This is a genomic window from Streptomyces sp. NPDC056486, from assembly GCF_042795295.1.
Classification (GTDB): Bacteria; Actinomycetota; Actinomycetes; order Streptomycetales; family Streptomycetaceae; genus Streptomyces.
This window is the reverse complement of sequence record NZ_JBHTSF010000009.1, coordinates 56986-113266: the sequence shown is the minus strand read 5'-3', so window position 1 is coordinate 113266 and position 56281 is coordinate 56986. Positions and strand designations below refer to the sequence as shown.

Below are 56281 nucleotides of genomic sequence, written 5' to 3'. Positions count from 1 at the left end.
ACCCCCCGTCAGGATGTAAGTCTTTAGTCCTTCGGCGGGGCGGGGACGTGGCCGTCGCCGAGCGTGGTGGCGGTGCCATCCTTCGCCGGCGGGGCGGGAACGTGACCGTCGCCCTGCGTGGTGATCTTGCCGTCCTTCGGCGGGGCGGGGACGTGGCCGTCGCCCATGGTCGTGATGTCTTGGTCCTTGGCGGCGTCGCTCATAGTGAGAACTCCTTTGGGTCAGGCGGTGCGCTGAGTGGAAACGCCCGTTCGGCAACTCCCCCGAGGGTTGCCGAACGGGCGCTTCAGGGCCGATCACTTTAGCGATGGGGCCCATGCGATCCGTCTGCCCCCCGACGCGACGGGTCGATGCCTAGAGAGTGGCAGCAGCCCATAAACGTTCGATGAACGCCTCAGGGGCGCCGGTCAGGATGCCGGGATCGGATAGATGAGCCGACGCACTTCGTCGGCCTCCGGAGCACCTGAGGCCTCATGAATGGTCAATGCCTCGCGCCAGCAGGCCTGGGCGCGGTCGACCTGCCCGATGCTGTGGAGCGACCTGCCCAGGAGCGTCAGTACGTTGGCACGCATCCAATTGCCACCGACGCAGCCGGTGCTGAGAGCCTGCTCGGCATGTTGCGCAGCCTGGGCGGATCGACGGCCCGACAAGTGAACCTGCGCTATGCGGAAGTGAGTTGTCCCTTCCCACAGTCGCTGTCGGTTCTCCACGAACATCCACAGGGCGTCTGTCAGTTGATCGAGTGCTTCCGCGTCACGCCCCGCATGGCCCAGGGCAATGCCAAGGGCGCTCTTCGCGTTGGCGAGTCGGAACGTCAGCCCGAGGTCGTCGTATATCGAAATCCCTTGCTGGGCGAGCTCGATTGCCTTGGACGTGCGCCCCATCGCGTCCAGAGCGCGGGACAGATTGCAGAGTGCGCTCGCTTCTCCGGCTCGGTTGAAGTCGGCGCGAAATTCTTCAATCGCCTTGACGAAGTAAATCTCGCTTGCGGCATGCTGGTTAATGCAGTAGGTGGTGATCCCCCGCTCGTTGGGGGCGTTTCCGCAGGTCCAGGGGTCCCCGGATTTCTCGCCGAGCTCCGAGGCCCGATCTAGCTCCGCCGACGCCTGGTCGAAGTGTCCCACTTTGCTCAGGACCTGCGCGAGCGTGACCCGAGCCCGGCCTTCCGCGTGAGCATCTCCGATCGCCGCCGCAGCGTCCCGCGCAACCGACGTGGCCAGTTCGTAGCGGAGCGCGCTCGCGCCCGACTCCGCCAAGTCCTTGGACGCCAGCAGCAGATCGACCGCCCGCCGCAATGTGTTCTCGCCCAGTGACTGCTGCACGCAGGCCAGAATGCAAGCCGCCTCCGAGTGCAGCCAGTCCAGTGCCTTCGTGTCGTCGCTGAAGTCCTGGCCCACATGCCCGGTCGCTTCGAGGTGGTCCACCGTCCGGTCCCCGGGCCGCTCGATCGCGTACACCCGCGCCGCGGAGGCCAAATAGAAGTCCAACAACCGCGACAACGCCGCTTCCCGCTCCCCCGGCGGCAGCTCCCGCTCGGCGCACGCACGCGCGTAGAGCCGGACCAGGTCGTGGTAGCGGTAGCGGCCGGGCGCCGCCGACTCGACCAGGGATGTGTCGACCAGCATCTCCAGGAGGTCTTCCGTGTCCTCGGTCGGGAGGTCCAGGACCGCGGCCGCCGCGGCCAGGGAGAGGTCAGGGCCGTCCGCGAGGCCAAGCAGGCGGAACGCCCGCGCCTGCGCCGGCTCCAGCTGGCCGTAGCCCAGTTCGAACGTCGCCTTGACCGCGAGGTCGCCCGCCTGGAGCTCGTCCAGGCGACGCCGCTCGTCCGCCAGCTTCGCGGCCAGGGTCGAGACCGTCCACGTGCGGCGGGCCGCGAGGCGCGATGCCGCGATGCGGATCGCGAGCGGCAGGAAGCCGCATGCCGCCACCACGTCGAGCGCGGCCTTGCGCTCCGATGTGACCCGCTCCTCGCCGACGATCCGGGTGAAGAGGAGGAGGGCCTCCTCGGGGGACATGACGTCGAGGTCCACGAGGTGCGCCCCGGCGAGGTCCACCATCCGGATGCGGCTCGTCACGAGGGCCGCGCAGCCCTCCATGCCGGGGAGCAGGGGACGTACCTGTGCCGCGTCACGCGCGTTGTCCAGGACGACGAGGACCCTGCGGCCGTCGAGAACCGAACGGTAGAGGGCCGCCCGCTCCTCCAAGGAGTCCGGGATCGCCGAGTCGGCCGTTCCCAAAGCACGGAGGAACGCGCCGAGGACTGTTTCGGGCTCCGCCGCTCGCGAACCCGCTCCTTGCAGGTCCACGTACAGCTGTCCGTCGGGGAAGTGCGTCCGCGCCACATGCGCCACATGGACGGCGAGCGTCGTCTTGCCCACGCCTCCGATGCCCGCGAGTGCCGATACCGCCATCACCCGGCCCTCCGCCGCCGAGAGGATGCCGCTCAGTTCGGAGACGAAGGAGGCCCGGCCCGTGAAGTCCGGAACCGTCGCGGGAAGCTGCGCCGGGCGCACCACCGCGGCGGCCGGCTCGGGAGCCGCCGCTGACGGCTCCGCGAGCGCCGGGTCCGCCTTGAGGATCCGCTGCTGCAGTTCCTTCAGACCGGGGCGCGGGTCCACGCCCAGTTCGTCGTCGAGCAGGCGACGGGTGTCGGCGTAGACCGCGAGGGCTTCCGCTTGGCGTCCGCTTCTGTACAGCGCCAGCATCAGCAGTTCGCGCAGGCGTTCCCGCAGGGGGTGCGCCGCCGTGAGGGCCGTGAGTTCCGAGACCGCCTCCGCGTGGCAGCCGACCTCAAGGTCCATGTCCAGGCGGGATTCGAGGAGCTGCAGGCGCCACTCCTCCAGGCGCGTGCGCTCCGTCTCCGCGTACGGACCCGGGACGTTCGCCAGGGGTTCGCCGTCCCAGAGGCTCAGTGCCTTGTTGACCAGAGAGCGCGCCTGGCAGAGGTCGGACACGCCGCGCGCCTTCTCGGCCTCCGCCCACAGGTCCTCCGCGAGCGCCAGGTCCAGGGCGCCTTCGGCCACCGCGATCGCGTACCCGCCCGACTCGCTGACCAGGACTCCTGCGGGCAGGACCTTGCGCAGCCGCGACGCGTACGTACGGACCGCGGCGAGTGCCTGCGAGGGCGGTTCGTCGCCCCAGAGGGCGTCGATCAGTTCGTGGGACGTGGCCGTGCGGCCGGCGCGCAGAAGGAGCGCCGCGAGCAGGGCGCGCTGCTGCGGAGAGCCCATGGGCAGCTGCTCGGCGCCGTGCCATGCGCGTACGGGGCCGAGCACGCTGAAGTGCGGTCTCAATTCCTCGGGGGCGTTCCCCGGGGCCGGACGCCGCTGGTCCGGTACTCGCGGTACACCGTCCATCGCTCCCCCTGCTGCCCTGCCGTGCGCGGCCGTCGCGCCGTGCCTGGTCGTGCCTCGCGGGTCTGCCCTGCCTGCGATTGTCGCTCTTTGCCTGGATTCCGTATTCCACCGGCACTTGCTCCCCGCCAGTTTGCCTTGTTCATGGCGGATGCGTCAGCTGTGGGAGACGGCTCTCACAGGGTCCACGCACTCTGGCGGCCGGGACCGGTCCTGTGTGCGGACGGCCGACGCGCGCCGACGGATGGCCTATGGATGGCCGATAGATGGGTCGACGAAGACCTGACGAAGAGCTGACGGGTCGTCAGATCAGCGCTACCGTGGAGTGTATGGAGACCACTGAGACCTTGCCGACGTTCCCGAGGATCATCTCGGTGGACGACCACACCGTTGAGCCCGCCAACGTCTGGCGGGACCGGCTCCCGTCGAAGTACCAGGACAGCGGGCCCCGCGTCGTCCGGGCGCCCCTGAAGTCGATGAGCTTCCTGGGCGGGAAGTTCGCCCCCGTGATGGGGGCGAAGGGGGACGATGGCCCCATAGGGGACTGGTGGATCTACGAGGACCTGCACCGGCCCCTCACCCGCCTCGACACCTCCGTCGGCTACGACAGGGACGAGATCAAGCTCGAGGTCATCACGTACGAGCAGATGCGCCCGGGATCCTTCAGCGTGCCCGACCGTCTCGCCGACATGGACGTCAACCACGTCCAGTCCGCCCTCTGCTTCCCGACCTTCCCCCGCTTCTGCGGGCAGACGTTCACCGAGGCCAAGGACCGCGAACTCGGCCTGCTCGGCGTGCAGGCGTACAACGACTGGATGGTGGACGAGTGGTGCGGGCCCGAGGCGAACGGCCGTCTCATCCCGCTCACCCTCATTCCGCTCTGGGACGCCGAACTGGCCGCCGCCGAGGTCCGCCGCAACGCCGCCCGCGGCGTACGCGCCGTCGCCTTCTCCGAGATACCGCCCCATCTGGGCCTTCCCTCCATCCACACCGACGAGTGGGATCCCTTCCTGCGGGCCTGCGACGAGACCGGCACCGTCATCGCCATGCACATCGGGTCGAGCAGCAAGATGCCGTCGACCTCCGCCGACGCACCGCCCGCCGTCGGATCCACCATCACCTTCGCCAACTGCTGCTTCTCGATGGTCGACTGGCTGATGAGCGGCAAGTTCGAGCGCTTCCCCAACCTCAAGATCATGTATGCGGAGGGGCAGATCGGATGGATTCCCTACATCCTGGAGCGCGCTGACGTGGTCTGGGAGGAGAACCGGGGATGGGGCGGGGTCGCCGACAAGGTGCACAGGCCGCCGTCCGAGCTCTTCACCGAGCATGTCTACGGATGCTTCTTCGATGACGCCTTCGGGCTGAAGAACCTCGACGCGATCGGCGTCGGGAACGTCCTGTACGAGACCGACTACCCCCACTCCGACTCGACCTGGCCCAAGTCCAGGGAGGTCGGCGAGTCCCAGATGGGGCACCTGGCGCCGGACGTGATCGACCGGATCGTACGGGGCAACGCGATCGACCTGCTGGGGCTCACGGGTGAGGGGTTGTGGGGCGGGGCCTGACGCCGCCGGTGAGGGTCCGGACGCCTTGGGAGGTGTCCGGGCTCTTCTGCGCTCCTACCCCTTGCCTGACGGATCGTCAGATACGACGATGAGTCCCGTCGTCGTATGTGACAGGCCGTCAGATGACTGTCGGATCAAGGTGAGGGGTCGGGTTCCCATGGCTGCCAACGCGCTGGCGCACATCTTCCCGCAAGGACGACTGGTCTACGGGATGCAGCTCCCGATCCAGTCGCAGAGCGTCATCTACGCGGAGGCGTGGGAGGCGGACGCCACCACCGACGACCTCGCCGAGATCGCCCGCACCGCCGACCGGGGCGGCTTCGCGTACATCGCGAGCTGTGATCACGTGGCCATTCCGCGGCGGCTCGCCGACACCATGAGCACCGTCTGGTACGACCCGGTGGCCACCCTCTCCTTCCTCGCCGGGATCACCGAGAACGTACGGCTCATGAGCCATGTCGCCGTCGTCGGCCTCCGGCATCCGCTCGTCAGCGCCAAGCAGTACGCCACCCTGGACCGGCTCAGCGGCGGGCGGCTGATCCTGGGGGTCGGGGCCGGGCACGTACAGGAGGAGTTCGACGCCGTCGGGGCCGACTTCGAGCGGCGCGGACCCGTGCTCGACGAGACCGTCGACGCGCTCATCGCATCCCTCGGTCCGGACGAGTACCCCGAACACCACGGCGAGCACTACGACTTCAGCGGCCTCGGCCAGCAGCCGCGCCCCGCGCAGGAACGTGTGCCGATCTGGGTGGGCGGTTCCTCGCCCGCCGCCGTCCGCAGGGCCGCCGTCCGAGGTGACGGGTGGCTGCCGCAGGGCGACCCGCGCGACAAGCTGCCCGCGCAGATCGCCAGGCTCAAGCGGCTCCGCGAGGAAGCGGGCGTGCGGGATCCGATCGTCGTGGGGGCGATCGCCGAGCCCCTGTACGTGGGGGAGCCCGGCTGGTCCGTGGGGCGGCGCACCCTGAGCGGGAAGCCGGACGTCCTCGCCGAGTCGCTGCGCGCGTACGGGGCGATGGGGGTGCAGCAGATTCAGGTGCGGTTCCGCAGTCGCGGCCGCACCGAACTCACCGATCAGATGGCGGCGTTCGCCGCCGAAGTCGCCCCGCACCTCAACTGAGAACCGAGACCCCTCTGGCGTCATCACTCAAGGAGACAGGCATGGGCAAGCTGGACGGGCGCGTCGTCATCGTCACCGGTGCGGCGCGCGGGCAGGGCGAACAGGAGGCGCGGCTCTTCGCCGCCGAGGGGGCGCGGGTCGTCATCGGCGACGTGCTCGACAAGCAGGGCGAGGCCCTCGCCGAGGAGCTCGGCGGTGACGTGGCCAGGTATGTGCACCTCGACGTCGGTCGGGAGGCCGACTGGGAAGCCGCGGTCGGCGCCGCGAAGGATGCCTTCGGGAAGATCGACGGCCTGGTCAACAACGCCGGGATCCTGCGCTTCAACGAACTCCTCAGCACCCCGCTCGAAGAGTTTCAGCAGATCATCCAGGTCAACCAGATCGGCTGCTTCCTCGGCATCCGCACCGTGGCGCCCGAGATAGCGGCCGCCGGTGGCGGGACCATCGTGAACACCGCCTCGTACACGGCGATGACGGGTATGGCGTACGTCGGCGCGTATGCCGCGACCAAGCACGCCATCCTCGGGCTCACGCGCGTCGCCGCGCTTGAGCTCGCCGACAAGAACATCCGCGTCAACGCCGTCTGCCCGGGGGCCGTCGACACCCCGATGACCAATCCCGCGCAGCTCGACCCGACCGCAGACCCCACCGAGGCGGGGGAGGCCGTCGCCGAGCTCTACAAGAAGCTCGTGCCGCTCGGGCGGATCGGAAAGCCGGAAGAGGTGGCCGCCCTCGCGCTCTTCCTGACCGGCGGCGACTCGGCCTACATCACCGGGCAGCCGTTCGTCATCGACGGGGGATGGCTCGCGGGGGTCAGCATCGTCTGACGGGGCCTTGTCTGACGGGGCTTCGCCTGACGCTGCGTCAGTAAGGGCGGCCCCGGGTATTGACGGTCATCGCGGCCGGTGGAACAGTCGTCGCATCGCAATCTGACGGTTCGTCAGAAACTCGCAGATTCTCACGAGGATGGTGAACCTCCTTGGAATTCGGCCTCTTTGTACAGGGATACGTGCCCGCCAAGCGGGCCAAGGTCGACCCCGAAGCAGAGCACAAGGCGCTCATCGAGGAGACCGAGTACGTCATCCAGGCGGACAAGTCAGGCTTCAAGTACGCCTGGGCCTCCGAGCACCACTTCCTGGAGGAGTACTCGCACCTCTCCGCCAATGACGTCTTCCTCGGTTATCTCGCCCACGCGACCGACCGCATCCACCTGGGCTCCGGCATCTTCAACCCGCTCGCCCCGGTGAACCACCCGGTCAAGGTCGCCGAGAAGGTCGCCATGCTCGACCACCTCTCCGAAGGCCGCTTCGAGTTCGGGTCGGGGCGCGGCGCAGGGTCGCACGAGATATTGGGCTTCATGCCGGGCATCACCGACATGAACCACACTAAGGAACTCTGGGAAGAGACCATCGCCGAGTTCCCCAAGATGTGGCTCCAGGACGAGTACGTCGGCTTCCAGGGCAAACACTGGTCGCTGCCGCCCCGCAAGATACTGCCCAAGCCGTACGGGAAGTCACACCCGGCCATGTGGTACGCCGCCGGGTCCCCGCCCTCGTACGCGATGGCAGGAAAGAAGGGACTCGGGGTCCTGGGCTTCAGCGTGCAGAAGGTCTCCGACATGGAGTGGGTCCTGGAGTCGTACAAGACGGCCGTGAAGGATGCCGACCCTGTCGGCGCCTTCGTCAACGACAACGTCATGGTGACCTCGACCGCGATCTGCGCGGAGACGCACAAGAAGGCCGTCGAGATCGCCGTCGGCGGCGGGCTGAACTATCTGCAGTCCTTGCTCTTCCGCTACCACGACACCTTCCCGCGCCCCGAGGGCATCCCGGAGTGGCCCGAGCTGCTGCCCGAGTACAGCGAGGAGATCATCGAGCTGCTCATCGCCGAGGAGCTGATGATCTGCGGCGACCCGGACGAGGTGCTCACGCAGTGCAAGCGGTGGGAGCAGGCGGGTGCGGATCAGCTCAGCTTCGGGCTTCCGATCGGGATCTCGCCCGAGGACACGAAGAACACGATCAAGCTGATCGGTGAGCATGTGATTCCGAAGATCGACACGGATCCGGTCCACCGCACCACGCGTATGCGGGGTGCGGGTACCTCCGGCGGTTGAGCCGCCCCACTCACTGCCCCGGCCTTCCCTTCCCGGACGGAGGCCGGGGCACCCTCTTTGCCCTTCGGGCGTGTCCTCAAGCGCCGGACGGGCTTTCTCCCTCCCACCCACCCGTTACCCCGAAGGGGGACGTCCACCGTCATGCTTGATCACCTCATCAAGGGCGCGACCGTCGTCGACGGAACCGGCGCCCCCGCCCGTATCGCCGACGTAGGCATCCGGGACGGGCGCATCGCCGTCATCGCCGAACCCGGAACCCTCACCGAGCAGGCCACGACCAGCGAAGACGCCACGGGACGCATCCTCGCCCCCGGGTTCGTCGACCCGCACACGCACTACGACGCCCAGCTCTTCTGGGACCCGTACGCGACCCCGTCCCTGAACCACGGAGTCACCACCGTCGCGGGCGGCAACTGCGGCTTCACGCTCGCCCCGTTGAACGCCGAACGGCCCGAGGACGCCGACTACACGCGGCGCATGATGTCCAAGGTCGAAGGCATGTCACTGGTGGCCCTCGAAGAGGGCGCGCCCTGGTCGTGGAGCTCGTTCGGCGAGTATCTGGACGCCCTGGACGGGCGCGTCGCCGTGAACGCGGGCTTCATGGTGGGGCATTGCGCGCTCCGGCGGTACGTCATGGGCGCGGACGCGGTCGGCGGGCAGCCGACCCCCGAGCAGCTCGACGAGATGCTGCGGCTCTTCCATGACGCCATGGACGCCGGCGCCTGGGGGCTCTCCACCACGCAGTCGTCCACGCACTCGGACGGCGACGGACAGCCCGTGGCATCCCGGCACGCCAAGCCCGACGAACTGATCGCGCTCAGCCGGGCCGTCGCCGAGCACGAGGGCACGCAGATCGAGGCGATCGTCGCGGGCTGTCTCGATCAGTTCAGCGACGACGAGATCGATCTGTTCGTGGAGATGAGCGCCGCAGCGGGGCGTCCGCTCAACTGGAACGTCCTCACCATCGACTCCGCCGTCCCCGAACGCGTCCCGCGCCAGCTGAGCGCCGGCGAGCGCGCGCGTAAGGCCGGTGGCCGGATCGTCGCTCTGACGATGCCGATCCTCACCCCCATGAACATGTCGCTCGGCACCTTCTGCGCGCTGAACCTGATCCCCGGCTGGGGCGACGTGCTCGGCCTGCCCGTGCCCGAGCGCATCGCCAAGCTGCGCGACCCGGACGTCAGGGGCGAGATGCTGCGGCACGCCGCGAGCAAGGAGGCCGGAGTCTTCCGGCGCCTCTCGAACTTCGACCGGTACGTCATCGGGGACACGTACTCCAAGGAGAACGAAAGCCTGACGGGCCGCGTCGTCGGTGACATCGCCGCCGAGCGCGGCCAGGAGCCCTTCCAGTGCCTCGTCGAGATCTGCGCCAACGACGACCTGCGTACGGTCCTTTGGCCCATGCCGTCCGACAACGACCCCGACTCCTGGGCCCTGCGCCAGGAGACCTGGCAGCACGAGGACGTCATGCTGGGCGGCTCCGACGCGGGCGCGCACCTGGACCGGATGTGCGGAGCCCCGTACACGACCCGGTTCATCGGGGACTGCCTGCGGGGGCGGAAGCTGGTCGGCCTGGAGGAGGCGGTGAAGATGCTCACCGACGATCCCGCGCAGCTCTTCGGCCTTCGGGAGCGGGGCCGTATCGAGGAGGGCTTCCACGCCGACCTCGTCCTCTTCGACCCCGAACGCATCGACGCGGGCAAGGCCACCCTCGTCCACGACCTGCCCGGCGACAGCCCTCGCCTGGACTCGAAGGCGATCGGCGTCAACGCCGTCTGGGTCAACGGAGTCGAAGCCATCCGCGAGGACCGGGTGACGGGCGCGACGCCCGGCACGGTGCTGCGCTCGGGCCGCGACACCAGGACGGTGAGCACCAAGTGAGCGATCAACTCCCGGATGCGCAGCGGCTGTTCATCGGCGGAGAGTGGGTCGATCCCGACGGCGGCCACTACGAGGTGATCAACCCGGCGACGGAGGGCGTCGTGGGCCTGGCCCCCGAGGCGAGCCGGGAGCAGGTGCACGCGGCGGCGGGAGCGGCCCGCGAGGCCTTCGATTCGTGGTCGCGTACGACGCCGGAGGAGCGGGCCACCGTCCTGGACCGGGCCGCGTCGATCATGCAGCGTGACTTCGCCCCGTACGCGGAACTCGCGCAGGCCGAGAGCGGCGCGACGACCGGCACGGCGCGCGGGATGCAGGTCGCGGTGTCGGTGGCGCGCTTCAAGCGGTACGCGAAGGGCGCCCTGGAGCCGGTCGAGGCGGCGCTCCCTCCGCAGATCAGCGAGGCGGGTCCGATGGGAAGGGCGGGCGTGCTCGGCGCGCTCACCGTCCGCCAGCCGGTGGGCGTCGTCACCTGCATCACCTCGTACAACAATCCGTGGGCCAACCCGGCGGGCAAGGTGGCACCGGCCCTGGCCATGGGCAACACGGTCGTCGTGAAGCCCGCCCCGCAGGACCCGCTGTCGGTGTACCGGATGGCGGCGGCCCTTGAGGAGGCCGGGGCGCCGCCGGGAGTGGTGAACGTGGTGAGCGGCGCGCGCCCGGAGGTGGGCGAGGCGGCCGTGGACTCGATGGACGTCGACATGGTGAGCTTCACCGGCTCGACGTCGGTGGGGCAGCGGATCGCCGAGGTGTGCGGGCGCGACATGAAACGCCAGCTGATGGAGCTGGGCGGCAAGGGCGCGGCGCTCGTCTTCGAGGACGCGGACCTGGACTCGGCGGTGGCCGGGATCGGGACGACGTACGCCTTCTACAGCGGACAGATCTGCACGGCCCCGACGCGGGTGATCGCGCACCGCGCGATCTACGACGACCTCATCGAGAAGCTGAAGGGCTACATCGGCTTCATGAAGGTCGGGGATCCGAGGGAGAAGGGGACGGTCGTCGGCCCGGTGATCTCGGCGGCACACCGGGACCGCATCGAGTCGTACGTGGAGCTGGGGCGCAAGGAGGGTGCCCGGGTCGTCGCGGGCGGCGAGCGCCCGACGGGCCCCGGCCTCGACCGCGGCTTCTACGTCGCCCCGACGCTGCTCGCGGACTGCACGAACGACATGCGGGTGGTCCGCGATGAGATCTTCGGCCCGGTCGTGGTGGTGGTCCCCTTCGAGGACGAGGAAGAAGGCATCGCCCTCGCCAACGACAGCGACTACGGCCTTCTCGACTACGTCTGGTCGGGCGACGTGGCCCGCGCCTTCCGGGTCGCGCGGCGGCTGCGGGCGGGCGGGGTAGGCGTGAACACGATCGGCCGGAACATGGAGGCGCCGTTCGGAGGGTTCAAGAGGAGCGGGGTCGGCCGGGACGTGGGTTCGTACGCGCTGCACGCGTACAGCGAGCTGCAGTCGATCGTGTGGCCGGGGTGATGTCCGGTATGTGGAATGCGAGAAGGGGCTCGGGAAAATTTTGAACCAGGGCAAAACGGGCGGTGCTGCGGTTCCCGCATACCGGACGGTCTGACATTTGCCTGGTAATGGGTAACCGTCTCGGCGATCTACGCAATGAATCAACGGTATCTGCCCTGATTCATCCATCGATCGCAAGCCAATCGATCCGGATGCCGACCCTCCGCATGTGGAAACCGCAGCCCTTAACGTCCTGTTCATGACCCAGTTGGACGATCGGCCCCAGGCACCCCGGGCCGGAGACACGGTAGGCGGCGCCCCCGACGGGGGCGTACGCGCCAAAGGCCTCGGCGGGAACTCCGTCGGCCTCATGGGCAGCGCCGTCATCGGCATCTCCACCGTCGCCCCCGTCTACTGCCTGACGTCGACCCTCGGCTCCACCGCGGGCGAGGTCGGCCTCGCCATGCCCGCGGTCTTCATCGCGGGCTTCCTGCCGATGCTCCTGGTGGCCTTCGCCTACCGCGAGCTCAACAAGGCCATGCCGGACTGCGGCACCTCGTTCACCTGGACGGTCAAGGCCTTCGGGCCGCGGATCGGCTGGATGTGCGGCTGGGGTCTGGTCATCGCCACGATCATCGTCCTGTCGAACCTGGCGGGCGTGGCGACCTCGTACTTCTGGCTCCTGGCCGGTGAGATCACGGGCAACGACTCCGTGGCGGCCCTCGACGACAACAAGGCCGTCCACATCCTCACCTGCCTCGCCCTGATCGCGGCCGCGACGGCCATCAGCTATCGGGGGATGACGGCCACGAAGGGCGTGCAGTACGCCCTGGTGGGGCTGCAGCTCGTCGTGCTCGCGGTGTTCGTGGTGATGGCGTTCCAGAAGGCGGGCAGCGCACAGTTCCCGCTGTCGCAGGACTTCTCGTGGTCATGGCTGAACCCGTTCGCCGTGAAGTCGTTCTCCTCCTTCACCGCGGGCCTCTCACTCGCGATCTTCATCTACTGGGGCTGGGACGCGTGCCTGGCCGCCAACGAGGAGACGACCGGCAGCGACAAGACGCCCGGCCGTGCCGCGCTCATCGCGATGGTCGTCCTGGTCGGCTCCTACCTCGCCACGGCCGTCGCCGCGCAGATGGTGGTGGGCGCGGGCACCAAGGGCCTCGGCCTCGCCAACCCCGACACCTCCGACAACGTCTTCGCCGTCCTGGCCGGTCCTGTGATGGGCCCGACCCTGGGCATCCTGCTCTTCGTCGCGGTCCTCGCGTCGGCGGCGGCCAGCCTGCAGACGACGTTCATCCCGGTGGCCCGCACGGTCCTCGCCATGTCCTCGTACGAGGCGCTTCCGCCGTCGTTCGCACGCGTCCACCCGCGCTTCAAGACCCCGGGCCGCGCGACGGTCACCGCGGGTGTCGCCACCGCCGTCTTCTACACGGTCATGACGCTGGTCTCCGAGCACGTCCTGGTCGACACGATCTACGCGCTCGGCCTCATGATCTGCTTCTACTACGCGCTGACGGCCTTCGCCTGCACCTGGTACTTCCGCCACGAGCTCTTCGCCTCCGTCCGGGACTTCGTCTTCAAGGCCCTGCTCCCGGTCCTCGGCGGCGTCCTTCTGACCGGCGTCTTCGCCAAGACCCTCATCGACATGTGGAACCCCGCCTACGGCAGCGGCTCCTCCGTCTTCGGCGTCGGCTCGGTCTTCGTGATCGGCGTGGGCCTGCTGCTGCTCGGCGTGGTGATCATGCTGGTGATGGGCCGCACGAGCCCGGCGTTCTTCCGGGGCGAGGTCCTGAAGCGGGATACGCCGGCGCTGGTCGTCGAGGACTGAACTGGGCCCCGCCGTTCGGTTCGGGTGCGCCGCCGACCGCGGATGCGTCGTGGTTGCTCGCGCCCACGCGGCGGAGCCGCATATGTCACAGCCCCGCGCCCCTGAAAGGCACACTGCGTGCGCCTTCATGAGGCGCGGCGAAGCCGCTGCCTCAGGGGCGCGGGGAACTGCGCGGCCAGCCCCCACCGGCGGTCAGGCAGCCACGACCGCGTCCCCCCGCTAGTTCCGGCCCAGGAATACTGGGTTAGTGAAGGCAGCCAGCGGGCCCGGGAGGCCCGTCGTCACCGGGGCGTGGCGGACCTCGGCCCGTACGTATGCCGCGTACGAAGGCGTCGTCCGCCACTCCGCCGTGCCGGAGCCGGATTCGGGCAGCACGGGGCCCGTGAAGAGGATGCCCTGGTCCGTCACGAAGCGGATCGTGCAGCCGGGGGCGCCGGTGACGTCAAGGCGGACCGTCACCGGGGCGTCCTGCTCGACGTAGAGGCGGTCGCCGATGCCCGCCTGCTTGCCCTTGCCGCCGGTGGCCGTGAACTTGAGCGCGACGCTCTTGGACTCGGCGACATAGCTGTGGCCCGCGCGGATGCCCGCCTGGATGGCGTCGCGGGACAGGGACTCCGCAAGGACCACCGTCTGCGGGCTGCCGACGGGGTCCGGATCGCGGTGGGCGTCGCTGTTGCCCATGGCGGGGATCCACGGCTTCCGGCCGCGCACCGCCGCGACGAGCGTGCCGTCCCACTCGGCGAGGGACACCTCGTCGTCCGGGGTGTAAGCGCCGTTCCACACCTCCACCGCGTCCGCCTCCGCGAAGCCGAACTTCCAGTTGCAGCCGATGCAGGTGCCGTGCGGATGGGCGGGGACGACGAGGCCGCCCGCGTCGCGCACCTCGCGGGCGTACTTGCCGAAGCGGTTGTCGCGGGCGCGGTATCGCCAGTCGATGAACGTGCCGGGGTCCGTGCCGAGGGCGACCACGTGGCCGTTGCGCGTGGTGACCTCCTCGCCCAGCATGATCAGCAGGTCGTCACCGGCCTGGTCGGCCCAGTGGGCGTGCGAGGAGTGCGTGTTGTGGTCGGAGGAGTTGATGAAGTCGAGGCCCGCCGCGCGGGCGAGCGCCGCGATCTCGGCCGGAGTGCGCCTGCCGTCCGAGTGCCAGGAGTGGAGGTGGCAGTCGCCGCGGTACCAGGCACGGCCCCGCCCCTTCGCCCGCTCCGGCGGATGGACGGGCCTGGGCGTCCTGCCGGGCGCCCCGTACTTGAGCGTGATCGTGACCTCGTAGGGCAGGCCCTCGGGAGCGACGGTGTACGGGCCAAGGGCGATGTTCCAGGTGCCGGCCTTCACCGGCCCCGGGATGTAGCCGGGGGTGGCCTCGTCGGCGCGGATGAAGAACTCCGTGCGCGCGCCGCCCGACCAGCCACGGAAGCCCTTGCCGCCGAGTGTCGTGCCGCGCTGGTCGAAGACGCCGATGTCGAGCGCGTTGCCCTGTGTGCCCGCCGGGACGGTGACCTTCTCGTAGGTGTACGCGACGTGGATCTCCCGTACCCCCTCGGGGACTTCGACCGGGAGATACACGAAGTCGGGTGACCCGGTGGGCAGCGTCCCGCGCACCACCTTGGTCTCGTCGCCACTTCCGGGTTCACGCGCTGAGGCGCTCGCGAAGCTCACGCTGTTCAACGTAAGCGCGGCGGCGGCTCCCGTCACGAGCAGACCGCGCCGGTTCAGTGGTGTGTTGGCGGGTCTTGCCGGGTGGTGTTCGTCCTCGCACATGTGTCGGCTCCCCAGGGTGTCGGAAGGGACTGCAGGGCAACCCTGGTATTGAGCCGTGAACTCGGGCTCAAGGGAAGGCAATTGACAGACTTACGGGTGGTGACGGGCCTTGCGCACGCGGCGGATGGCGATCATGACGATGATGATGATCGCGATGACGGCGATGATCCCGATGATCAGCCCGGCCCCGCCCTTGGACTTCTTCTTCTTTTTCGACTTCTTGGGCTTGGACTGGGGCCGGGACTGCGACGCGTCGGCCGCCTTGGTGACCGTCCTGGTGGCAGCGGTGCTCGCCCCGTACGGCGCCGATGTGGTCGATGCAGTCGACACAGTTGATGGAGCTGTTGCCGCAGCCGCCGCGGTCCGCGGGGTGGCCGCGTACGCGCCTGCGGACGCCGTGCCTCCCAGCAGCGCCCCGAGCAGCAGCAGTACGGTCGCGAAGCGGAGCCGCATGGTGAAGTCCCCTGATTCCGTCGAATTCGCCGATTCTGTCGATTCTGTCGATTCGGGCGGAGCCTAGGCCACGCGGAGCCCCGCGCCTAGGCGCTCGCGCCCGCTGCCCGAAGCACGTCGGCCGTCTCGGTGTGGGAGCCGTGTGACGCCCAGTACAGCGGGGTATTGCCGGTGCCGTGGTCCTCGCGCAGGTTGGGGTCCGCACCGTGGGCGAGGAGTTCGCGGACGGCTTCGGTGTGGCCCCAGCACGCCGCCCCGCACAGGGGCGTGCCCTGGTCGCCGTGCCCGCTCTCCGCGTCGGGATCCGCGCCTGCCGCCAGGAGAGCCCTGACGATGGGCGCCGTGCCGTGGACGGAAGCGCCGTACAGCGGGGTCGTGCCGTCGGGGTCGGGGGTGCGCGGGTCCGCGCCGCCTCGCAGCAGCGCCTTCACCTCGGTGGTCCAGCCCAGCTCCGACGCCAGGACCAGGCGTTGCGTCATCTTTTTGCGGCGTCGTCTGCTCATGAGGGGCAGGGTAGTTCGGCGGGCGCGCGAGGTGGTCTGATTTTTCGCTCCCCCGTGCGGCGGAGGTGCACGGACCCTGATCGGCCCGTACGCCGATGTGGCGGCCCCGCCCCCGCGCACAGCATGACCGGCATGTTGAAGATGAGCGCGCTGCCGGACGTCCCCCGCTGGGCCGTGATCGCCGCCCACGCCGTCCCCCTGTCCACCCTCCCCTCCGGCCTGTGGCGCATCGCCCTCGTCACCGGGCTCCCGGTGGCGGACGAGTCCGTCAGCGGCTGGGGCGAAATGCTCTACGTCCTGGGGCTCAGCGTCGTCTCCGAGTGCCTCGCCCTGCTGACGCTCGGCCTGGTGCGGGGCTGGGGCGAGGTGGTGCCGGGGTGGATACCGCTGCTCGGCGGGCGCAGGGTGCGGCCGCTCGCCGCGGTGGTTCCCGCGCTGCTCGGGGCGGTGGGCCTCTTCGGGCTCGTGGGCTGGTCGGCCTACGCCTACTACGCGGGCCTCGGGTCGGGCGTCACGGACAGCGCCGTCAAGCAGGCCGTCCTCGTGGCCTGCTACGCACCGCTCCTCCTGTGGGCCCCGCTGCTCGTCGTGGTGACGCTCGCGTACCACCGGCGGCGGAAGGGCCACACGGGCACGGCATGGACTCCTGCGCCGCTGACGGCTAGTAAGTGAGCCCCGCTCCCGTACGGGCAAGCCGTGCGCGCATCACACGGCGACGTACGACGACGTGACCGGAGGCCACCACATGCGAGTTGCCGCCACCCTCTACCTCACCGACGAGACCATCACCCCCGTCCGCCTGGCCCAGGAGCTTGAGCAGCGAGGCTTCGCTGCGCTCTACCTCCCCGAGCACTCCCACATCCCGGTGTCCCGCGAGACCCCCTACCCCGGCGGTGAACTCCCGCCCGAGTGCGCCCGCATGCTCAACCCCTTCGTCGCCCTCGCCCAGGCCGCCGCCGTCACCGACCGCCTCGGCCTCGGCACGAACATCACGCTCGTCGGGCAGCACGACCCCATCGACCTCGCCAAGCAGATCGCGACCCTCGACCACCTCTCCGGCGGCCGGTTCACCCTCGGGGTCGGCTACGGCTGGAACAAGGAGGAGGCCGCCGACCACGGCGTCGAGTGGCGCACGCGGCACGCGCTCGTGCGGGACCGGATGGCGGTCATGCGGGCGTTGTGGGCCGAGCAGCCGACCGCGTACGAGGGTGAGTTCGGGAGCGTCCGGGCCAGCGAGGCCCACCCCAAGCCGCTCCACGGCCCTCGCACCCTCATCGGCGGGGCCGCGGGCCCCAAGCTGTTCGCGCGGATCGCGGAGTACGCCGACGGCTGGCTGCCCATCGGCGGCGCCGGTCTTCGCGATGCGCTCCCCGCGCTCCGCACCGCCTGGGCCGACGCGGGCCGGGAACCCGGCGACCTGTATGTGGCGCTCTCCGCGGTCGAGCCGACCGAGGGCAAGCTCGCCCACTACGAAGAGCTCGGCATCGACGAGGTCATCGTGCAGGTCCCGGCGCGCGGGGAGACGGAGGTGCTGCGCACACTCGACGCTTTCAGCGACACCTGCAAGCGATACGTGCACCTCGCACCCGGCGCCGGAAACCAGCATTGACCTGTCAGCGTTTCTGTCCGCGGTCGCTCGTATGCTCGGACGCATGACCAACAGCGCGCCACAGGACTCAGCACCCCAGGAGCCGACCCCCGCGCCGGCACGGCCCACCGCCAACGCCATGCGACGCGCCCTCAAACGCGCCAGGGACGGCGTCGCGCTCGACACCGCCGAAGCCGCCGTGCTGCTCCAGGCGCGCGGCGACGACCTCAAGGATGTCGCGGCGTCCGCCGCGCGGGTGCGGGACGCGGGCCTCGCCGCCGCGGGGCGCCCCGGCGTCATCACGTACTCGAAGAGCGTCTTCATCCCGTTGACCCGCCTGTGCCGGGACAAGTGTCACTACTGCACGTTCGTGACCGTCCCCGGCAAGCTGCGGCGGGAGGGCCACGGGATGTTCATGTCCCCGGACGAGGTCCTGGACATCGCGCGGCGCGGAGCCGAACTCGGCTGCAAGGAAGCCCTGATCACCCTCGGGGACAAGCCCGAGGACCGCTGGCCCGAGGCGCGCGAGTGGCTGGAGGCGGAGGGGTACGACGACACGATCGCCTACGTGCGTGCCATCTCGATCCGCATCCTGGAAGAGACGGGCCTTCTTCCGCACCTCAACCCCGGCGTCATGACCTGGACCGACTTCCAGCGCCTCAAGCCGGTCGCGCCGTCCATGGGCATGATGCTGGAGACCACCGCCGAGCGCCTGTGGAGCCAGCCGGGCATGCCGCACTACGGCTCCCCGGACAAGGAGCCGGCCGTGCGCCTGCGGGTGTTGGAGGATGCGGGCCGGTCGTCCGTCCCCTTCACCAGCGGGCTGCTCATCGGGATCGGAGAGACGTACGAGGAGCGGGCCGATTCGCTGTTCGCGCTGCGCCGCGTGTCGCGTTCGTACCACGGCATCCAGGAACTGATCATCCAGAACTTCCGCGCCAAGCCGGACACGGCGATGCGCGGCATGCCCGACGCCGAGATGGACGACCTGGTCGCGACGGTGGCCGTGGCCCGGCACATCATGGGTCCCGCGGGCTGCATCCAGGCACCGCCGAATCTGGTCGACGGGGAGTACGCGCGCCTGATCGGCGCGGGCATCGACGACTGGGGCGGCGTATCGCCGGTCACGATCGACCATGTGAACCCGGAGAAGCCCTGGCCGCAGCTTGCCGAGCTCGCCGAACAGTCGGCGGAGGCGGGCTTCCGCCTTGAGGAACGGCTGTGTGTCTACCCGGAGTTCGTGCAACGCGGCGAACCCTGGCTCGACCCGCGCCTGCTGCCGCACGTACGCGCCCTTGTCGACCCGGAGACGGGCCTTGCGAACCCCGACGCCCGGCCGAGCGGCCTGCCCTGGCAGGAGCCCGACGAGGGTTACGTGGCCTCCTCAGGCCGCACGGACCTGCACCGCACGATCGACACCACGGGGCGTACGTCCGACCGCCGCGAGGACTTCGACGAGGTGTACGGCGACTGGGAGGCCCTGCGTGAGCAGGCCGCGCCCGGCATGGTGCCGTCCCGCATCGACGGTGACGTCCGCTCGGCCCTCGCGACGGCCGCCGACGACCCGACGCGCCTGACGGACGAGCAGGCGCTCGCCCTCCTCCACGCGGACGGGCCCGCGCTCGACGCGCTGTGCGGCATCGCTGACGACGTACGCAAGTCGATGGTCGGCGACGACGTCACGTACATCGTCACGCGGAACATCAACTTCACGAACGTCTGCTACACCGGCTGCCGCTTCTGCGCCTTCGCCCAGCGACGCACGGACGCCGACGCGTACACGCTCTCCCTGGACCAGGTCGCCGACCGTGCCGCGCAGGCGTGGGAGGTCGGCGCCACCGAGGTGTGCATGCAGGGCGGCATCCACCCGGACCTGCCCGGCACCGCGTACTTCGACATCGCGCGCGCCGTGAAGGAGCGCGTGCCGGGCATGCACGTGCACGCCTTCTCACCGATGGAGGTCGTGAACGGCGCGACGCGGACCGGTATGTCGATACGGGACTGGCTCAGCGCGGCGAAGGACGCGGGCCTGGACTCGATCCCCGGCACGGCCGCGGAGATCCTCGACGACGAGGTGCGCTGGATCCTGACCAAGGGCAAGCTGCCCACGGCGACGTGGATCGAGGTCGTGAAGACGGCCCACGAGCTGGGCATCCGCTCGTCCTCCACGATGATGTACGGGCATGTGGACCAGCCGAGGCACTGGCTCGGGCACTTCCGCACTCTTGCCGCGATGCAGCAGGACGCGCTGGCCAAGGGGGTTGAAGGGTTCACGGAGTTCGTGACGCTGCCCTTCATCCACACGAACGCGCCGGTGTATCTGGCGGGCATCGCACGCCCAGGACCGACGACCCGCGACAACCGCGCGGTGGTCGCGATGGCGAGGCTCCTGCTCCACCCGCACATCCCGAACATCCAGACCAGCTGGGTGAAGCTGGGCACGGAGGGGGCGGCGGAGATGCTGCGCTCGGGCGCGAACGACCTGGGCGGCACGCTGATGGAGGAGACCATCTCCCGGATGGCGGGCTCCAGTTACGGCTCGTACCGCTCGGTCAAGGACCTCATCGCGATCGCGGAGGAGGCCGGACGTCCGGCGAAGGCACGGACGACGCTGTACGGAGAGGTGTCCCAGGAACGCCAGGAGGCGGCCGCCGCTTCGGACGGCCACCTCCCGGAACTACTGCCGGTCCTGGACTAGGGGCTCTCGGGGGTCAGGAGCCCCTGGCGGAGGGGCAGGGGTCAGCCGGTGATCCTGCTGCCGAAGTGGGCCCCTGCCTCCGGGGTGCCCAGGGTGGACGGGCTGAACGACGTGATGCCGGTCGTCGTCAGGCCCGTCTTGGCGCCACGGAACAGCCAGGCAGCGCCCGAGTCCTTGGTCGTGCCGTCTTCCTGGGGCACGCCCACGGTCAGGTCGGCGAGGCCGTCCTTGTTGACGTCGGTGAGCTGGACCTCCTCGCCGAAGTTGTCGTCCTTCTCCGAGGCGCCGGGGACGCCCGCCGTGCCCTGGTTGAAGTCCTGGGCGCCGCTGCCGGTCAGGCCGTTCGCGCCGCCCTTGAGCAGGACGACCGCACCGGCGTCGACGGCGTTGCCGAGGTTCTCGCCGGGCACGCCCACCGCGATGTCGGCGTAGCCGTCGCCGTTGACGTCGCCCGCGGTGACGGAGGCGCCGAACTGGTCGCCGTACTCGGGCCCGTTGATCTCCGCCGACTCGCTGGCGCCGGGGACGCCCGCGGTGTCCTGGTCGATCTTCGCGGTGCGGCTGGAGAAGCCGGACTTGGAGCCGTAGACGACCCGGACCGCGCCCGCGTCGTACACCTGGGTCTCGGAGACCTCGTCGACCTCACGGGCCACCAGGTCGCCGTAACCGTCCTTGTCCACGTCGGCGATGACGCCGTTCGTCGTGAACTTCTTGGTCGGCGTCGACGTCTTGGAGAGGCCGTCCTTGCTGCCCTTCCACAGACGCGAGGAGTGCTGCATCTCCTCCATGGCGTGGCCCGTGACGAGGTCGTCGGCGCCGTCACCGGTCACGTCGCCCACGATGAGGTCCTGGGGGCCGTCGTCGCTGTTCTCGACGGACGAGGTGGAGGCGGGCTTCCCGTCGCGGGTGAACGGGCCGTAGCGCACCTCCATCTTGGACAGGTTGTTGGTGACGAGGTCGGCCTTGCCGTCGCCGTTGAAGTCGCCGGTCTTCAGCTGGTCCGTGAAGTCGCCCTGCAGCGGGCTGCCCTTGGTCAGGCCGTCCGCGGAACCCCAGATCACGGCGTCGACCTTGCCGTTGTTCACGACGAGGTCGGTGTATCCGTCGCCGTCGAAGTCACCGGCGGGACCCGCGCCGAAGCCGCCGTTGTCCTCGGGGTCGGCGGGTACGCCGGGGGTGGTGCGGTCGATCTTCTTGGCGTGCGCGGTGTCGGCGCCGGACGCCGAGCCGTACACGATCGAGACGTAGCCCGCGCCGCCCGGCGCGGAGATGGCGAGGTCGGCGTATCCGTCATGGTTGAAGTCGGTCACCGGCTTGTCGGCCGCGGTGGGGGCGGCGGTGGCGGAACCGGTCGTCATCGCGATGGCGAACGGCGTCGCAAGCGCGGTGACGGCGACTGCGGCTATGAGTGAACGTCGCACTGATCCTCCTGTGGGGAAACTGCTGTGACGTAAGGGAGACAAGGGTCCTGCGTCGATGGTTGTGCGCTACAGGTTCACCGTTACGTTGCCTGACATTCTCGTTACAGAAGCCGGTGTTCCTGTTACAGAGCCAGGCATTTATCAGGACAGAAGCCCCGCGGTGTTTGCCAAGGCCTAGGCAGGCGTGCGGACTTGCGACGCCGGTTCATGACTGCCTGCAGCGAGGTGGTAGCGCACATCGACCTCGGCAAAGGGCTGTGAGCCCTGGGCGTGGCGCAGCCGGATCGGCTTGCCGCCGGGGTTGTCGAAGAGCCGGATGCCGTCACCGAGCAGGATGGGGGCGATGTGCAGGTCGATTTCATCGATCAGGCCGCGTTCGAGCAGTTGGCGGCCGATCGTCGGGGAGAGCACTTCGAGGTTCTTGCCGCCGGCGGCCTCCAGGCCGATGCGTACCGCCTCGGCCACGTCGCAGTTCAGGAACGTGACGCCTTCGGCGGGCGTGGCATCTTCGGGGTGGTGGGTGAGGACGAAGATCCGGCCGTGCCAGTCCTCGCTGTAGGGCCGGGCGCCCGGGGCGCGGTCCCAGCCGTTCCGCCCGCCCAGGACCGCGCCGGTGGTCTCGATGTACTCCTCTTCCACGCCGTCGCGGCCGGTGACCCCGGTCAGCCAGTCCATGGCGTGGTTCGGGCCCGCCACGAACCCGTCAAGCGACATGCTGAAGTGGAAGAGGACCTTGCCGACGGCCTGTTGCGGTGCGAGGTCGAACATCGGGAGCTCCTTCGCTCGTCGGTGCCGGCGCGACGAGCGCCCGCTGCACAGACAGACCGGACGCACGCCCCGAACTCATCGCCGTATCCCGGACCGTTGAGAGAGGGCCGTCAAGAGAGGGGCCGTTAAGAGGAGGCTGTCAAGAGAGGGCGGAGACCCTCACGGCCGCGCCTGCTCAGGCAGGGTGAGGATTTCGGCTCCGTCGTCGGTGATGGCGATGGTGTGCTCGCTGTGTGCGGTCCGGCAGCCCGTCGCGCTGCGCAGCGTCCAGCCGTCGGCATCGGTGACGAGCGTGGCGGTGTCGGCCATGATCCAGGGCTCCAGGGCAAGCAGCAGTCCGGGGCGCAGTTTGTATCCACGCCCGGGCCGTCCGGTGTTCGCGACGTGCGGGTCCTGGTGCATGGTCGAGCCGATGCCGTGACCGCCGAACTCGGTGTTGATCGGGTAGCCCGCTTCGCCGAGGACCGTGCCGATGGCGTGGGAGAGGTCGCCGATGCGCGCCCCCGGCTTGGCGGCGGCGATCCCCGCGGCGAGCGCGCGTTCGGTCGTCTCGATCATCGCGACGCTGTCCGCGGGCCTGGCCTTGCCCACCAGGAAGCTGATGGCGGCGTCCGCGGCCACTCCGCGCCTGGAGACGGCCAGGTCGAGTGTCAGCAGATCACCGTCGGCCAGCGTGTAGTTGTGGGGCCGTCCGTGGAGCACGGCGTCGTTGACGGCCGTGCAGATGTAGTGACCGAACGGGCCGCGCCCGAAGGAGGGCGCGTAGTCGACGTAGCAGGACTGCGCTCCTGCCTCCGTGATCATTTCCTTGGCCCACTGGTCGATGTCCAGGAGGTTCGCGCCGACCGTGCTGCGGCGCTTCAGTGCCTGCAGGATGCCGCCGACCAGCGCGCCGGTGTCTCTCGCCTGGTCGAGCAGGGTGCGGTTCAGGATCTCAATCATGGGGGCCTCTCGCGTCCTTCCAATAACAATACCGGTCTAACTGTACCGGTATTAGAATGGGCTCATGGTCAGGTTGCCGCTCACCCCCGCCGAGGTCGAACGCGGAGAGCGCCTCGGCGCCCTGCTGCGGCGGGCGCGGGGCTGTCGCTCGATGCTCGACGTCGCGCTTGCCGCGCACATTTCGCCCGAGACTCTCCGGAAGATCGAAACCGGCCGCGTGGCCACCCCGGCGTTTCCGACTATTGCGGCACTCGCCGACACTCTAGGCCTGTCCCTCGACGCGGTCTGGGCTGAGATCAGCCAGCCGGAGCGCGCTGTGGAGGATCCGCTGGGCCCGCTGGATCGGCTGGACCGGTCGGCCCTGCCTGTCGCGCGGCCTGCGTCTTTGGCGTCGTAACCCGTCGCGATCTTTCACCACGTGTCCGTGCCGTGCGTACATGCCGTGTGTCCATGTCATGTGGCTATGGCATGGACATTTTGCGGCCCTGTGGAGATCCATGAAGAGGCCTGGTGAAGGCCGGTCAAAAGTGATCTCAGGGGCGACTCTTCAGATATCTCTTCGCCACCGAACCGAGCGTTCCCGGTCGATTACAGTGCTGCGCAGACGTGCAGGGGGAGAGCAGGGGAGGAGGTGCGATGAGCACCGCAGCAGCCACCGGAGTCTGGGGCCGCGCCGAGCAGCAGGACTTCCGCAGCCGGGTCCGCGGCACGCTGCTCGGGGGTGCCGTCGGGGACGCGCTCGGCGCTCCCGTCGACTCGCTGAGCCTCAAGGGGATACGCGAGGCGTACGGCGCCGAAGGGCTCACCGAACCCGCTCCCGCACACGGCAGGCGCGGCGCCGTCACCGCCGCCACGCAGCTCACCCTCTTCACCGTCGACGGACTCATACGCGCCCAGGTGCGGCGCGACACCGGCGCCTGGCATCCGCCCACCGACCTGCACCGCGCCTACCGGCGCTGGGCGGCCACCCAGAGCGACTGGGGGCCCGACGAGCGGCGCAAGGAAGACGGGTGGCTGGCCCGCGAGGAGTGGCTGTACTCGCGGCGGTCGCCCGCCCGTTCCTGCCTGCTGGGGTTCGGGGACGAGGAGATGGGGACGCTCGAGGCGCCCAAGAACCCCGAGGAGCAGGGAGCCGAGGCCGTCACCCGGTCCGCTCCCTTCGGGCTCCTTGTCGGGTGGGAGCCGCAGCTGGTGCTTCAGCTGGCGGTGGAGTGCGCGGTGCAGACGCACGGCCACCCCACGGCCTATCTCGCGGCCGGTGCGCACACCGTCCTTGTGCACGGACTCGCCCGCGGGGAGTCCCTTGACGGTGCCATCCAGCGGACGCTCGCGCTGCTCGCCTCCCGGCCCGGACACCAGCCCGTCACCGACGCCCTGAAGCATGCGCTGGGAGCCGTGCGGCAGGGGATGCCCAACCCCTCGCGGGTGGAGGAACTGGTCGGCGACGGCGGCGCGGAGGGCGCGCTCGCAGCCGCCGTCTACTGCGCTCTCGTGGGCGAGGACATCCGCCACGGTCTGCGTCTCGCCGTCAACCACGGGGGCGCGTCCGCTGCCGCGGGGAGCTTGTGCGGGGCGCTGCTCGGCGCGCTGCACGGCGAGACCGCACTGCCTCCGGGCTGGCTCACGGAGCTGGAGGGGCGGGCCACGATTCTTGAGCTCGCGGACGATTTCGCCATGGAGATGACGCAGGGGCCCGCCCTGCACGGGCCTGCGGTGTCGTCGCCGGGGTGGCTGGCGAAGTATCCGCGGGCGTAGGCGGTACGCAATACGCCGGACGGGCTGGAGGGTGTCCAGCCCGTCCGGCGTTTGAGGACGAACTCGGCGGAGCCGGTGATTTACGGCGACGGACGCTGGGCCGAGCCCAGCACCTCGTCCTGCGTCTCAGTCGGCGCCGGAACAGCCGCAGCGCCGGAGGCGGAGCCGTCGTCATCCGTATTGATCTTCTCGATGATCGCGTCCCGCTCCGGGGTGTCCTCGGGCTTGATGTAGCCGATCGCGATGTAGAGGATCAGCGAGACCGCCAGCGGGATCGAGACCTGGTACTCCAGGGGCACCCCGCCCTCGACGTTCCAGTTGATCGGGTAGTTGACCAGCCAGAAGGCGAGCAGACCCATCGACCAGCTGGTCAGCGCCGCGGTCGGTCCCGACTTGCGGAACGTGCGCAGCAGACCCAGCATCATCGGGATCGCGATCGGACCCATGAGGCCGGCCACCCACTTGATGACGACCGTGATGATGTCCTTGAACGCGGGGGAGTTGACCTGCGTGGCCACCGCCATCGACAGGCCAAGGAAGATCACCGTCGTCAGACGCGCCGCGATCAGACCCTTGCGGTCGTTCCACCCTCTGGCCTTCTCGGACACCACGGGCGCCACGTCCCGAGTGAACACCGCCGCGATGGCGTTGGCGTCCGATGAGCACATGGCCATCGTGTGCGAGAAGAAGCCGACGATGACCAGGCCCAACAGGCCGTGGGGGAGGAGCTGTTCGGTCATCAGGGCGTACGAGTCCGAGCCGTCGGGCTTCTGCGCCTTCACCAGGAGCGGGGACATCCACATGGGGAAGAAGAGGACGACCGGCCACACCAGCCACAGGATCGCCGAGAGCCGGGCCGAGCGCGCGGCCTCGCGGGGGCTCGACGTGGCCATGTAGCGCTGGGCCTGGTTGAGCATGCCGCCGTTGTACTCGAAGAGCTTGATGAAGAGGAACGCCAGAAGGAAGACCGTTCCGTACGGTCCGACCAACGGCTTGCCGTGTCCCGCCAGTGCGGGCTCGTCCCAGACTCCGAAGAAGCCGCCGTGGTCGCCCAGCTTGGCCACCACGGCCACGAACATCGCGACACCGGCCAGGAGCTGGATGATGAACTGGCCGAGCTCGGTGAGCGCGTCGGCCCACAGCCCGCCGATGGTGCAGTAGATGGCGGTGATCACGCCGGTGATCAGGATGCCCTGGTTGATCGAGATGCCGGTGAAGACGGAGAGCAGCGTGGAGATGGCGGCCCACTTGGCGGCCACGTCCACGATCTTCAGGAGCATGCCGGACCAGGCGAGCGCCTGCTGGGTCTTCAGGTTGTAGCGGTTCTTGAGGTATTCGAGCGGCGATGCCACATGCAGTCGCGAGCGCAACCGGTTGATGCGGGGCGCGAAGAGCTTCGAACCGATGGCGATGCCGAGCGCGATGGGGAACGACCAGGTGATGAAGGACGTGACGCCGTAGGTGTACGCGATGCCCGCGTACCCGGTGAACATCACCGCGCTGTAGCCGGACATGTGGTGCGAGATGCCGGAAAGCCACCAGGGCATCTTGCCGCCCGCGGTGAAGAAGTCGCTGACGTTGTCCACGCGCTTGTGCGACCAGATGCCGATCGCGACCATGATTCCGAAGTAGCCGATGAGCACGGCCCAGTCGAGACTGTTCATGTGCCCCCTCCAGGGGTCCGCCTTGTGAACTGCGCTGAAATGCCGTGCACTTCGCCAGTTTCGTGTCATAAGGGACGTGGGCGGCCTTGAAGTGCCCGCTCATGGTGGGTTCGGGCATACGTCGCGGACAACCGGCCGTGAGGTCAAGAGCAAGTAAAATCGTTCATTTTGCTGACCTGCGTTCACATCCTTGATTTCCGGCGACCACCTGGCGAGGCCCCGTAAACGCACAAAACGGCTGTACGGGACCCAAGTCCCGTACAGCCGCTGCCTGCTCGCTGTCTGCTCGTCGCCTGTTCCGCCGCGGGCGACGCCTACCGCATCAGCTCACCCGCGTTCACCAGAAGCGACTGCCCCGTGATCGCCCGCGCCCTGTCCGACGCGAGGAACACCGCCGCGTCCGCCACATCCCCGTCCGTGGCAAGGTCCGGCAGCGCCATCCGCTCCGCGAGACGGCCCCGCACCTCACCCTCCGGCACCCCCTCGGTGTGCGCGGTGAACTGGACGTACGCCTCGACCGGCGGGCCCCACATCCAGCCGGGCAGGACCGTGTTGACCCTGATCCGGTCAGGACCCACCTCGTGCGCCAGGGAGTACATCGCCGACGTCAGCGCGCCCTTCGATGCCGCGTACGCCGCCTGCCGCACCTGCGAGGGCGACGCGACGGCCGACTGCGTGCCGATGAACACCACCGAGCCTCCCCGCTCCTTCAACGCGGGGAGGCAGGCCCGGGTCATGCGGAGCGTGCCGAGCAGATTGACATTGATGACCTGCTGCCAGGTCGCGAAGTCCGCGTCCTGAATGCCGCCGAAGTAGCTGTCCCAGGCGGCCACATGGACCACCGCGTCGATCCCGCCGAAGCGCTCGCGCGCCAGGAGTGCCAGGGCCTCGCACTGGAGCTCATCGGTGATGTCGGTCGCGCGGTACGCCGTGTGCGTGCCATCGGGGTCGATCTCCTCGGCCGACTTGGCGAGGTTCGCCTCCGTGCGCGCCCCGAGGACGGCTCGGCCCCCGTCGCGCACCACGGCGGCCGCCACCTGATGGCCGAGGCCGGCACCGACCCCCGAGACGACGACGGTCTTTCCTTCGAGGAGCGACGGCATGGAGCGCCTCCCGGCTCTGGCAGTTTTGCTGACGGAGCGTCAGAGTATGGGCGTCCACCGGAGGAAGGAAGAGGGAGGAAGGGGAGAGGCATGAGCGAAGACACTCGCGAAAGCACACGCGGCAACGCCCGCGGCAACGCCCGCGATGACACCCGCGATGACACCCGCAGCGAGGTCTACGGCGAGCTGGCCGCGGTCGGGCCCTACGGCGTGCGTCCGGGCCACGCCCTGATCACCATGGTCGAACCGCACCCGGGTCACGAGTACGCGTACAACCGCTGGTACGAGGACGATCACTACTACGCCGGCGCGATGGCGATGCCCTGGATGTACGCGGGCCGCCGCTGGGTCGCCCCCCGAGAGCTGCAACTCCTCCGGTACCCCGAGAAGTCCGCTGTCGCTCAGCCCGTGACGGCGGGCTGCTACCTCTCCACGTACTGGGTCACCGAGGGCCGCTACGACGACCACATGAAGTGGACCGTGGGCATCAACAAGCGCCTCAACCGCGACGGCCGCGTCTACCAGGACCGCACGCACGTGTTCACGGCCTTTCAGGACCACGAGGCCACCGTCTACCGGGACGGGGCGGCAGGGCCCCGTGACTTCCACGCGCTCGACCACCCCTACCAAGGCCTCGTCCTGGAGGTCATCGACGCCGAATCGGGCGGGCAGCGGGAGGAGCTCATCGAGTGGCTGCGGGCCAAGCAACTGCCGCGCGCCCTGGCGGGGTCGCCCGCCGCGATGGTGACGATCTTCCGGCCGACTCCGCTGCCGGGGGACCGTATGACGTACGTGAAGCAGGTCGAGGGAGTCGATACGCGGCTGACGCTGCTCTGGTTCCTGCAGGCCGATCCGCGCGAGTGCTGGCAGGAGCATTTCGCCGGGCGGGCGGACGCGGTGGCGGAGTCCGGCCTCGGGCGGGTGGAACTGGTCGCGCCGTTCATCCCCACGGTGCCGGGAACGGACATGTACGTCGATCAACTGCGGTAGCTACCTGCGGTAGTCACTGCGGTAGTCACCTGCGGTAGTCAGGGCCGAGCCCCCTCGGCCGGGACGGCGGGCCAGTCGAGAGGGCTCAATCGGTTGTGCTTATGAGGTTGTTGAACTCTCGCTGATCCCGTGGTGCTGATGTGCGAGGAGGTGCGTATCAGCCGAGGTGTGAAGTCTCCCGGCCGACCTCGGAGACGAACGCGCGCCACGAGTCGGAGGGAAAGGCGAGGACGGGCCCCGCGATGACCTTCGAATCCCGGATCGAAATTGCGCTTGCAATCGGGGACTTGACCTCGACGCACGCGCCGTTTCCCGTGGAATACGAGGACTTGACCCACGTATTCGTAGCGCCCTGATGAATTGCCATGGTTACTCCGGTTTGCCCAGTGGGTGAGTTGCGGTCACCGCCGAGAGCGGCTGTGCCAACATGTGTTGCTTGATGGCGTGAATGACGCTACTCGCCAACATCGCCGAGTGAAGGGAGCGTTCACTCGACCGGATGGCATATTCCACTGGGGTCTTCCGCCCCGCCGAGGGAAAGGTGTACCGTGCCGCACTCTTCTCCGGGGGGCGGCCGCATAGGCGATGTACGCCCTAGCGCGCGTACTCTTTCGCGATGTCTGCGATGAGTTGGCGTGATTGATCCACATTCAGGGCCTGTGCCCGCAGGTGTTCGTACATCACGCTGTACTGCTGGACGTCGTTCGCCTTCTCCAGATAGAGATCGCTCGTGACGCCCTCGATGTAGACCACGCTGGAATCCGCGGCGTCCGGGAACTCGAGAATCGCGTACTGACCGTTGAGGCCCGGGTGCGCGCCCATCTCGAAGGGAATCACCTGGACGGTCACGTGCGGCAGTTGGGACTGCTCCACGAGATGTTCCAGCTGGTCGCGCATCAGATGCCGGGAGCCGACCACGCGGCGCAGTGCGGACTCGTCCAGGACGGTCCACAGACGCAGGGGGTTCTCCGGGGCGTTGATGCGCTCCTGACGGCGGACGCGGACCTGGACGCGCTTCTCGATGTCCGACGGCGTCGTCTCCGGCAGCGCGCCGGTGATGAGGGCCTCCGCGTACGCACGGGTCTGGAGCAGGCCGGGGACGACCTGCGGGTCGTACACACGCAGGGATGCCGCGTCCGTCTCCAGACCGATGTAGACGCTGTACGGAATGTCGCCGAAGGAGTGCCACCAGCCTTGCTGGCGTGAGTCCTTGGCCATTTGCATAAGCGAGTCGACGATGCGGTGGTCCTCGACTTCGTAGACCCCGCAGAGATCGCGTACATCGCGCTGGCTGATCGAACGGCGGCCGTTCTCGAGGCGGCTGATCTTCGACTGCGAGACCAGCAGGCGCTCGGCGACCTCCTCGGCCGTCATGCCTTTGAGCTCGCGGAGCCTGCGGAGCTCCTGGCCCAACCGGCGTCGCCTGACGGTGGGATTGACACTGGACGCCACGGGACGTGCACCTCCGACTACATGCCTCTACTTTGCGTATCTGCTGTTGAGCAGAGTGCCACCAACGCGTCGCACACCGCTGGGAAACAGCCGCAATGCGACGTTGAAGACGGACGTGAGGACTGGTGTGAAGGGTGCGGCCCGGCTGCGGGGTCGCCAAGATGTGCGGCCGCGCGGGGCGGAGGTACCGGTGTCGTCGTCCGGACGTTCCGGTGCCAGTGCCCCGCGCGGCCCAGCGGCTCCCGTACCGGGTCTGGGGGACTGCGGTGCGGCGTTGCTGTTGCCGGTGCTGCGGTAAGCCTTTACTGCTGTGAGTCTTTACTGCGGTGAGTCTGGTGCTGCGGTGAGTCTTGATACTGCGGTGAGTCTTGTACTGCGGTGCGTCGATCAGTTCCGACAGTTCCGACCGGGCTTGCCCGGTCAGTTCTGACCGGGCTCAGTGGGCCACGGCACGTGCCATGGACCCGCGGCGCGGCTGCATCGGGACCCCGCCGGGTTCCGGTGCGGTCCTGGCCGGCTGTCGGCCACCGCTTGGTCCACCTGGTCCACCCGGCCCACCCGGACCCGCTGGGGCCGGGCTGCGGCGCGGCTGAGCGGCCACACCGTTCTGGACGTCCATCACGGCGTGCGCCACGAGGCCGCCCATCGGGTCGTGCCTGATCAGGTCCCGGAGACGGGAGCGCGATGAGCGCCCCTCGTTGCCGGGGTACAGGTGCTTGCCGAGTCCCACTGCGTGAGCGAGCGCGGCGAGCGCCGCGGTCCGCGGGTCCGGCGGGACGCCGGTGCGGATCGCACTGTCCAGTCGGGACCTGATGTCCCGGCTGATTGCCGTGTCCGTCGCTTGGTAGCGAGTCGTCGGCAGCACTCCGCACATCTGGCCCGAAACGGCATGCACCATGCCGCACCGCTCCAGGTGCGCGAGGTAAATCTGGCGCAGCCCCAGTCGGGGCCCGCCAATCCAGTGGACTGCCCGAACCGGGCTGCCGCGCCTGCGCAGCAGTTCCAGTGCGGAGTCCAGAGTCGGATCTCCGGTCGGCCGTGGCATCACCACGGCGATACGATCCCCGTCTGGGGCTATCCGTCCGGCCAGCGCCAGCTCCACTAGCTGTGCTCCGGCCAGACCGAGGTCGAGCGACTGCGGCTGCGCTGTGGTACCCGTGGCCGGGTCCAAAGCGAGCAGCAGAAGCTCCTCCGGAATTGTTCTGCGGCTCCTGCCCATCCATGCCTCCCCGCGTGGATGAATGACAGGGTGACCCCTCTCACATTGGTCTGTCGAGAGTGCGTGACCGGTAAGTACGGGAACCAGTAGGTATGTCGTTCTCGTCTACCACGGGGGTTAAGCCCCCACACAGGACACTGGTACATGGTTCGGACAGTGGGTCCGGCCATGTTTTGGCGCAACGGCAACGCGAGCGGCATGGCGTACGAGGAGGCATCGGTGGCGGGCGAGACCCCCGACAGGTCGAAGCAGCGGAAGTCGTCGGGGAAACCGACTGGGGCAGAACCGTCAGTGCCGGCACCGACACCGGAGGAACGCGACCCGCGCCTTGCGGTGGCCCGAGAGGTCCCCGCGGCGCGCGAGGAGCGGGCGGACACGGCAACGGCGGTCTTCTCGACGAAGGCGGTGTCGGAGACGGCGGCGGCAGCGGGCGAGCCCGCTGGTTCCGGGGAATCCACCGGTTCCGGGGATTCCAAGGATTCCGGAGATTCCGGGGATGGGGATTCCGCTGAGGGCTCCGAAGGCTCCCAGGGCTCTGAGAGCGCCGAAAGCGCCGAGAGCGAGCCCAAGGGCGCGAAGAACGGCGACGCGCGGCTGAGGGCCGCTGTGGCGGCGTGGGTGGCCTCGGCGGACGAGGAGGCCCCCGGGGCCGCGGAGACCGAGAAGGCCGCGGAGACGGGGACTGCGTCCGGCGAGGAGGCGGCTTCCGGCGAGGACGCTGCCGCCGACGCCGAGGAGAGCTCCCCCGGCGAGGCAGCTGATTCCGGTGAGTCGAGCGGTGGCGTCGCGACGCCCGAGGGCTTGGCCGCACCCAGCGACTCCGATGCATCTGCCGCCGAGGAGGGAGCGGGTGTCGGGGAGGAGAGCTCCTCCGACGCCGAGCAGAGCGCCGCCGACGCCGAGGCCCCGGCCGAGGTCGAGCCGGAGGCCGAGGTTCGCTCGGGCGACTCGGACGCGGCAAGCGACGGCGACGGGGACAGTGACGGGGATGCGGCTTCGGCCGACAGCCCTGGTGAAGCCGACGTGGCGGACAGCCCCGAGGACGCCGTGCCTGGCGACGCCGCCAAGCCCGTCGCCGACGAGGACGCCTCGAAGGCGAAGGACTCCGACGCCTCCGACGAGCCCAAGGACTCCACCAAGGAGTCCACCAAGGACTCCGCTGAGGGCGACACCAAGGCCTCGACCGACACCGACGCTGCCGCCGACGACGCTGACGTCGCCGACGGCAAGACCGCGACGGAACCCCCCGAGGATCCCCGCACCGGCGGAGTCGACCAGGCCACCGCGGTCTTCAAGGCGCTCCCTCCGAAGACCGTCGACCAGCCGACCACCATGCTGAAGCTGGGCGACCACAAGCCCGGAGCCAAGAAGCCCGAGGGCAAGGGCACCGCCAAGCCGGAAGACAAGTCCGCAGACAAACCCGCGGACAAGGCTGAAGACAAGCCCGCGGACAAGGCCAAGTCCGAAGCGAAGTGGACCGCAAAGCCCACAGCAAATCCCACGGCAAACCCCACGGCAAAGCCCGCGGCGCAGCCCTCCGCGAAGCCCGAAGGCGAAGCCGAGCGCACCAGCAAGTTCGTCGCGCTCAAGCCCCTCGACGGCGCTACACGCAGCGGCGCACTGCCCCCGGTCGCGGCGACCCCCGCCCCTGAAGCGACCGCGCCCGCAAAGGCGCCGACGCCGGAAAAGGGCAACGTAGGCCCCGAGCACACCACCCAGCAGCCGCTCCCTCCGAGGCCTGCGCTCGACCTGCTCGCCGAGCTGACCAACACTCCGCCGCCGCCCGAGACCCGGGTCCGCACCACCGTGCGGCGAGTCAAGGTCTGGACGCCGCTGGTGCTGCTCATGGTGATCGTCTTTGCGGTCGTACAGGCTGTGCGTCCGCTGCCGACGCCCACCCTCACGCTCACCGCGAAGGAGACCGTCTCCTTCGAGGGAGGCAAGCCGTCCATGCCGTGGCCGAGTCAGGGCCAGGCGGCGATGGACGTCAACGGCATCGGGACGTTCGGTACGTCCGGCGACCAGAAGCCCGTGCCGATCGCGAGCATCGCCAAGGTCATGACGGTCTATCTCGTCCTGCGTGACCACCCGCTGAAGAGTGGCAACAACGGCCCGAAGATCCCGGTCGACGCCGCGGCGGAGAAGCACTACGAGACCGGCAAGGCGGAGAACGAGTCGGTCGTCAAGGTCTCCGAGGGTCAGAAGATCACGCAGTACGAGGCGTTGCAGGCGGTCATGCTGCCGTCCGCGAACAACATCGCCAAGCTGCTCGCCCGCTGGGACACCAAGAGCGATTCCGAGGACGAGTTCGTCGCGAAGATGAACAAGACCGCCAAGGAACTCGGCATGAAGAACACCCACTACACGGACCCGAGCGGCCTCGACAAGACGACCGTCTCCACCGCCGAGGACCTCGTGAAGCTGGGCCGGGCCGCGATGGAGGACCCGGTCTTCAACGAGATCTCCCGCCAGCCCAGTTACAAGGACCTCAACGGCGACAAGCAGAGGAACTTCTTCGGGCTCGTCCCGACGGTCGCCATCGGCATCAAGACCGGCACCACCACCGCGGCGGGCGGCAACATCCTCTTCGCCGCGGAGAAGAAGATCGGCGGCCAGACCCGCACGATCATCGGTGCCGCCCTCGGCCAGTTCGGGCAGAACGGCACGGCCAACATCGACGAGGTCACCGGGGCCACCCGCAAGCTCATCGAGGCCGGGCAGGGTGCGCTCACCGCCAAGACGATCGTCAAGAAGGGCGACGTCGTCGGTCAGGTCGACGACGGTCTGGGCGGCACGACCCCGGTCGTCGCCACCAAGGACGTCGCCGCCGCGGGCTGGTCGGGCCTGACAGTGAAGCTGAAGCTCGGCGACAAGGCGGGCGATACGGTTCCGCACTCGGCGAAGGCCGGCACCGAAGTGGGTGTGCTGAGCGTCGGCGACGGCAAGGACGGCGCCGTCGAGGTGCCCGTCGCGCTCCAGAGCGACCTCGCCGAGCCGGGCTTCGGCGCCAAGCTGAAGCGCGTCGGCTGAGGCATACGCAGGACGACGTAGTACGAGGCAGTACTACACAGCACGACGCAGTACGACGCAGCAGTAAGAGGCAGTACGAGGCAGCAGGACGACGCGCGACCACGCGTTGGTAGCCCCCGGAGAGAGCGCCCCCACCCCCGGCTCTCTCCGGGCCCTGCGTGCTAGCGTCACAATTTCGGGGGCAGTACACCGGGGCTGAGTGACGGGGTGTTCCGGGACGAACCCTTCGACACGACCCACGCCCCCCAGACGGACAGAACGACACGGGGAGTGCCGCAAGTGGCCACAGCGGAGCCGACGCGAGCCGACGACGCCGATCCTGATTCCGGCACCGGTGGCGGCACCCGCACCGGGGCGCGAATACAGCTGCCCGCCCAGCGCCGCGACGACCCCGTCGTCCCCGAAGGGGAATCCGGGTGGATGCGGTTCCTGAGGCACCCCGTGACCATCGCGACCGTCACCGCGGCGGTTCTGCACGTCCTGTGGTTCTTCATCTTCGCCAACAGCGGCGGTGACCTCGCCGCGCAGGACGCCTGGGCCGAGTTCGTCGGACGGCACCCCGACTCCGCGTACAACCTCGCCTGGTACGGCGGGATGCACCCGGTGTCGTACAGCGTCGTCTCGCCGTATCTGATGTCGGTGCTCGGCGTCCGGACCACGATGATGATCGCCGGGACGATCTCCGCGGCGATGCTCACGATGATCCTGGTCCGCAGCCGCGCGGTGAAGCAGCCGCTGTGGCCCGCGCTCGCGGGTGTCTTCGCGCTGTTCTGCAACGCGGTGTCGGGCCGCGTGACGTACGGCCTCGGTCAGATGTTCGCGCTGATGGCCGTCGCCGCCGTCTTCTGCTGGCCCTACCGCTGGCGCTACAAGCGGTGGGCGAAGGCCCTGGTCGCCGCGCCGTTCGCCGCGCTCGCGACCATGGGAAGCCCGGTGGCAGGCCTCTTCGTGGGCATGGTCGCCGCCGCCCTCTTCCTCAGCAAGCGCTACCCCGGCGCCTACGCGCTCGGGCTCGCGCCCGCCGTCGTCGTGGGCATCTCCGCGTGGCTCTTCCCGTTCTCCGGTACGCAGCCGATGTCGTTCGGGTCGGCTTCGCTGCCCCTGCTCTTCTGCGCGTTCATCTTCTACGTCGTACCGAAGCACTGGAAGACCGTGCGGATCACCACCGTCGTGTACGCGATCTTCGTGCTCGGCGTCTGGCTGATCAACTCGCAGATCGGCTCCAACATCACCCGCCTCGCGATGTCCTTCGCGGCGGTCGTGCTGCTCGCCGCCCTGCCGTTCGCCGTCCCGAAGACCCGCAAGTGGTACGTGATCGTCGTGGGGCTCGCCGGATTCGTCGGCTGGGTCGGGTTCAAGGCGGGCGACGACGCGGTGCACACGACGCCCGTCGCCTCCTGGACGCGTGAACTGGCGCCGCTCGTCAATGAGCTGCAGGAGGTCGGCGCGGACAAGGGCCGCGTCGAGGTCGTGCCCGCGCGCAGCCACCGCGAGGCCTCCGCGCTCTCCCCCTACGTGAACCTCGCCCGCGGCTGGAACCGGCAGGCGGACATGGAGCGCAACCCCCTCTTCTACGACGACACCCTCAACTCCGCGAACTACCACGAGTGGCTCCAGCGCTGGTCCGTGCATTTCGTCGTGGTGCCCAACGGCGAGCCCGACGGCGACGGCGGCAAGCGCGAGGCCAAGCTGGTCGAGAGGGGCCTGCCATATCTGAAGCAGGTGTGGGTGGACTCCAACTGGCAGCTGTACGAGGTCACCGACCCGACCCCGCTCGCCGACCCGCCCGCGGTCGTCGACCGTGCCGAGGCGGGCGGGATGACGATCGAGGTGAAGAAGGCGGGCCGCGTCCTGATCCGCGTCCCGTACTCGCCGTGGCTCAGCATCGTCGACGCTGACGGCAAGGGACTTGAGGGGCCGAAGGAGACCGAGGAGTCCAAGCGGCAGCGGGAGCTCGACGACGACGCCCCCAAGAAGTTCGACAACCTCAACGGCTGCCTGATGGAGGCCGAGGAGGACGCCGACGGCGACAAGTGGACCGAACTCCTGGCCCCGAAACCCGGCGTCTACCGCCTCGCCGCCCCCTACCAACTGCCACGCGGCACCGGCTGCCCGGAGGAGATGCGCGGGCGCTAACCGGGCGCAGGCCCGGCGTTGGCCGAGTAGTACGCCTGCGCCTCCAGCCACCGGCGGTGCCTGCCGCGCCGTACCCCGACGATGATCGCGATGCCGCTGCCCGCGAGGAGTCCGAGGAGCGGCACGACGACGGTCACGACGATGCCGCCGACGAAGGACGCGAAGTCGGCGTCGTCGCCGGGCGCGAAGGTGAGGACACCGCGCGGGTCGTCGCACGTCACGCGGTAGTCCGCGGCCGTGTCCGTCTTGAGCACGAACACCCGCTCCCACTCGACGCTGCCCCTCGTCACGCTGAAGCTGCTGTCGGGCGTGGTCACGCGGGGCGCGGCACCGTAGGGCCCCAAGACGACTTCGCAGTGCGCACGAGCGACGACGGGATTGCGTACGTAGATGGCGGCGTCGTCATCGGGCCCGATGCGCAGCGTGACGGACTGCCCGCTCGTGAACGCCTTGCTGTCGTCGACGGAGTGCACCGCCGAGGTCAGCGTCAGCAGGAAGCTGGCGACGCCGATGCCCACACAGACCGCCGCGATCACTCCCGCGACGACGAACCACCACACCCGGGGCCGCAGTTGCCCCGAGTCGATGCGGGGTGGTGGCCCGGGCGGTGGCCCATAGGGATACATATCGGAACGATGACAGCAGGCGGGTGGTTGGGGAAGGGACCTGAGGATGAGCTACCGGGACCTGAGGATGAGCTACCGGGACCTGAGGATGAGCTACCGGGAACTGCCGGGAACGGCGGGCGCCTTCAGGTGATCCGGCCCGGTCCCCGTCCCCTTCTCCGCCGCCGTCGCAGTCTCGGCCGGTTCGCCCTTCACGTAGTCCCGCCAGATCTGCACCGGGAAGACGTTCCCGTGCTGCGAACTCTTGCCGCCCACACCCGACATGGGCAGCAGCTGCGGCTTGTCCGGAGTGGTCCGGAACATCGTCACGGCGGTCGACAGCTGGTCGGTGGTGGCGGTGAACCAGGCCGAGCGGAGGCGGTCCTGATCGCCGGTGCGCCCGGCGACGACCGGCTGATCGACGGATGACGTGCCGACACCCCGCATCGCGTCGGCGACCTTGTCGGCCGTATCCGGATCCAAGGCGCGCCGCGCACCGGGCCTGGCGAGCCCGGCGACGGCCTCGCCGTCCTTGACGACCTTGGTCACCGAGTAAGGGTTCCGCTGCAGACCCCGATTGACGAAGGTGCCGTACGCGCCGGCCATCCGGATCGCGCTGGGGGTCGACGTACCGATGGGGAAGGTCTTGTCCAGGCGCGCCATGCTGCCGTCGAGCAGCCCGGCGGAGACGGCGGTGCGCCGCACCAGCTCCCAGCCGACTTCCTTGCCGAGGCGTGCGTAGGTGGCGTTGCCGCCCTTCGCCAGGGCCTGGCGCAAGGTGGGGTGATCGGTGTCGTCCGATTGTCCGCTGTCGGCACCGGGGCCGACAGCGGGCGTGGGCATGGTGGAACCCAGCAGGTGACCGCTGTCGTCGTAGAAACTGTTCGCCGACACCGGCTGCCACCACTTGCCGCGCCCGCCCCTCGTCGCCTGTGTACCGATGCCGTGGTCAAGGGCGGAGGCCAGGACGAAGGGCTTGAAGGCGGACCCGACGGGGACGCCGGAGGTGTCGGCGTTGTTGGTGAAGTGCTTGGTGGCGTCGGCCCCGCCGTACAGGGCGACGATGGCGCCATCGGTCGGCCGCACGGAGGCGGCACCCACCTGCACCCCCTTGTCGGCGGCGCGCTTCTTCGGATCGATGTCGCGGTCGAGGACGCGCTCGACCGCACCCTTCAGGCGCCGCACCCTGTCCTTGTCGAAGGTGGTGTGGATCTTGTAGCCGCCGTGGGCGAGATCCTTGTCGGTGAGCGAGGTGTTCTGCTTGATGTACTTGTTCGCGGTGTCGACGAGATAGCCGGTCTGCCCGCCGAGGCTGGTGGCCCGGGACTGCTTGTGGGGCTCGGGGTAGTCCGTGATCTTCTCGCGCTCGCCCCGCTCCATGAGCCCGGCTTTGACCTGCCGGTCGAGAATCCACTTCCAACGGGCCTGGGACCGTTGGTGGTTGGCCCGGCTCGCGGAGGGGTCGTACTGCTCGGCGCCTTTCAACAGGGCGGCGAGAGCAGCCCCCTGACTGGCATTCAACTCCTTGGCGGGGATGTCGTAGTAGGCATGGGCGGCGGCTTCGATGCCGTAGGCGCCACGCCCGAACCAACTGGTGTTGAGGTATCCCTGAAGGATCTCGCGCTTGCTCTTCTTCCGGTCCACCTTCAACGCGATGACGAACTCCTTGACCTTCCGCGTCACCGTCTGGTCCTGGGAGAGGTAAGTGTTCTTCACGTACTGCTGGGTGATGGTGGACCCGCCCTGCGTCTCCTGGCCGCGGACCATGTTGACGGCGGCGCGGGCGAGGCCCTTGGGCGAGACGCCGGAGTCGCTGTAGAAGGTGTCGTTCTCGGCGGCGATGACGGCGTTCTCGACGGCATCGGGAATCTCGGAGAGCCGTACGTTCTGCCGGTTCACCTCGCCGGTACTCACCATCTGGGTTCCGTCGGCCCAGTAGTAGACATTGGCCTCCCGCCGGGCGGTCGCGTTCTCGTCGGGGATGTCGACAGAGGCGTACACGATGGCGAAGAGGCAGATGAGCGTGGACAGAACGAGGAAGAGGGAGCCGCCCCACTGCCGCCAGGAAGGAAGCCAGCGACGGAGACCGTGTCTGCCGTGGCGGGGGTAGTCGATGAGGCGGCGGCGTGGCTTTCGGGCGCGGGCGCGGCTGCGGGTGCCGGTGCGGACGCGGGTGCCGGTGCGGACGCGGGGCTGTTTGGGCTCGCGCGGCGGCTTCACCTGAGTGTGTGTCCCCATGGTGGGGGAGAGGGGCGGTCTCGGGGCGGAGGTTGGCCGAAGACGTATTAGGGGGTCGTAACAGCGTCCCTAGGGGGAGAGCTGCGGGCCGTTGGCAGGGCCCGGCCGCAGCGGCTCCCCTTGGCCACGGCCGGCCCGCCTCAACCATGGAGCCGACCATGCGGGAGTGAACGGCCTCCATGGGAGTGCAGGAACAGTGGCATCGTCGAGGCGGGGCCGGAGCACGGCCCGCTACCACCGGTTCACCTCACGCCTTCCCGGGGCGGGGCACTCAACACAGGTTGAAAGCGCGAATGCCTCAGGAGCACCGACCCTCTTGAATCCGGGAGCGGACGGAAAGTCGGCATTGCGAGCTCAAGCGACGGCCCCACCTGCGAGGCTGTGCTGCGTGACCTATGCAGTGAGTGTGGATACCCGGCCACCCGGCGGCACATCGGAGTTGGATGAGCTGCAACGGGTCGGCGTCGCCGCCCTTCTTGAGAACGGCTTCGAGTCCGTGGAGGAGATCACGGGCCCCGACGGGATGGAGGTGAAGCTCCTCGACACCTTCGTGGGCGTGTATCCCGGTGGGGCGCTGCTCAAGGTCGTGGTGGACGCCCCGGCGCTGGAGTTCGCCGAGGAGGCCGTACGGGAACTGGTGGACGAGCTGCTCGAGAGCACGGAGCTGCTCGCGGACTGGACCGTCGAGCGGTGCCAGGTGGAGCTGCATCCGGACCAGGCGATGGAGAGCCTGGACGCGGCCGACGGCCCGGATGCCCCGCCGGATGACCTCGAGTCCCGCCGTGCGCGTCTGATGGGCCTTGCCGGGGGATCGACGCCCACCGAAGCGACCGGGACGACGATCGAATCCGACGCCATCCGTTCCAAGATCCGCACGATGGCCCCGCGGCTGACCGCCTTCGACTTGGGAATGTTCGGTGCGCGCGAGGAGGCGGACGAGGGCACCGAGGACGAGTCGCTCATCTCGGCGGCCATCTCGACCGAGGACGCCGAGCTTGCGGCCGGGGCCCTGATCTGGGGCACGGATGTCCTCATGGACGAACTGTTCCAGGACGCGCACGCGCTGGACAGGGAGGGAAGCAACGTCGCCGAGTGCGACCGCCCGATGTGGCTCCTCGACGACTTGCCCCCGCGCTACGCCCTGCAGTACGACGCGCGTTTCGCCCGGCGATTCCTGGTGACGGCGGTCGCCTTGACCACGCGGCTGACCGAGGGAAGTTTCAAGCGGCTGAGCTGCGTGGCCGAGGAGCTGGTCCTCAAGCTGCTGCTGCGCGAGGCCGAGGTCACGCTCGAGACGTTCGGTCTCCTTGACGAGGGTGTCTCCTCGGCGCTGGAGTGCTTCGCCGTTCTCGTCTACGAGGACATGGACCACGAGTGGCTGTACGACGACTCGATGGACGGTGTCGACGAGAGCGAGGTGGGCGCGGCCCTCGGTATCGCCCCGATGGGGATCTCGAGCTGGTTCACACCGTTCAACGAGGACCGGTACGTCCACCCGTACGCGGCGGACGAACCCGACCCGGAACTCGATTCCGACCCCGAGACGGACGAAGGCACCGCGCCTTGAGTGACTGATGGGATTGGGGTGCCGCCTGTTCGGTTCCGGCCAGTAAACTGCGCGCGCTCAGAAGCGTCGCGGGAAACTAGGGGGAACAGTGGCACACGGGGGATATCAGGGCTGGGGACCGGGAAACGGCCAGCCACAGGGAGGCGGCGCCCCGGACCCGTACGGCCCGCCACCCAGCCCGTACCCGCACCCGTATCCCCACCCTCAGCCGCACCCGTATCCGCAGCCGCCGCAGCCCGTCCGGCGGCGGCGTTCCGGCTGCGCGTTCCTCTTCGTCTCGCCGCTCATACCGGTGATCCGTTCCGCCCGCCGCCGCGCCGAGGCGATCTTCAACCAGCCGGGCGCGGGCCGCGTGGAGGACCGGCTCGTGACGCGGGTACAGCTGTGGCGCGCGATCGTCGGCCTGGCCGCGAGCCTCCTCCTGATCTACACCTACGGCGCGGACGAGGGCTGGAGCGGCGTCGCCAACGACGGCGTGGTGAAGCTGATCCTCGCACCGCTGCTGCTCATCTTCACGGGCCCACTGGTCGTCTTCGGCTTCATCCGCTACGCGCCCGCCGCGCAACGGCGCCTGCTCCGCTCCCGGCTGCGCGCGCCGCTCAAGGCCGTGGGCTGGTACGTCGGCATCCTGGTGGGCGTCGGCCTCGTACTGGCAGGCAGCGCCGTTCTCCTGAAACAGAACTACGGCACGCTTCTGAACGGCCTGGTGGCGCTCGCCCTGCTCATCGGCCTTGTCTGGCTCCTCCCCTTCCTCCTCTTCGCCTCCGCCTACGCGGCCCGCTACGCCTTCAACACGTCCAACGTCCACGCCGCTCTCCCGGCCGCGCTCACCGTCGTACTCGTCTGGGAACTGACGCTCTTCAGCGCCGCACTCGAAGGCGGCCTGCCACACGGGCCCCCGGCAGCACAGTGGTGCGCGGTCCTCGGCGGCCCGATCTCCGTGACGGCGGTGGCCCTATGGGAACTACACCGCATGCGCACGCGGCACGGAGTGCGCATCCGCCCCTGAGGCCTTTGTCAGGACCTCTCAGCACTGGCCTCCGACGGTGAGTACCAGCTTGCCGATGGTGGAGCCGGACTCGATGCGGCGGTGCGCTTCGGCGGCTCGCTCCAGAGGGAGGGCTTCGACCCGTACCCGCATCCGGCCCTCGGCGCACCTGGCTTCGTCCAGGGGCAGGTAGAGCAGCCCGGCCAGGCTACGACCTCACCGCTGGCCCCGGCTGCGGCCTGTACCTGCTGTACATGCAGAGGAGCTGTACTCAGCTCGACACTGCCCCACCCGCGAAGCCGACTGCAAGGTCTCCCAGTACGTCACAAAAGGCGCTGGCCCACTGCTTCATCCTGCTCAACTTCGATACATCAGCCATACGGTTCTCCTCGTCGTTCGTCTCCATGCCCTGGTTGTCGTCACTCAACTTCGATGCCAGAACCTTGCAGATGACGGCTGCGGAGAGGGACAGCGCGAGACTCGGCAATGCCGAGCTCAGCACAGCTCCGAAACGAACTTTAGCCCGCTCACGCGGTCGGTGGAGCGGCTTTGGGCGGGAGCTGTTTCGAGGCGATTGATCATGGCCTCTTAAGCCTCCGGCGAGTCGGGCAGTCTGGGGGCGGGGGAAGGTGGGCCCCCGGTGGCCTTGCTGCGCGGGTGCGGGGTTGTGCATGGGGGCCTGCGTCCGGCGCTGTTGATGTCACTCGTGGATGTCAGCTCGCTCTGTCCACAGAGGGCCTCTCTCGGCGATCAGTGATGGTGAACTCCATCCACTCGATGCCGGCGACACTGAAACTGGCTCCGACGTTAGAGGACGCGGTGCCCTCGAACTCATGACGTACCCCTGGCTCTGGGCCGCTGAGGCTCCAGGGCGTCGCGACCTTCCATGCCCACTGAAGGGTGGTCAGGAGTGCGTCCTCCGGGGTGCCGCAACAGAGGGGAGAGACGAACCGGAGCTCGGTCAGCTCTGGGAACTTCCAGTACCGCTCGCAACTTTCGATCTCGATGGTGTGCGGCAACAGCTCTCCGATGCGGTCGACCACGCGCTCGGCACCACGGCGGTCGCCCACATGCGCGTAGCAGCGCCAACGGATCGTCTCGAACATGCCGACACTGTATGGCTCTTGCGGAACCGTGCTGCGGCTCCTCCCGGTCCAGACCGCCAGTCCACCTTTCGGAACCCCAGTTCGGGAAGCTCGGGTTGGATAGGGGGAGTTTGGTGCCTGGCCTGCGAGGGAGTGGCCTGACGATCCTCGATGCCGGCGTCTCCCCGTCCGCCGTTCCCCCCCGGGGTTCCAGCTCTGAAGGTGGCTCATTGGGGCCCGCAGCTCCCCGCAGCAACCCTCCACTTGAGAGTCAAAGGGTCATGAAGGGTGAGTGATCGACGAGAAGGAGCCTGCGCAGTGATGAGCGGATGCGTGACAGGACGCGGCGACGTGGCGATGCGGGCGCGGGCATGGCTCCTCCAGAGGTAAGGTACGCGTGGTTGCGTACCTCGAAGGAAGGTACGCAAGCATGCGTACCTTGTCGAGAGGTGGAGCGATGGACGCAGGCGAGTTGGTACACCCCCACGTTGAGGACCTGGAGGTGGGCCCCATCCTTCTGGCGCTGGCTGACGAGAACCGGCGTCGGGTCGTAGCGGAACTGTCTGCCAGGCCGGATGACGAGCGGCTCTGTGCTTCCTTCGACCTGCCGGTGAGCAAATCCAGCCGGACCCGGCACTGGCGAGTACTGCGCGAGGCGGGTCTGGTCCATCAGCGCGACGCCGGGAACGGTCTGTACATGCGTCTGCGCAAGGAGGACCTGGAGCGCAGATTCCCGGGCCTGATCCAAGCCGTTGTCGCTGCTGGCCAGGGGCCATCGACCTGACCCTGCGGCCTGCCTTGATCCGCCTCTCGCCCCAGCTCCCATCCTGTCCGCCGCAGGGCGTGGGGGAGGTGGAGGCCTAGCGACCTCGTGGCACGGGTGTGGCACGGACGCGGTCATGCGAAAGGGCCAGTCCAAGAGGATCAAGCCTCTGAACTGGCCCTTAATGCTGTGCCCCCGGCAGGATTCGAACCTGCGACACCCGCTTTAGGAGAGCGGTGCTCTATCCCCTGAGCTACGAAGGCGGGGCTGACTGATGCCGCCACGGATGGCGGTTTCAGACAGGGTAGCGGATGGGGGTGGGGCCGTGCCGCCTGGCCGGGGGTGGGGCTAGGCGATGCGGGGCGGGGGTGTGGACTCCGTGTGCTCCTGGCGCTGAGCGTTGATCGCCAGTGCCGTTACCGCCAGGCCCGCCAGGAACGTGCATGCCGCCGTGATGAACGCCATCGTGTAGCCGTGTGTCACTGCCTCGCCCGCCCGGGGCATCCCGCCCGGGACATCAGGGGGGAGTCCTTCGTGGACAGGGCGCGGTACAGGGCTGAGGCCGCCTCCGGGAGCTTTTCGTTTGCCGTTGAGGTGGAGATCGTCGACAGGACCGCGAGGCCCAGCGCGCCGCCGATGAGCAGGCCCACCGTCGCGCCGACCCCGCCCATCGCCGCGTACACGCCCATCGCCGTGTCGCGCGGCTTGGCGGACAGGAATGTTGTGGTGATCAAGGCCAGTGCGCTGGGTGCTGCGAGTGCCGCGCATCCTCACCCCCGCCCCCGCCCCCATCCCCGTCCACGCCGACCGGTCTCAGCCGCTCTCTGCGGACAACCACACCCATGACCGACTCCTCCGCGGCTTGCGGGCCATCGGCGAACGCGCAGCCGCCGACCTCAAACAACGCTGGCGAGCACTGCAGTACGTCACCCTCAGCCCGAGCAGAGTCGGCATCATCGCCCAAGCCGCCCTCGTCCTCAACAACGCTTGGAAACAGGCCTGTTGAGAGAAGCTGAGTGGCTGGCAGGGGGTGTCTGCCTTCTCTCTACCCTTCAGCCGAGGTGTGTGTCAGACCTCCCTCCTACACTCCGGGCTCATGACAGCACTCGTTCTCTCCAGCCAGATCCCCTCCGGGGTAATCGACGACTTCGACCTTGTCACCGTCGACGGCCGCCTTCTCCTGTGCGCCGGCGACGGAAGCGGGGGGTGCACCTGGGAGCTGTCCGAGGACCGATGGACGGAATACCGGCTGGACCTGCCGTACCGCCCCGCCGACTTTCGCGCGATGATCGGGCGCTGTCCCACCGAGGATGATCTCAGCTACGGATACCGGCTCTACTCGGTCTGTGCGGCGGTCGTGGACGGCCGGATCGTGGTCGGCGGGGGCAACTACGAGGAGCCCTTCGCGCAGTGGGATCTGGCCAGCGGCGCTGTCCGCGCGCACGCGAGGCCCCACGACGGCGGGACGGGGAAGACGACGACCGTGCGGCTGAACGGCCGGGCGTTCTTCATCAGTTGCGGCGCCTCCACGTACATGTGGGATGTGGAGCGTACGGACGCCGAGCCGGTTCTGCTCCCCGGATGCCGGGACACCGTCGCGGGGATCGCGGCCGGAACGCTGAACGGACGGCCAGTTGTGGTCTTCGGCGACTGCGAGGACGATCACGTGGTGGTGTGGGACGTCGACACCCAGAGCGTCTTCAGGAAGTTCCCTTGTCCCGTCCCCGTGGCGGACATCGGTCTGGCGATGCTGGACGGTCGTACCTGGGTAGTGGCAGCCGGCGAGAACCGCGTGATCCTGGGGGATCCCGACACCGGGGCATGGGAGTGGGAAGGGCCGATCGACGAGGATTCGATCGAGTTCGACGAGGAAGAAGAAGAGACGGAAAGCTCCATTTCCTGCATGGATATTGGCGTCGTGGGCGGCCGTCCGGTCGCGGTGACCGGTTCGGAGGACGGTCGGGTGCGCGTGTGGTCGCTGAAGGAGCGGCGTCTTGTCCAAGGGCCGTTCGCCCCCGAGCACGACGGCGAGGTCAACGCCGTTCGTATCGCCGATCTGGACGGCCACACGGTCGCCGTCACGGCGGGGCAGGACCACCGGGTGCTCGTGTGGGACCTTGAGCAGAACTGACGTCGAGCCCGACGGCTCCCATCACTGCCCACGCGGCCCACGCGGCTCGTTCGCCTCGCCTCGTCGGTGCCGGTCAGGGCCGGGCCGTCCTCAGCGATGTGCCGGGCGGCCAGGGTTGTCGCGGGCCTCGCGGCAACCCTGTGCTTCTCAGGAAGTCGGGGTCCAATTTCCCAGCCAGTCCGTGATCTCCTGGTCCGCCGCCTGCGCGTCCGTCAATTGCGGGCGGTCGCCGCTCGCCGTGCCCGATCCCGCGCCCGTGTTCTTGTACTCCGCGAAACGGTCGTCCTTCCAGGGGAAGCCGCCCATGTCCGACCACGGAGTGGTCCTGATCGCGCCGCTCAGGGACGAGTTGCGGACCGTGGCCTGCGGGTCGAGCGTCGCGTCGCCGCCCGCGTGCCAGTTGCGGCCCAGGTAGAAGCTGCGTGCCGACACGTCGCCGTTCACCGTGGTGTTCGTGATCAGGAAACCTTTGCGGTCGGCCGGGGTGCTCGGCGCGGTGACGTAGCCCTGTGAGGTGCCGTCCCAGCGCCTCTTGAGGGTGATCACCGAGTGGTCCACCACTGCCGTCGCCCGGCCGAAGATGAAGTCCGTGTTGCCCACGACGTAGGAGTTCTTGATGTACGCGCGGCCGAGTTTGTCCTTCGCCGCCGTGTCCAGGAGGAGCGTGTCCTGGTCCCCCTCGACGATCACGCTGTCGAGAAACGCCTTGTCGGCTGCCGTGCGCAGGGCCACCGCCTGGTGACCGGAGAGGCTCTGGTTCGCCTTCTCGTCGAAGTCGTTGGAGATGGTCAGATTGCGGGCCTGGAAGTCGTCGGCCTCCGCTGCGACGGTCGCGCTGCCCGACGTGCCGTAGGTGCCTGAGCCGTCCGGCTTGGGGGTGCCCGCCGCGTTGTCGTACACGATGACGGCGTCCTTGCGGCTGCCGCCCGAGCCCTGGAAGGTGACGTGCGGCTTGTTGGACGGGATCTTCACCGTCTCGCGGTACGTTCCCGGCGCGATGGAGATGACCACCCGCGAGGAGTTGTTCGCCGGTACGGCGTTCACCGCCGCCTGGACCGTCTTGTACTGGCCGCTGCCGTCCTTCGCCACCGTGAGGGTGGCAGCAGCGGCAACGGCGGTGCTCGCGCGCGGGCCCGCGCCCGACTTCACCTTTGACGGGACGTCCGACCCCTTGTCCAGCGTGTAGTCGTAGAAGGTCTTCGGGTCGAACGCCGTGCCGCCGCTCTCGTTGCGCCCGCTCGTCCCTACGAAGATGTTTCCGCGCTGCACGATCGCGGCCGAACTGTCCTTCGTGACCGGGTTCTTGAGGCCCTCGAAATAGCTGTTCTCCAGGACCATCTTCGTCTTGCCGCGCGAGTAGTTCCCGTACGAGGAAGTGATGTCGGTGCCCGCCACGTCCTGGAGGTAGTTGTTGTAGAGGTGCGCGTGGGCGACGTTGTCGGTGGACGGGTTGCGCTGCTCCGTCTCGCGGAACCAGTTGTGGTGGATCGTGATGTCGGCCGTGGTGTTCTCGGTCCAGCCGATGCCGAAGGTCTTGTTGTTGTCGCTCAGTTTGTTCCAGGACACCGTCAGGTAGGTGGTGTCCTTGCGGCTGTCTATCAGGCCGTCCGCCATGTGCCGCAGGTCGTTGTGGTCGATCCAGACGTGGTGCGCGCCGTCCATCTGTACGGCGTCGAAGTCGTGCTCCTTGTCGTTCCACGTGCCCGCGTACGAGTCCCGGATCGTGAGGTTCCGGATGATCACGTTGTGTACGCCCTGGCCCAGGAAGAAGCCGCCCCCGACGATCTGGCCCGACGTGCCGGAGCCCACGATCGTCTTGTCCGACGCGACCTTGATCTCCTTGCCCTTGGGGTCCATCGTGATCGTCGCGGCGACGACGATCACGTACGGGTCGGATGCCGTCGCGTATTTCTCCAGGTCCGCGAGTGTTTTGACGGTGACTGTCTTTCCGTCGCGTCCGCCGTAAGTACCGTTCTGGCCCAGGGTGTTGACCGATGCGAAGCCGTCGGCGACGTCACCCGCCAATGCCGCGGAAGCCGCAGAAGCCGCGGAAGCCGCCGAGGCCCGTGGCTGCGCGTCCTCGCCGAAGATTCCGAATGCCGTGCCGTACGTCAGCCCCGCCGCGGCCGCCATGGCCACCGGGATGCCGATCGTCAGGTTCAGCCGGCGTCTGCGGTGCCGCGCCCCGCGCTCATCGTTGATCGCTCTCATTGCCTCATCCGCCCTGGCGATAGTGGGTGTGCGTATCCGTGTGCGTCTGCGTCTGCGTTGCGCAGGGCAGTCGCCGCCAGGGCGAGGAATGGTTGCCGCAGCAGCCGGGTCAGCCCGACCCGGCGGCCTTGTCCCGCTCCGCGAGGTCCCGCTCCGCGAGGTCCACGTCGATCGTCGTCCGCAGGTCCGCGAGCAACTCCTCGAACCGTTCGATGAGTTCGGGCGGGTACTGGGCCATCGCCGCGTCCATCCGGACCGCGAGCGGCGTGAAGAACTCGTCGGCCCGTTCCCGGATGGGCGAGTGGCTGTGCAGCGTGACGATGCGGCGGTCGGTGTGCTCCCGGGTGCGGACGATGTGGCCCGCGCCCTCAAGGCGGTTCAGGAGCGCGGTCGTGGCCCCCGACGAGAGCTGGATACGTTCGCTGAGACGGGCTGGGGAGAGCGGGGTGCCGCGGTCCTCGGCGGTGACGATCTCCAGGAGGGCGTCCGCGTCCGTGGAGTGCAGGCCGAGCCAGACGGCGAAGCGGCGGCTGAGGTCGTTGTAGCGCTCGCCGTAGCCCCTGAGCCCGTCCATCAGGCGCTCGCGCTGCGCCGTCACCTCGCTGGGTGTCGGTTCCTCCGTCGCCACGGCGCCCGCCCTCTCTTCCTGCCCAGCCTGGCTGTACTCGTGCTTTGACAACTTACCGGCCTCAAATTACCTTCACCGTGGAATTACTTCACCATGGAGGTATCAATCGAGATGCGTGACCCGTCCCCCGCCACACCCTCACCCCCTGCCCGCCGCTGGCTCGGCCTCATCGCCATCGCCCTCGGCGTCGCCCTGATCGTGGTCGACACCACGATCGTCAACGTGATCGTCCCCTCGGTCATCGAGGACCTGGACGCCAGCTCCGGCCAGGCGCAGTGGATCCAGGAGTCGTACGCGATCGTCTTCGCGGCGCTGCTTCTGGTGACCGGGCGCCTCGCCGACATCTTCGGAGCCCGCCGGATCTTCGTCGCGGGTGTCGTGATCTTCGGCGCGACCAGCGTGCTCGCCGGGCTCGCGCCGAGCAGCGGGCTGCTGATCCTGGCCCGCTTCCTGCAGGGCGCGGGCGCGGCGATGATCCTGCCGACCTCGCTCTCCCTGCTCAACGCGACCTTCACCGGCAAGGCGCGCGGCCAGGCCTTCGCGATCTGGGGCTCGACCATCGGCGCCGCCGCCGCGCTCGGCCCGCTGCTCGGCGGCTGGCTCGCCGAGCACGTCTCGTGGCGCTGGGCGTTCGGCATCAACGTGCCGCTGTCCGTTCTCGTCGCCGCCGGCGTGCTGCTCTACATGGCTCCCTCGCCGCGGGCCAAGGGGCGGGTGGACGTACCCGGAGCGGTGCTGTCCATTCTGGGGCTCGGGCTGCTCGCCTTCGGGCTCGTCGAAGGGCGTACCTATGGGTGGATCGTCAGCGTCGAGCCGCTGGACGTTCTCGGGATCCGGTGGGGGAGTGGGCCATCGCCCGTACTCGTCGCCCTCGTGCTCTCCGCCGTCGCGCTGTTCGCGTTCGTCCGGCGGCAGATCGCGCTCAGCCGAAGCGGTGAATCCAACGACTCCAATCGCTCTGGTGACTCCGCGCGCGTCCTGATGGACGTACGGCTGTTCTCGATCTCTTCCTTCCGCAACGGCAACATCGCGACCCTGATCATCGGCCTCGGCGAGTTCGGCATCGTCGCGGTGCTCCCCCTGTGGCTGCAGTTCACCCTCGGCTACAGCGCCCTGGAAGCGGGGCTCGCGCTCGTGCCCATCGCCATCGGCAGCTTCGTCGCCACCGGTGCGAGCTTTCCGCTTGCCGCCAGGGTCGCGGCGCTCGGGCAGGTGCGCATCGGCCTCGCCCTTGAGGTCGTAGGCCTTGCCGGGGTCGGGTTCATCGCCGCACCGGACAGTTCCTGGTGGGCCGTCGCGCTGATGCTCTTCGTGTACGGGATCGGCGTCGGGTTCGCCACCGCCCAGGTCACCAACGTCGTACTCGCCGAGGTGCCGCACGAGAGCGCGGGGCAGGGCTCCGGCATCCAGAGCGCTTTCCGCCAGCTCGGTTCCGCGCTCGGGATCGCCGCCCTGACCACCGTCTACTTCACCACCCTCAGCACGAATCTGCGCGACCGGCTGAGCGACGCCGGGCTTTCGGGCGAGCAGGCGGACCGGCTCACCAGCGCCGTCACCGACAGCGCGGGGGCCGCCATCGGGCCCCTCGCGGACCGGCCCGAGACCGCGTCCGTCGCCGACGCGGCGCGCTCGGCGATGACCGACGGGGTCGCCCTCGGCGGCTATGTCGCCGCGGGCTTCGTCGTACTCGGGCTCATCGCCACCTTCCTCGTACCGTCCGCCCCGGCCTCCGCGAAGGACGAGGAAGCCGCCGGAGATCACGGCGACGCGGTACCGGCGTCCCAGGTGTAGGCGTGCAGGCGCAGGGCGAGCTGGATCTCCAGTGAGCGCTCCGGGGACTGCCAGTCGGCGCCGAGCAAGTGCCCGATCCGGTCCAGGCGTTGGACCACGGTGTTCACATGGACGTGGAGGGATTCCTTCGCCTTGGACTGGCTCATCCCGCAGGCGAAGTAGGCCCGCAGGGTATGGACCAGTTCGGTGCCGCGCTTGGTGTCGTAGTCCAGGACCGGGCCCAGCGTGCGGCGTACGTAGGAGTCGAGATTCGTGTCGTTCGTGTCGTCGCCGAGCAGTACGCCGAGGAAGCCGAGGTCGGGCAGGTCCGCGCCCTGGCCCGTGTGGCCGAGCGCGCGCAGGGCGGAGAGGCAGCGGAGTGCCTCGGCGTGGGCCTGGGAGAGGGCCTCGGGGCCGGTCGCTGGACCCGCGGCGCCGACCGTGACCGGGGCCCCGGCGGCCTGGGTGAGTTCGGTGGCGAGCGCGCGGGCCCTGGCGCCGGTGTCGTCGGCCGGGGTCACCAGGACCACGTGGTCGTGGTGGAGGCCGGAGAGGCCGTGGCGGGCGCGGGCGGCTCGGGCCGCACAGGAGAGCAGGAGCTGGCGGGATGCCGCCTCGCTGTGGGCGACGAACACCGCGTGGGGGAGCGCCAGATCGACGTCCAGGCGGCGGGCCCGTGCGGTCAGGCGGCCCGGGGTGCCGGAGAGGGAGAGCAGGTCACCGAGGAGTTCGCCGCGTACGCGGTCCTCGGCCTCGGCGGCCGAGCGGCGAAGGAGCAGGAGCAGCGCCGTGACGACTCCGGCCCGTTCGAAGAGGCGGCGGTCGGCCTCGCCCAGGTCGGCCCGGTCGGTGAGGGCGATGCTGCCCAGGAGCTCCGGGCCCGCGAGGACCGCGCACACCCAGGTGCCGTCGAGGGGGACGGCCCGGCCACTGGCGCGCGAGGCGGCGACGGCCTTGGCCGGGGGCGTAAGGGGGGCGGCGTCGACGCGGGCCAGTTCCGTGCCGTCCGCGTCATGGATGAGGGTGCCGCCGCGCAGGAGCGCGCCGATCGCGGTCGCGACCTCGGTGAAGTCCCCGCCGCGCAGGACGAGATCGGTCAGGCGGTCGTGCGCGTCCTCGGCCCGGAGCATGGCCTCGCTGTGCGCGCGGATGGTCTGCGACGCCGCGTTCAGGTCGACGAGCGCGGCCCTGGTCTCCTCCATACGGCGTGCGCTGTCGATGGCGATCGCCGCGTGGTCGGCGAGCGAGGAGAGCAGCGCGCCCTCGTCCGGGGTGAAGGCGCGGGCGGTGCGGTCGGCGGCGTACAGGACACCGATGACGTGGGTGCCCTGCCGCAGCGGTACGCCGAGGATGGCGTGCAGGCCTTCCTCGAGTACGGCGCTGTCGATGGGGGTGGTGTGCTGGAAACGGGGATCGACCTCGTAGTCCCCGGTGGCGTACGGACGGGCCGTCTGGGCGACGAGGCCGCCGAGCCCCTCGCCCATGCCCAGGCGCAGATTCTGGAACGCGGCGGAGATCGAGCCGTCCGTCACGCGCATGTAAGTGTCGCCCGCCGCAGGGTCGTTGAGCGAGAGATATGCGACGTCCGTACGCAGCAGGAGCTTGGCCCGGTGCACGATGGCGCGCAGGACCGCGTCCAGGTCGCGCAGGGCCGCGAGGTCGCCCGCGGTATCGAAAAGGGCGGTGAGCTCGGCCTCCCTGCGCTGGTGCTGGTTCAGGGTGCGGCGCACACGCAGGGCGGTCTGCGTGGCCTCGTCGATCGCGGTGAGCTCGGCGCCGCTCGCCCCGGCAGCGCGGGCCGCCGCTGCAGGACGGGCGAACTGCTCGGCGGGCGCGTCATCGGCGAGCAGGCCGAGCAGCTCGCGCAGAGCGGTGGCCGTACACGCCTGCTCCCGGTGGGCGGCGTCCGGAGCGGCGGCCTGCTCCCGGTGGGCGGCGTCTGAGGAGCTGGCCATACGACGTGTCGCCTCCGGGAGCGGGGTGCGCGTGCTGCTGGTGCGCTTCAGGTGATGCGCTTCAGGTTCAGGTGGAGATTGTCGCCGAGGCGGTGGTGGTCGGGGAATCCTCGGGAGCGGAATGCCGCTCCTGCGCGAGCGAGCGGCCCCGGGTCTCTTTCGCCACGAGCACGGTGAGTGTCGTGATCACCACGGTCACGCAGACGTACAGAGCCACCGGCGTCGCGGACTCGAAGTCCTTGAGCAGCTCGACCGCGATGATCGGCGCGAGCGCGCCGCCGATGATGGACGCGAGCTGCGAGCCCATCGAGGCCCCGGAGTAGCGGACCTTCGTGTCGAACATCTCGGAGATGAAGGCCGCCTGCGGCCCGTACATCGCGCCGTGGAAGAGCAGCCCGACCGTGACGGCGAGGGTGATCACCGTGAAGGACTTGCTGTCGACGAGCGCGAAGAACGCGAACGCCCACGCCGCCATGCCGATCGACCCGATCAGGGTGACGGGCCTGCGGCCGATGCGGTCAGAGAGGGCGCCCCAGAGCGGGATGGTCACGAAGTGCACGGCGGAGCCGATCAGTACGGCGTTCAGGGCGGTGCTCTTGGGCAGTTCCAGGTGCACGGTGACGTAGACGAGGACGAAGGCCGTGAGGATGTAGTACGAGACGTTCTCGCCGAGCCGGGTGCCGATCGCGGTGAGGACGCCGCGCCAGTTGTGCCGGAAGACCTCGACGACCGGCGCGTCCTGCTTGGTGGTTTCCCCCGAGGCCGCGGCGGCCTCCGCCTTCGCCTGCGCCTCCAGGAACAGCGGGGACTCCGAGACCGAGACGCGTATCCACAGGCCGATGATCACGAGTACGCCCGAGAGCAGGAACGGGATGCGCCAGCCCCAGGCGAGGAACGCCTCGTCGGACTGGACGGCGGCCAGGAGCGCGAGGACGCCGGTGGCGAGGAGGTTGCCGCCGGGGGCACCGGCCTGCGGCCAGGAGGCCCAGAAGCCGCGGTTCTTGTCGTCGCCGTGCTCGGAGACGATCAGGACGGCGCCGCCCCACTCGCCGCCGAGCGCGAAGCCCTGGATCAGGCGCAACACCGTGAGCAGGATCGGGGCGCCGACGCCGAGGGTGGCGTGGGTGGGCAGCAGGCCCATCGCGAAGGTGGCGCCGCCCATCATCATCAGGCTGAGTACGAGCAGCTTCTTGCGGCCGATCTTGTCGCCGTAGTGGCCGAAGACGATGCCGCCGATGGGCCGGGCGGCGAAGCCGACGGCGTAGGTGAGGAAGGAGAGGAGAGTGCCGACCAGGGGGTCGCTGTCGGGGAAGAAGAGGGTGTTGAAGACGAGCGCGGCGGCGGACCCGTAGAGGAAGAAGTCGTACCACTCGATGGTGGTGCCGATGAGGCTGGCGCTGATGATGCGGGCGATACCTGGCTTGCCCGGGGTCTTGCCCTGGGCACGCGGCGTTGCGGCTGCCATGGCGTGATCCGTTTCTCGATGGGGACGTGGAATTACGTTGGGGGTGGGGGAGGTGGGGGGTCAGCTCGCGGTCCAGCCGCCGTCCAGGGGCAGCGACGCGCCGGTCACGAAGCCGCTGTGCGGGCCGCAGAGCCAGAGCGCGGCGGCGGCGATCTCCTCGGGCTCGATGAGGCGCTTGGCCGCGGAACGACGCAGGAGTACGTCGGTGAGTACCTGCTCGGGGGCGATCCCGTGGGCGGCGGCCTGGGCGCTGATCTGGTCCTCGACGAGGGGCGTACGGGTGTAGCCGGGGCAGAGGCAGTTGCTGGTGACGCCGTGGGTCGCGCCTTCCAGGGCGGTGACCTTGCTCAGGCCCTCCAGGGCGTGCTTGGCGGTGACGTAGGCGGACTTGAAGGGGCTCGCGCGCAGGCCGTGCACGCTGGAGATGTTCACGACGCGGCCCCAGCCCTGGGCGTACATGTGGGGCAGCGTCCGGCGCAGCAGGAGGAACGGCGCGGTGACCATGACCTTCTGGATCAGGTCGAACCGCTCCGGGGGGAACTCCTCGATGGCGGCGACGTGTTGGAGCCCCGCGCTGTTGACGAGGATGTCGACGCTGGTGGGCAGGGTGTGCACTGCCGCCGGATCCGCGAGGTCCACGGCGTGGGCCTCGCCGTCGATCTTGTCCGCGACGTCCTTGGCCGCGTCGGCGTGCTGGTCCACGACATGGACGAAGGCACCGGCGTCGGCCAGGGCCACGGCGCAGGCCCGGCCGATGCCGCTCGCGCCGCCCGTGACCAGGGCGGTGCGTCCGGTGAGGTCGGTTCCGGCGGTTCCTGCGGGATCGGCGGATCCTGCGGGTCCTGCGGGGGCGTCACCGCGGGGAGTGAGGCCGGGAGTGGGGCTCGTCATGGCCGGAAACGTAAGGGTGCGCCGGGCGGGGATCCCATGTGTGGGACCCACATAACGAGGGAGCGGAGTGTGTGGGTGGGTGCGGCGATCCGGGTGCGACCGTGGTGACCCGGGTCACGCTCGACGGCTCAGGACCTGTGCTACCTTGCAAACAGCACGTGTGTACGCCGCCTTCTGCGGCGCCGGTGCCGATCTTCTTTTCTTCCGCCTCTTTCGAGGCTCCGCAGTTCCGAGGCTTCCGTATTTCTCGAAGTCCTTGCTGCAGTTCATTCTCCGCCCGTCGTACGGGACGTGAACACACCGTTCCGCCGGGCCCCTCATTCGCATGTCCGCGAAAGGACCCCATCATGAGTACCGCAACCCTCACCCAGAACACCCGGAACGCCCAGAGCACCCGGAACAAGACCACCGCCACGACCACCACCACGACCCCCGTCGTAGCCGTCTCCGGCATCCTCGACGTGAGTCACAACGCCAACGGCCATCTCCGTACCGGCGATTGCCTCCCCAACCCCAACGACGTGACCGTCCCCTCCACGCTCATCCGCCAACTCGGCCTGCGTGCGGGCGACATGGTCCAGGGAAGCTGCGGCAAGTCCCGCACCCTCACCTCCGTCGAGCGGGTCAACGGACACTCCGCCGAAGCCCTGGGCAGGCGCGCACGGTTCGGTGACCTCACCCCGCTGCACCCCCGCGAGCGGCTCCGGCTCGAAACGCCGGGTGTCGGCGGCGGCAGTGTCGCGACCCGGCTCATCGACCTCGTCGCGCCCGTCGGCAAGGGCCAGCGCGGCCTCATCGTCGCGCCGCCCCGCACCGGCAAGACCGTTCTGCTCCAGCAGATCGCCGCGGCCGTCAGCGCGAACCACCCCGAGGCACACCTCATGGTGGTGCTGCTCGACGAACGGCCCGAAGAAGTCACGGACATGAAGCGTTCCGTACGCGGCGAAGTGCTCGCATCGACCTTCGACCGGCCCGCCAAGCAGCACATCGCCCTCGCCGAACTCGCCGTCGAGCGCGCCAAGCGGCTCACCGAGGAGGGCAAGGACGTCGTCATGCTCTTCGACTCCCTCACCCGGCTCTGCCGCGCGTACAACAACGCGGCCTCCAGCGGTGGCCGCACCCTCTCCGGAGGTGTCGACGCCGCCGCCATCCAGGGCCCCAAGCGCCTCTTCGGCGCCGCGCGGCTC

General features: G+C 69.1%; 45 protein-coding genes and 1 tRNA gene (1 of these 46 cut by a window edge). 22 read left to right on the top strand and 24 right to left on the bottom strand.

Going from position 1 to position 56281, the window contains the following annotated elements; all coding sequences use genetic code 11:
* Positions 1-23: 23 nt before the first annotated feature.
* Both ACFQ7F_RS06975 and ACFQ7F_RS06970 read right to left on the bottom strand, forming a co-directional pair.
* Positions 24-203 (bottom strand): sigma-like protein, encoded by a 180-nt coding sequence (locus tag ACFQ7F_RS06975; RefSeq protein ID WP_383267228.1) that lies wholly within the window; start codon positions 201-203, stop codon positions 24-26.
* A 204-nt stretch (positions 204-407) separates the two neighbouring features.
* Positions 408-3356, bottom strand: a complete 2949-nt coding sequence (locus ACFQ7F_RS06970) for a BTAD domain-containing putative transcriptional regulator (protein WP_383267225.1) — start codon at positions 3354-3356, stop codon at positions 408-410.
* Positions 3357-3700: 344 nt separating this feature from the next.
* Between ACFQ7F_RS06970 and ACFQ7F_RS06965 the strand changes: the two genes are divergently transcribed.
* The 7 genes from ACFQ7F_RS06965 to ACFQ7F_RS06935 all read left to right on the top strand — a co-directional run bounded on the left by ACFQ7F_RS06965 (position 3701) and on the right by ACFQ7F_RS06935 (position 13314).
* Positions 3701-4921: an amidohydrolase family protein gene (locus ACFQ7F_RS06965; protein WP_383267251.1), complete on the top strand. Its 1221-nt coding sequence runs from the start codon at positions 3701-3703 to the stop codon at positions 4919-4921.
* 157 nt (positions 4922-5078) lie between these two features.
* Positions 5079-6038, top strand: coding sequence for an LLM class F420-dependent oxidoreductase (locus tag ACFQ7F_RS06960; RefSeq protein ID WP_383267222.1), 960 nt, complete (start codon positions 5079-5081; stop codon positions 6036-6038).
* Positions 6039-6079: 41 nt separating this feature from the next.
* Positions 6080-6865, top strand: coding sequence for an SDR family NAD(P)-dependent oxidoreductase (locus ACFQ7F_RS06955; RefSeq protein WP_383267219.1), 786 nt, complete (start codon positions 6080-6082; stop codon positions 6863-6865).
* 152 nt (positions 6866-7017) lie between these two features.
* Positions 7018-8151, top strand: a complete 1134-nt coding sequence (locus ACFQ7F_RS06950; RefSeq protein WP_383267216.1) for an LLM class flavin-dependent oxidoreductase — start codon at positions 7018-7020, stop codon at positions 8149-8151.
* A 141-nt stretch (positions 8152-8292) separates the two neighbouring features.
* Positions 8293-10032, top strand: a complete 1740-nt coding sequence (locus ACFQ7F_RS06945; RefSeq protein ID WP_383267213.1) for an amidohydrolase family protein — start codon at positions 8293-8295, stop codon at positions 10030-10032.
* Positions 10029-11507, top strand: a complete 1479-nt coding sequence (locus ACFQ7F_RS06940) for an aldehyde dehydrogenase family protein (RefSeq protein WP_383267210.1) — start codon at positions 10029-10031, stop codon at positions 11505-11507. Before ACFQ7F_RS06945 ends, ACFQ7F_RS06940 begins: the two co-directional genes overlap by 4 nt.
* A 238-nt stretch (positions 11508-11745) precedes the next feature.
* Complete coding sequence (locus tag ACFQ7F_RS06935) at positions 11746-13314, top strand: APC family permease (RefSeq protein WP_383267207.1); 1569 nt, start codon at positions 11746-11748, stop codon at positions 13312-13314.
* Between the two features lie 219 nt (positions 13315-13533).
* Here the strand turns inward: ACFQ7F_RS06935 and ACFQ7F_RS06930 are convergent, their stop codons facing one another.
* From ACFQ7F_RS06930 to ACFQ7F_RS06920, 3 genes are all read right to left on the bottom strand, one after another.
* The gene (locus tag ACFQ7F_RS06930) at positions 13534-15075 is read right to left on the bottom strand and encodes a CehA/McbA family metallohydrolase (protein WP_383267204.1); all 1542 of its coding nucleotides are present in this window, start codon (positions 15073-15075) and stop codon (positions 13534-13536) included.
* A gap of 90 nt (positions 15076-15165) precedes the next feature.
* On the bottom strand, positions 15166-15528 hold the full coding sequence (locus ACFQ7F_RS06925; protein ID WP_383267201.1) for a hypothetical protein: 363 nt from the start codon (positions 15526-15528) through the stop codon (positions 15166-15168).
* Between the two features lie 86 nt (positions 15529-15614).
* Positions 15615-16031 carry an ankyrin repeat domain-containing protein gene (locus ACFQ7F_RS06920; RefSeq protein ID WP_383267198.1) on the bottom strand — a complete coding sequence of 139 codons (417 nt, stop codon included), beginning with the start codon at positions 16029-16031 and terminating at the stop codon, positions 15615-15617.
* Positions 16032-16163: 132 nt separating this feature from the next.
* Between ACFQ7F_RS06920 and ACFQ7F_RS06915 the strand changes: the two genes are divergently transcribed.
* The 3 genes from ACFQ7F_RS06915 to ACFQ7F_RS06905 all read left to right on the top strand — a co-directional run bounded on the left by ACFQ7F_RS06915 (position 16164) and on the right by ACFQ7F_RS06905 (position 20317).
* The gene (locus tag ACFQ7F_RS06915) at positions 16164-16703 is read left to right on the top strand and encodes a hypothetical protein (RefSeq protein ID WP_383267195.1); all 540 of its coding nucleotides are present in this window, start codon (positions 16164-16166) and stop codon (positions 16701-16703) included.
* Positions 16704-16776: 73 nt separating this feature from the next.
* The gene (locus ACFQ7F_RS06910) at positions 16777-17640 is read left to right on the top strand and encodes an LLM class F420-dependent oxidoreductase (RefSeq protein ID WP_383267193.1); all 864 of its coding nucleotides are present in this window, start codon (positions 16777-16779) and stop codon (positions 17638-17640) included.
* A 43-nt stretch (positions 17641-17683) separates the two neighbouring features.
* Positions 17684-20317, top strand: a complete 2634-nt coding sequence (locus tag ACFQ7F_RS06905) for a bifunctional FO biosynthesis protein CofGH (RefSeq protein ID WP_383267191.1) — start codon at positions 17684-17686, stop codon at positions 20315-20317.
* 41 nt (positions 20318-20358) lie between these two features.
* On the opposite strand, the gene ACFQ7F_RS06900 is transcribed toward ACFQ7F_RS06905, so the two are convergent.
* The 3 genes from ACFQ7F_RS06900 to map all read right to left on the bottom strand — a co-directional run bounded on the left by ACFQ7F_RS06900 (position 20359) and on the right by map (position 23448).
* Positions 20359-21738, bottom strand: a complete 1380-nt coding sequence (locus ACFQ7F_RS06900) for an FG-GAP-like repeat-containing protein (protein ID WP_383267189.1) — start codon at positions 21736-21738, stop codon at positions 20359-20361.
* A 174-nt stretch (positions 21739-21912) separates the two neighbouring features.
* On the bottom strand, positions 21913-22506 hold the full coding sequence (locus tag ACFQ7F_RS06895) for a dihydrofolate reductase family protein (protein ID WP_383267187.1): 594 nt from the start codon (positions 22504-22506) through the stop codon (positions 21913-21915).
* A 159-nt stretch (positions 22507-22665) separates the two neighbouring features.
* Complete coding sequence (gene map / locus ACFQ7F_RS06890) at positions 22666-23448, bottom strand: type I methionyl aminopeptidase (protein WP_383267185.1); 783 nt, start codon at positions 23446-23448, stop codon at positions 22666-22668.
* A gap of 64 nt (positions 23449-23512) precedes the next feature.
* Here map and ACFQ7F_RS06885 point away from each other — a divergent pair, with 64 nt between their 5' ends.
* A complete protein-coding gene (locus ACFQ7F_RS06885) occupies positions 23513-23845 on the top strand; it encodes a helix-turn-helix domain-containing protein (RefSeq protein ID WP_383267183.1) in 333 nt (110 codons plus the stop codon).
* A 239-nt stretch (positions 23846-24084) separates the two neighbouring features.
* Positions 24085-25203 carry an ADP-ribosylglycohydrolase family protein gene (locus tag ACFQ7F_RS06880; RefSeq protein WP_383267181.1) on the top strand — a complete coding sequence of 373 codons (1119 nt, stop codon included), beginning with the start codon at positions 24085-24087 and terminating at the stop codon, positions 25201-25203.
* A gap of 80 nt (positions 25204-25283) precedes the next feature.
* On the opposite strand, the gene ACFQ7F_RS06875 is transcribed toward ACFQ7F_RS06880, so the two are convergent.
* Together ACFQ7F_RS06875 and ACFQ7F_RS06870 are read right to left on the bottom strand one after the other, a co-directional pair.
* Positions 25284-26867 (bottom strand): sodium:solute symporter family protein, encoded by a 1584-nt coding sequence (locus tag ACFQ7F_RS06875; RefSeq protein ID WP_383267179.1) that lies wholly within the window; start codon positions 26865-26867, stop codon positions 25284-25286.
* A gap of 314 nt (positions 26868-27181) precedes the next feature.
* Entirely contained in the window at positions 27182-27970 is a 789-nt protein-coding gene (locus ACFQ7F_RS06870; RefSeq protein WP_383267177.1) for an SDR family oxidoreductase, read from the bottom strand.
* 90 nt (positions 27971-28060) lie between these two features.
* Between ACFQ7F_RS06870 and ACFQ7F_RS06865 the strand changes: the two genes are divergently transcribed.
* Complete coding sequence (locus ACFQ7F_RS06865) at positions 28061-28960, top strand: hypothetical protein (protein WP_383267175.1); 900 nt, start codon at positions 28061-28063, stop codon at positions 28958-28960.
* A gap of 157 nt (positions 28961-29117) precedes the next feature.
* Here the strand turns inward: ACFQ7F_RS06865 and ACFQ7F_RS06860 are convergent, their stop codons facing one another.
* From ACFQ7F_RS06860 to ACFQ7F_RS06850, 3 genes are all read right to left on the bottom strand, one after another.
* Positions 29118-29327 (bottom strand): DUF397 domain-containing protein, encoded by a 210-nt coding sequence (locus tag ACFQ7F_RS06860; protein WP_383267172.1) that lies wholly within the window; start codon positions 29325-29327, stop codon positions 29118-29120.
* Positions 29328-29554: 227 nt separating this feature from the next.
* Positions 29555-30412, bottom strand: a complete 858-nt coding sequence (locus tag ACFQ7F_RS06855) for a helix-turn-helix domain-containing protein (RefSeq protein ID WP_383267169.1) — start codon at positions 30410-30412, stop codon at positions 29555-29557.
* 436 nt (positions 30413-30848) lie between these two features.
* Positions 30849-31631, bottom strand: a complete 783-nt coding sequence (locus tag ACFQ7F_RS06850; protein ID WP_383267167.1) for a GPP34 family phosphoprotein — start codon at positions 31629-31631, stop codon at positions 30849-30851.
* Between the two features lie 168 nt (positions 31632-31799).
* Between ACFQ7F_RS06850 and ACFQ7F_RS06845 the strand changes: the two genes are divergently transcribed.
* Entirely contained in the window at positions 31800-34661 is a 2862-nt protein-coding gene (locus tag ACFQ7F_RS06845; RefSeq protein WP_383267164.1) for a D-alanyl-D-alanine carboxypeptidase, read from the top strand.
* Positions 34662-34940: 279 nt separating this feature from the next.
* Complete coding sequence (locus ACFQ7F_RS06840; protein ID WP_383267163.1) at positions 34941-36797, top strand: MFS transporter; 1857 nt, start codon at positions 34941-34943, stop codon at positions 36795-36797.
* Here the strand turns inward: ACFQ7F_RS06840 and ACFQ7F_RS06835 are convergent.
* Together ACFQ7F_RS06835 and ACFQ7F_RS06830 are read right to left on the bottom strand one after the other, a co-directional pair.
* Positions 36794-37423 (bottom strand): hypothetical protein, encoded by a 630-nt coding sequence (locus tag ACFQ7F_RS06835; protein WP_383267160.1) that lies wholly within the window; start codon positions 37421-37423, stop codon positions 36794-36796. The genes ACFQ7F_RS06840 and ACFQ7F_RS06835 overlap by 4 nt on opposite strands.
* Positions 37424-37516: 93 nt before the next feature.
* Positions 37517-39640 carry a transglycosylase domain-containing protein gene (locus ACFQ7F_RS06830; protein ID WP_383267158.1) on the bottom strand — a complete coding sequence of 708 codons (2124 nt, stop codon included), beginning with the start codon at positions 39638-39640 and terminating at the stop codon, positions 37517-37519.
* Positions 39641-40028: 388 nt separating this feature from the next.
* Here ACFQ7F_RS06830 and ACFQ7F_RS06825 point away from each other — a divergent pair, with 388 nt between their 5' ends.
* On the top strand, positions 40029-41207 hold the full coding sequence (locus ACFQ7F_RS06825; protein ID WP_383267156.1) for a hypothetical protein: 1179 nt from the start codon (positions 40029-40031) through the stop codon (positions 41205-41207).
* 292 nt (positions 41208-41499) lie between these two features.
* Entirely contained in the window at positions 41500-42216 is a 717-nt protein-coding gene (locus ACFQ7F_RS06820) for a hypothetical protein (protein WP_383267154.1), read from the top strand.
* 18 nt (positions 42217-42234) lie between these two features.
* Here the strand turns inward: ACFQ7F_RS06820 and ACFQ7F_RS06815 are convergent, their stop codons facing one another.
* Both ACFQ7F_RS06815 and ACFQ7F_RS06810 read right to left on the bottom strand, forming a co-directional pair.
* Positions 42235-42378 carry a zinc-binding dehydrogenase gene (locus ACFQ7F_RS06815; protein ID WP_383267248.1) on the bottom strand — a complete coding sequence of 48 codons (144 nt, stop codon included), beginning with the start codon at positions 42376-42378 and terminating at the stop codon, positions 42235-42237.
* Between the two features lie 530 nt (positions 42379-42908).
* A complete protein-coding gene (locus ACFQ7F_RS06810; RefSeq protein WP_383267152.1) occupies positions 42909-43301 on the bottom strand; it encodes a hypothetical protein in 393 nt (130 codons plus the stop codon).
* A 436-nt stretch (positions 43302-43737) separates the two neighbouring features.
* Here ACFQ7F_RS06810 and ACFQ7F_RS06805 point away from each other — a divergent pair, with 436 nt between their 5' ends.
* Positions 43738-44064, top strand: coding sequence for an ArsR/SmtB family transcription factor (locus ACFQ7F_RS06805; protein WP_383267149.1), 327 nt, complete (start codon positions 43738-43740; stop codon positions 44062-44064).
* A gap of 169 nt (positions 44065-44233) precedes the next feature.
* Here the strand turns inward: ACFQ7F_RS06805 and ACFQ7F_RS06800 are convergent.
* A tRNA-Arg gene (locus ACFQ7F_RS06800) sits at positions 44234-44306 on the bottom strand.
* Positions 44307-44522: 216 nt separating this feature from the next.
* Positions 44523-44777 carry a hypothetical protein gene (locus ACFQ7F_RS06795; protein ID WP_383267146.1) on the bottom strand — a complete coding sequence of 85 codons (255 nt, stop codon included), beginning with the start codon at positions 44775-44777 and terminating at the stop codon, positions 44523-44525.
* Between the two features lie 23 nt (positions 44778-44800).
* Here ACFQ7F_RS06795 and ACFQ7F_RS06790 point away from each other — a divergent pair, with 23 nt between their 5' ends.
* Positions 44801-45049, top strand: a complete 249-nt coding sequence (locus tag ACFQ7F_RS06790) for a transposase family protein (protein WP_383267144.1) — start codon at positions 44801-44803, stop codon at positions 45047-45049.
* A 90-nt stretch (positions 45050-45139) separates the two neighbouring features.
* Positions 45140-46174, top strand: coding sequence for a hypothetical protein (locus tag ACFQ7F_RS06785; RefSeq protein WP_383267142.1), 1035 nt, complete (start codon positions 45140-45142; stop codon positions 46172-46174).
* Between the two features lie 147 nt (positions 46175-46321).
* Here the strand turns inward: ACFQ7F_RS06785 and ACFQ7F_RS06780 are convergent, their stop codons facing one another.
* Positions 46322-48385 carry a pectinesterase family protein gene (locus ACFQ7F_RS06780; RefSeq protein WP_383267139.1) on the bottom strand — a complete coding sequence of 688 codons (2064 nt, stop codon included), beginning with the start codon at positions 48383-48385 and terminating at the stop codon, positions 46322-46324.
* 109 nt (positions 48386-48494) lie between these two features.
* A complete protein-coding gene (locus ACFQ7F_RS06775) occupies positions 48495-48959 on the bottom strand; it encodes a MarR family winged helix-turn-helix transcriptional regulator (protein WP_383267245.1) in 465 nt (154 codons plus the stop codon).
* A gap of 147 nt (positions 48960-49106) precedes the next feature.
* Here ACFQ7F_RS06775 and ACFQ7F_RS06770 point away from each other — a divergent pair, with 147 nt between their 5' ends.
* Positions 49107-50804: a DHA2 family efflux MFS transporter permease subunit gene (locus ACFQ7F_RS06770; protein WP_383267137.1), complete on the top strand. Its 1698-nt coding sequence runs from the start codon at positions 49107-49109 to the stop codon at positions 50802-50804.
* Here ACFQ7F_RS06770 and ACFQ7F_RS06765 read toward each other — a convergent pair.
* From ACFQ7F_RS06765 to ACFQ7F_RS06755, 3 genes are all read right to left on the bottom strand, one after another.
* Complete coding sequence (locus tag ACFQ7F_RS06765) at positions 50771-52738, bottom strand: helix-turn-helix domain-containing protein (protein WP_383267134.1); 1968 nt, start codon at positions 52736-52738, stop codon at positions 50771-50773. The genes ACFQ7F_RS06770 and ACFQ7F_RS06765 overlap by 34 nt on opposite strands.
* Before the next feature lie 67 nt (positions 52739-52805).
* On the bottom strand, positions 52806-54203 hold the full coding sequence (locus ACFQ7F_RS06760) for an MFS transporter (protein WP_383267131.1): 1398 nt from the start codon (positions 54201-54203) through the stop codon (positions 52806-52808).
* 60 nt (positions 54204-54263) lie between these two features.
* Entirely contained in the window at positions 54264-55094 is an 831-nt protein-coding gene (locus ACFQ7F_RS06755; RefSeq protein ID WP_383267128.1) for a 3-hydroxybutyrate dehydrogenase, read from the bottom strand.
* 347 nt (positions 55095-55441) lie between these two features.
* Between ACFQ7F_RS06755 and rho the strand changes: the two genes are divergently transcribed.
* Positions 55442-56281, top strand: partial view of a transcription termination factor Rho gene (gene rho, locus ACFQ7F_RS06750; RefSeq protein WP_383267126.1) — the 5' portion only. It continues 378 nt past the right edge of the window; the window shows 840 of its 1218 coding nt (coding positions 1-840); it begins with the start codon at positions 55442-55444; its stop codon lies beyond the right edge, outside the window.

Coding starts and splice junctions, on each gene's coding strand:
- ACFQ7F_RS06905 (WP_383267191.1), top strand. CDS start 17,684: ATGACCAACAGCGCGCCACAGGACTCAGCACCCCAGGAGCCGACCCCC.
- ACFQ7F_RS06925 (WP_383267201.1), bottom strand. CDS start 15,528: ATGCGGCTCCGCTTCGCGACCGTACTGCTGCTGCTCGGGGCGCTGCTG.
- ACFQ7F_RS06880 (WP_383267181.1), top strand. CDS start 24,085: ATGAGCACCGCAGCAGCCACCGGAGTCTGGGGCCGCGCCGAGCAGCAG.
- ACFQ7F_RS06860 (WP_383267172.1), bottom strand. CDS start 29,327: ATGGCAATTCATCAGGGCGCTACGAATACGTGGGTCAAGTCCTCGTAT.
- ACFQ7F_RS06915 (WP_383267195.1), top strand. CDS start 16,164: ATGTTGAAGATGAGCGCGCTGCCGGACGTCCCCCGCTGGGCCGTGATC.
- ACFQ7F_RS06775 (WP_383267245.1), bottom strand. CDS start 48,959: ATGGACGGGCTCAGGGGCTACGGCGAGCGCTACAACGACCTCAGCCGC.
- ACFQ7F_RS06910 (WP_383267193.1), top strand. CDS start 16,777: ATGCGAGTTGCCGCCACCCTCTACCTCACCGACGAGACCATCACCCCC.
- ACFQ7F_RS06935 (WP_383267207.1), top strand. CDS start 11,746: ATGACCCAGTTGGACGATCGGCCCCAGGCACCCCGGGCCGGAGACACG.
- ACFQ7F_RS06755 (WP_383267128.1), bottom strand. CDS start 55,094: ATGACGAGCCCCACTCCCGGCCTCACTCCCCGCGGTGACGCCCCCGCA.
- ACFQ7F_RS06930 (WP_383267204.1), bottom strand. CDS start 15,075: ATGTGCGAGGACGAACACCACCCGGCAAGACCCGCCAACACACCACTG.
- ACFQ7F_RS06895 (WP_383267187.1), bottom strand. CDS start 22,506: ATGTTCGACCTCGCACCGCAACAGGCCGTCGGCAAGGTCCTCTTCCAC.
- ACFQ7F_RS06885 (WP_383267183.1), top strand. CDS start 23,513: ATGGTCAGGTTGCCGCTCACCCCCGCCGAGGTCGAACGCGGAGAGCGC.
- ACFQ7F_RS06830 (WP_383267158.1), bottom strand. CDS start 39,640: ATGGGGACACACACTCAGGTGAAGCCGCCGCGCGAGCCCAAACAGCCC.
- ACFQ7F_RS06865 (WP_383267175.1), top strand. CDS start 28,061: ATGAGCGAAGACACTCGCGAAAGCACACGCGGCAACGCCCGCGGCAAC.
- ACFQ7F_RS06845 (WP_383267164.1), top strand. CDS start 31,800: ATGTTTTGGCGCAACGGCAACGCGAGCGGCATGGCGTACGAGGAGGCA.
- ACFQ7F_RS06760 (WP_383267131.1), bottom strand. CDS start 54,203: ATGGCAGCCGCAACGCCGCGTGCCCAGGGCAAGACCCCGGGCAAGCCA.
- ACFQ7F_RS06875 (WP_383267179.1), bottom strand. CDS start 26,867: ATGAACAGTCTCGACTGGGCCGTGCTCATCGGCTACTTCGGAATCATG.
- ACFQ7F_RS06955 (WP_383267219.1), top strand. CDS start 6,080: ATGGGCAAGCTGGACGGGCGCGTCGTCATCGTCACCGGTGCGGCGCGC.
- ACFQ7F_RS06770 (WP_383267137.1), top strand. CDS start 49,107: ATGGAGGTATCAATCGAGATGCGTGACCCGTCCCCCGCCACACCCTCA.
- ACFQ7F_RS06785 (WP_383267142.1), top strand. CDS start 45,140: ATGACAGCACTCGTTCTCTCCAGCCAGATCCCCTCCGGGGTAATCGAC.
- ACFQ7F_RS06945 (WP_383267213.1), top strand. CDS start 8,293: ATGCTTGATCACCTCATCAAGGGCGCGACCGTCGTCGACGGAACCGGC.
- ACFQ7F_RS06765 (WP_383267134.1), bottom strand. CDS start 52,738: ATGGCCAGCTCCTCAGACGCCGCCCACCGGGAGCAGGCCGCCGCTCCG.
- ACFQ7F_RS06805 (WP_383267149.1), top strand. CDS start 43,738: ATGGACGCAGGCGAGTTGGTACACCCCCACGTTGAGGACCTGGAGGTG.
- map (WP_383267185.1), bottom strand. CDS start 23,448: ATGATTGAGATCCTGAACCGCACCCTGCTCGACCAGGCGAGAGACACC.
- ACFQ7F_RS06780 (WP_383267139.1), bottom strand. CDS start 48,385: ATGAGAGCGATCAACGATGAGCGCGGGGCGCGGCACCGCAGACGCCGG.
- ACFQ7F_RS06850 (WP_383267167.1), bottom strand. CDS start 31,631: ATGGGCAGGAGCCGCAGAACAATTCCGGAGGAGCTTCTGCTGCTCGCT.
- ACFQ7F_RS06835 (WP_383267160.1), bottom strand. CDS start 37,423: ATGTATCCCTATGGGCCACCGCCCGGGCCACCACCCCGCATCGACTCG.
- ACFQ7F_RS06960 (WP_383267222.1), top strand. CDS start 5,079: ATGGCTGCCAACGCGCTGGCGCACATCTTCCCGCAAGGACGACTGGTC.
- ACFQ7F_RS06975 (WP_383267228.1), bottom strand. CDS start 203: ATGAGCGACGCCGCCAAGGACCAAGACATCACGACCATGGGCGACGGC.
- ACFQ7F_RS06920 (WP_383267198.1), bottom strand. CDS start 16,031: ATGAGCAGACGACGCCGCAAAAAGATGACGCAACGCCTGGTCCTGGCG.
- ACFQ7F_RS06870 (WP_383267177.1), bottom strand. CDS start 27,970: ATGCCGTCGCTCCTCGAAGGAAAGACCGTCGTCGTCTCGGGGGTCGGT.
- ACFQ7F_RS06970 (WP_383267225.1), bottom strand. CDS start 3,356: ATGGACGGTGTACCGCGAGTACCGGACCAGCGGCGTCCGGCCCCGGGG.
- ACFQ7F_RS06810 (WP_383267152.1), bottom strand. CDS start 43,301: ATGTTCGAGACGATCCGTTGGCGCTGCTACGCGCATGTGGGCGACCGC.